The sequence below is a fragment of the Streptomyces formicae genome, assembly GCF_002556545.1.
GTDB lineage: Bacteria > Actinomycetota > Actinomycetes > Streptomycetales > Streptomycetaceae > Streptomyces > Streptomyces formicae_A.
This window is the reverse complement of sequence record NZ_CP022685.1, coordinates 5,862,356-5,917,868: the sequence shown is the minus strand read 5'-3', so window position 1 is coordinate 5,917,868 and position 55,513 is coordinate 5,862,356. Positions and strand designations below refer to the sequence as shown.

Below are 55,513 nucleotides of genomic sequence, written 5' to 3'. Positions count from 1 at the left end.
CTCTGGCGCTCATCCGGTGCCGACCGCACTCATTTGATCATCCGACGCAACCGCGCATCTGTCCAGAGGGCCTCACACCTGAGCGGCGTGAGCATCGCCACTTGTACGAGGACGTGGGGGTTGCGTCCGATTGATGTCCGACTTACGGGTCCGTAGGTACGATGCCGCTCATGACCGCCTCCGCCCCCGAAGCGATCCCCGAGCCCACGGGCGCCAGTTCACTCGCTTCACCCGCGTCGTCCCTGCCGCTCCCCGCGAAGCCGAAGATGCGCGGCTGGCTGCACGCCGGCATGTTCCCCGCGGTGCTGATCTCCGGCCTGGTGCTCACCGCGCTCGCGGACTCCACCCGCGGCCGGATCGCCTGCGGCATCTTCGCCCTGACCGCGTGTCTCCTCTTCGGCGTGAGCGCGCTCTACCACCGCGGCAACTGGGGCCCACGGGCCGACGGCGTCCTGCGCAGACTCGACCACTCCAACATCTTCCTGATCATCGCGGGCACCTACACCCCGCTGACGATGCTGCTACTCCCCGATGCGAAGGGACAGTGGCTGCTCTGGGGCGTCTGGGGAGCCGCCGTCGCGGGCATCGCCTTCCGCGTCTTCTGGGTCGGCGCCCCGCGCTGGCTCTACACGCCGTGCTACATCGCGATGGGCTGGGCCGCCGTCTTCTTCCTGCCGGACTTCCTGCGCACCGGCGGCATCGCGGTGCTCGTCCTGGTCGTCGTCGGCGGACTGCTCTACAGCGCGGGCGGCGTGATCTACGGCATCAAGCGCCCCAACCCCTCGCCCCGCTTCTTCGGCTTCCACGAGGTCTTCCACTCGCTGACCCTCGCAGCGTTCGCCGTGCACTACGTCGGCATCTCCCTGGTGGCGTACCAGCACGGCTGACATACCTCCCCCCTCTCTTTCCAGCGGTCGCGGCCCCCAGCCGCGGCCGCTTTTTTCTGCCCCGGCACCCTCCAGGACCGACTCGCATATTGACAGCAACAATCTTTTGAGAGCTACTCTCACTTTATGGTCACTGTCAGCACCTCCCCCGCCGCCGCGCGGCAGAACGACCCCCGCCGCTGGTGGGCGCTGGGCGCCCTGGTCGCGAGCATGCTCGTGCTCGGCTTCGACATGACGATCCTCAACGTCGCGCTGCCGACGATGGCCGCGCGGCTCGGCGCGAGCACCGGTGAGCAGCAGTGGATGGCCGACGCGTACGTCGTCGTCTTCGCCTCCCTGATGCTCCCCGCGGGCCTCCTCGGCGACCGGTTCGGGCGGCGCAGGATGCTGATGACCGGCCTGGGGATCTTCCTCGCGGGCTCGCTGATCGGCACCCTGGCCGACGACGTCTCCCTCGTCGTGGCGGCCCGCGCCGTCATGGGCGTGGGCGGCGCGCTCGTCATGCCCCTCGCGCTCGCCGTGCTGCCCGCGCTCTTCGCGCCGGGCGAGCGCACCAAGGCCGTCGGCATCGTCTCCGCCGCCTCCGCGCTCGGCGCGCCGCTCGGCCCGCTCGTCGGCGGCTGGCTGCTCGACCACTTCTGGTGGGGCTCGATCTTCCTGATCAACATCCCGATGGTCGCGATCGGCCTGACCGCCTGCCTGTTCCTGCTGCCCGAGACCCGCGACCCCGCATCGCCCAGGGTCGACGTCGTCTCCACCGCGCTGACCGCCGCCGGACTCGGCGCGCTCATCTACGGCATCATCGAAGCGCCGGGACGCGGCTGGTCCGACCCCCTCGTCCTCGCGATGCTCGCGGGCGGCACCCTGCTGGTCGCCGCGCTCGTCCTGCGCGAGCGCCGCATGCCGCGCCCGATGCTCGACATGTCGCTGCTGCGCGATCGCGCCTTCCTCCTGAACGCGATCGCGGCGACGCTGGTGATGTTCGTGCTCTCCGGCCTGATGTTCGTGCTGCCGCAGTACCTCCAGGCCGTCCTCGGCAACGACGCCTTCGGCACGGGCCTGCGCATGCTGCCGATGATGGGCGGGCTGCTCGTCGCGGCGAAGGGCGCCGAGCCCGTGGTGCGGCGCTTCGGAGCGCGCGCGGTGATCAGCGGCGGGCTCGTGGTCCTCGCCTTCGCCGCGATCCTCGGCAGCCGCACGGACGTCGGCAGCGGCTACGGCTTCACCGCGCTCTGGCTCACGCTGGCCGGTGCCGGTTTCGGCTTCACCGTCGTACCGGCCATGGACTCGGCGCTCGGCGCACTGCCCGTGGAGCGTGCCGGATCCGGCACGGGTCTGCTCATGACCGTACGGCAGGTGGGCAGCGCCCTCGGGATCGCGCTGCTCGGCTCGCTGCTCGCCGGGGCCTACGCCGACCGGCTCGACACCGGCGGTCTGCCGAGGCCCGCGGCCGACGCGGCGGGCGATTCGGTGGTCGCCGCGCACACCGTGGCCGACCGGCTCGGCACGCCGGGCCTCGGCGAGTCCGCGAACTCCGCGTACCTGCACGGCATGGATCTCGTCCTGCTCGTCAGCGGAGTCGCCGCCCTGGTGACGGCTCTCTTCGCCGCCGCGCTCCTGCCGGGCAAGGGCGCGCTCCCACCGGGCAAGGACCTGCTCCCGCCGGACGAGGGCGACGGGCCTGCGCGGCCCGCGGACCTGGGCGGGGCCCGGAGCGATGCCCGACAATGACGTCATGACGGCCGCACGAACCTCCGCCCCCGCGAGCGCCCCCCGGCCGGGCCTTCGCGAGCGCAAGAAGCTCAAGACCCGCCTGGCGATCCGGGAGGCGACCTACCGGCTGATCAGGGAACAGGGGTACGAGGCGACGACGGTCGAGCAGATCGCGGAGGCGGCGGAGGTCTCGCCCTCCACCGTGTTCCGCTACTTCCCCACCAAGGAGGACATCGTCCTCACCGACGAGTACGACCCGCTCCTGGAGGGCGAGTTGCGCGACCGGCCCGCCGACGAGCCGATCGTGGAGTCGCTGCGGCACGTGCTGCGCCGGGCGGTCGCCCTCGGCTTCGCGGAGGAGCCCGAGGTCTCCAGGCTGCGCACCAAGCTGATGGTCGAGGTGCCCGCCGTGCGCTCCCGGATGCTGGAGAGCATGTCGGTCACCGGCGCCATCCTGTGCCGCGTCATCGCGGAGCGCACCGGCCGCGACGCCGGGGACCTGGAGGTGCGGGCCTTCTCCATGGGCCTGATCGGCGCGCTCACCGAGACCGCCGCGTACTGGGCGGAGCACGACCACGAGGACGAGCTGACCGCCCTCGTGGACCGGACCTTCGACATGCTGACGAGCGGGTTCGCCGGTACTCCGAGCGGCTGAGGAACGCGCGAAAACCCCAGGTGGCCACGGTACTTGCCGTGCCATCCTGACCACATGAACGGTCCGGAGATCCTCGTCGGCTTCGCCCCGGAGCTGGCCCTGTTCGTCCCGCACGAGCGCAGGAAGGGCCCCACCAGGGCCGTCACGGACGGCGCGTCCACGCTCGGGCACGTCGTCAAGTCGCTCGGCGTGCCCCTGACGGAGGTCGGCGCGCTCGTGGTGGACGGCGCGGAGGTCGCCGTGGGGCACGTCCCCGCTGCGGGCGAGACCGTCCTCGTACGCGCGGTGACGCGGCCCCAGCCCGTCCCCGGCGCCCCGCTCCGCTTCCTCCTCGACGTCCATCTCGGCACGCTGGCACGGCGGCTGAGACTGCTCGGCGTCGATACGGCGTACGAGAGCACGGACATCGGCGACCCGGCCCTCGCCGCGCGCTCGGCCGCCGAACGCCGCGTCCTGCTCAGCCGCGACCGGGGCCTGCTGCGCCGCCGGGAGCTGTGGGCGGGCGCGTACGTCTACAGCGACCGCCCGGACGACCAACTCCGCGACGTCCTGGGCAGGTTCGCCCCCGAACTGCGCCCCTGGACCCGCTGCGGCGCCTGCAACGGCACGCTCCGCCCGGCCACGAAGGAACAGGTAGCGGACCGCCTGGAGGGCGGCACGAAGGGGACGTACGACGTGTTCGCCGAGTGCGGGGACTGCGCCCGCGTGTTCTGGCGGGGCGCCCATCACGATCGCCTCGAGGCGATCGTGGGGCGGGCGGTGGAGGAGTTCGGGGTCCGGGCCGACCTGGCCTGACGCGGGGCTCCGCCCCGGACCCCGCTCCTCGAACGCCGGAGGGGCCGATGCCCCTACGCGAGCAGCCTGGCCAGTTCGGCCGGGTCCGTGGTCGGCGCGGCGCAGACGAAGGAGCGGCACACGTAGGCCGCGGGGCGCCCGTCGACCAGGGGCCGGTCCGCGAGCAGCGGGAGCTCGTCACTGCCCTCCGCGCCCACCGCGACCACCGCGCCCGGCGCCGCGCCGAGCAGCGCCGTGCGGTGCAGGTCGCCGAGGACCTCCCCCACGACCGCCACCTCACGCGGCCCGTCGAGTGCCGCCTCCGCGACGGCGAGGCCGTGGCCGATGAAGCGCGGCACGCGCGGGCCGAGCGCCTTGACGATGCCGAGCGCCCGCTCCGCCGCCGTGCGGTGCGGCTCGGCACCGGTCTGCGCCGCGTACGACAGGAGGGCACCCGCGGCCGCCGTCCACCCGGAGGGCGCCGCGTTGTCCGTGGGGTCCTGCGGTCGGCGGATCAACTGCTCGGCGTCGGCCGCCGTGTCGAACAGCGCCCCGCTCTCCTCGTCCACGAACTGGGCGAGGACGTGATCGAGGAGGAACCCGGCGAACTCCAGCCAGACGCCCTCCCCCGTCACGGACGCCAGCGCGAGGAAGCCCTCGGCGACGTCGGCGTAGTCCTCCAACACCCCGGCGTTGGCGCCGACTTGACCGTCCTTCGAGGTCCTGGCGAGCCGGGCGCGGTCATCCATGTGCAGTCGTACGAGGAGGTCCCCTGCGCCCACCGCGGCCGCGATCAGATCGGGGCGGTCGAAGTACGCGCCGACCTCGGCGAGCGCGGCGATCGCCAGACCGTTCCAGGCGGCGACCACCTTGTCGTCACGCCCCGGCGCGGGCCGCTCGGCACGCGCGGCGAGCAGCCGCTCCCGGATCGAGGCGAGACGAGCGGAGTCGGCCACCGAGCTTTCCGCCTGTTCCCCCTCCCCCTGCGGGAGTTGGAGGACGGAAGCCCCCTCCTCGAAGGTGCCCTCCTCCGTCACTCCATACCGCTCCACGGCGAGGGCGGCGTCGTCCTCGCCCAGGACCTCCCGCAACCGCGCGGGCGTCCACACGTAGTACGCACCCTCGACGTGCGCGCCGGTCGCCGGGTCCTCGCTGTCCGCGTCGAGCGCGGAAGCGAACCCGCCCTCGTTGGTCCGCAGCTCCCGGACCATGAAGTCCGCGGTCTCCAGGGCGACGCGGCGCGCCAGGTCCGATCCGGTGGCCCGCCACAGATGGGCGTACGCGCGACACAGCAGCGCGTTGTCGTACAGCATCTTCTCGAAGTGCGGTACGACCCACTCGCGGTCCACGGAGTAGCGCGCGAAACCACCGCCGAGCTGGTCGTAGATCCCGCCACGAGCCATCCGCTCGCAGGTGTCGGCGGCCATCTGGAGCGCGCCCTCGGCGCCCGTGCGGGCGTAGTGCCGCAGCAGGAACTCGACCGCCATCGACGGCGGGAACTTGGGGGCGCCGCCGAATCCGCCGTGCGTGGCGTCGTAGTCGCGGGTCAGCCCCAGCAACGCCTGCGCGAGCTCGTCCTCACCGGGCTTCTCCTCGGCGTTGTGCGTGAGCTGCCGCTCACCGAGATCCCGCACGATCTTGCCCGCCACCTCGGCGACCTCACCGCGCCGGTCCGTCCACGCCCGGTGCACCCCGTCCAGGACCTGCGGGAAGGACGGCATGCCGTGCCGGGGCTCGGGCGGGAAGTACGTACCGAAGTAGAACGGCTCGGCGTCCGGGGTGAGGAAGACGGTCATGGGCCACCCACCCTGCCCCGTCGCGGCCTGCACGGCCTCCATGTAGACGGCATCGACGTCGGGCCGCTCCTCACGATCGACCTTGACGTTCACGAACTTCTCGTTCATGACCGCGGCGATCGCCTCGTCCTCGAAGGACTCGTGGGCCATGACGTGGCACCAGTGGCAGGCGCTGTAGCCGACGCTGAGCAGCACGGGCACACCCCGCTCCCTGGCCTCCTCGAACGCCTCGGGCGACCAGGGCCACCAGTCGACGGGGTTGTCGGCGTGCTGAAGGAGGTACGGGGAGGTGGTCTGCGCAAGTCGGTTGGCCATGCCCCCAATCCTCGCGCACCGGCCCCCGCGACGCGCTTGCGCCACGGGCGGGGTGTGAACGGGCAGGTGGCGGGGGGCCGCCGTGCCCTTCGGAAGTCGAGCGCCCCGACGTTGCAGGGCAGTAGGCTGAGTCCCGCAGCGCTGAAACCGCGGAAACACCTCGAAGGAGGCTCACCATGACCGCCGAGATGGTGGCTCCCGCGTGGATGCACACGCAGATCAGCGCGGAGCAGTACGACTCCTGGTCCGAAGAGCAGTGCGCCGGCATCGAGATCGTGGACGGGATGGTCGTCGTGAGCCCGAGCGCCTCGAAGCGGCACAACCGGCTGGCCCGCATCCTGGCCAATGCCCTGGACGCGGCCGCGGGACCGGACTGGAACGCAGACACAGACTTTGACGTCAGGCTGCAGGACGTTCCGCTCACCAACCGCAGGCCGGACGTGATCGTCTACCGGGCGGAGACCATCGACCTCACGCCCACCCGACCCGAGCACGTGCTCCTGGTCGTCGAGGTCGTGTCGCCCGGTTCGGAGACCACCGACCGGGTCGTGAAGGTGGACCAGTACGCCAAGGCCGGCATCCCCTTCTACTGGCGGGTCGAGCAGGCCGCCACCGGTGTCCCGATCATCTACACCTACGTCCTCGACCCCGCCACCAAGGCTTACAGGGACGGCGAAATGTTCACCGGCGTGATCAAGGCTGCCGCGCCCTTCTCCGTCACTGTCGACCTGGGAGCCGTCTGACAGCCTCCCGCGATGGGCTTCCGCGCCGGGCCTCCGCCGGTGTCCCGACGGGCCGGAGCGGAAAGCCCTGTTGCCTGCGCTATCGCCGAATCACCGAGCGAATCCAGGAAAGCTGCTGCGAGACCTCCCCGGCCTCCGCGCTCTTCTCCCGGTCGGAGCCGTTGAAGACGCCGACGAGGGTTTCGGTGCCCCGCGGGCCGACGGTCATCACCGGGCCTCCGGAGTCGCCCCCGGCGGGGATCCCGGAGACCTTCTTCATGCAGAAGTCGGGGCCGCCCGGTGTGGTGTGGTTCGCGCACCGGGGGTCGTCGGGACGTACGACCTTCAGGTCCGACTGCTTGAGGACGGGCGACTGGCAGGCGCTCTCATCGCTGGTGCAGGTGGCGCCCCACCCGTACTGCCGCACGGCCTGGCCGGGGTGGACGCCCGCCGTGGCCAGGCGCGCCGTGGGGACGTTCATCGGCGGGACCTTGACCAGCATCATGTCGGCGTGCGCGCTGCCCACGCGCTTGCGGGGAACGGGGCGGACCGTGGTGCCCCTGCGCATGTCGAGATTGCCCACCCGGAAGGAGATCCGCTTGTCGGCGACCGGCTGTGCCTGCTCGTAGAAGCAGTGTGAGGCGGTGAGGATCCACTGGCGGGCGACCGCCGTCCCGGTGCACGCCGGCTTGCCGTCGACGAGCATGCGCACCGCCCACGGGCCGTAGGTGCTCTTCGACCCGCCGATGACGGCGGAGGCCGGAGCGGACGACAGCACCGAGCCCGTCACCAGCACCAGGGTGGTCAGCAGCAGTGCACGAAAGCGACGCGCCATGCAGAACAACTCCTCTCAACAGGGGGTACAGCCGTACAGGGGGTACAGCCGTACAGGTAAGGAGAGACCCCACTGGGCAAAAGCGTTCCCTCGCCCCGTGACCAAGTGCGCGGAGCCGCGTCAGTAGTACCCCTTCGTGCCGTCGAGAAGTTCACGGACGAGGTCCGCGTGCCCCGCGTGCCGTGCCGTCTCCTCGACGAGATGGGTCAGCATCCAGCGCAGGCTGGCGCCACCGGAGTCGAATCCGGTGTGGCGGCCCGTGTCGTCCAGGGACGCCGCGGCGACGACCTCGTTGCTGCGGGCGCACTGGGCCTCGTACTCCGCGAGGAGCTCGGCGAGAGGGCGGCCGTCGGTGTACCAGTCGGCGTCCTCGCGCGACTCGTCGAACGACGGGTTCTGCTTCTCGTCGCCGCCGAGGAACAGCACCTCCAGCCACAGGTGTTCGGCCCAGCGCAGATGGGAGACGAGACCGGCCATCGTCATGGCCGGTGAGGTCGGGATGAGCGAGCGGTGCGCGTCCTCGTGGCTCAGCCCCGCACATTTCTGGTGCAGGACATGCCGCTGCACGTCCAACCAGCCGATGAGCGTGGTGCGTTCGTCCGCCTGGAGCGGGGGGCGTGCCGTTTCCGATGCCCTGCCGCCGCACGCTACCGGGGCGGCATGGCGGGGGCACTTGGATTACTCCCGGAGGGCCGGGGACCGCGCGGGTGCGCTCCCTGCCCGAGGACACCCTCGCGCCGGAGCCCCCTACGCAGGACACTTGTGACCGCAGGCAACTGTTGCTCTCGGAGGGGGACCATATGCGGGACAGCCATCGGGCCGAGGCCGAGCGGCTGTTGGCACGGGCGGTCGAGGAGGAGGTCCGGCGTTCGGGCGGGCGCGTCGACGGGGGCGTGCTGCTCTCGCGGGCACGCGGCGGGCTCGACGCCATGGCCGAGACGGCCGCCGAAGAGTACGGCGCGTACACCGCCGCGCTCGACGAATCGCAGGCGGGACAGCTCACCTTCGGGCAGCGCTACGCCCGCGAGGGCGCGGGCACTCCCCTCCTCGTGGCCGTGGTCGCGGCGCTCGCCGCCGGGGTGTCCGACCTGTCGTTCGGCACCAGCGTGGGCACGGCACTCGGCACCGGCGCGGTCGTCGCCGTCGCGGGCGCCGCGGCCACCGTCCTGAAGGTGACGGCCGCCCACGTCCCCGCGGCCAGCAGGCGTGCCGGTGCGCTCAACCAGCCCGGCGGGCCCGAGCAGTTGAGGCTGCAGTGGCTGACCGCGCTCGAAGTGCGCGGCATCCGGCCCTTCCTCGACCAGCAGCGCGTCCTCGCCGCGTCGACCGGTACCCGTACGCAGAAGAAGACCGCGCCCCAGCTGCGCGGCACGGACAAGAGCGCGGCGGCGCGCAGGCGTTCCGTCCTTGAGCAGTCCTTCACGCAACTCCCGGAGAACGTCGGCCCGTTCGCGGGCCGCAGGGCCGAACTCGCGCGGATCGCGCAGCACGTGCACGCGGCCCGCGCCAGCACCGACACCCGGCCCACCGTCGTCGTCCTGCACGGCGCGCCGGGCTCGGGGCGCACCTCGCTCGCGGTGCGGGCCGCGCACGAGCTGCGCGACCAGTTCCGCGGCGCGTGCGTGGTGGACCTGCGCGGCGACAACCCGCAGGAGACGCCGCTGTCCACCCGCGACGCCCTGCTGCATCTGCTCAACCGCCTCGGCGCCCCGCGCGAGCAGCTCCTCTTCCGCGAGCGTTCCTCGCAGGAACAGCAGGTCAAGCGGCTCAGCGAGCTCTACCACCAGTATCTGACCGGCCTCGCCGTCACCATCGTCCTCGACGACGCGAGCGACGCCGAGCAGGTCCGCACGCTCATCCCCGAGCGCTCCGACAGCCTCGTCCTCGTCACCTCGCGGGAGCCCATCGGGCTCCCCGACGACCTGCCCGTCTGGCTGCACCTGCTGCCGGTCGACGCGCTCGACGAGGCGGGCGCCGAGCAGCTCCTGCGCGAGTGCGCCGAGGATCTTTCGGGACCGTACGACGCCGAATCCGCCGACGCCGTACGGGAGTTGTGCGGCGGCCTGCCGCTCGCCCTGCGCGCCGCGGGTTCCTCGCTCGGTCCGCGTACGCCGCGCCAACTGGCCGCCGACCTCGCGGCGTACGGCCCGGTCGACCCCGTGGAGCGCGTCCTGTGGCTGCGCTACACCGACCAGGCCGAGCCCGCCCGGCGTCTGCTGCGCCGCCTCGCGCTCGCCGGGCGGGCCTCGCTCGGCGCGGCCGCGGCGGCCGCGCTGCTCGCCACCGACGAGCAGGAGGCAGGGCGCCGCCTCACCGAGCTGTCCCGCGCCGGGCTCGTCGACCACGTGCGCGGCAGCCGCTACCGCCTGCACGACCTGGTGCGCGCCTTCGCCCAGGCCCGCCTCCTCGACGAGGAGGAGCCCGCCGAGCGCAGCGCCGCGCAGGAACGTCTCATCGCCAGCTACGGCGAGCTCGCCGACACCGTCATCCGCCTCGTCGACGGCAAGACGTCCACCCGCGCGGACCAGTTCGGCCAGCACGGCTTCGCGTCCCTGGACGCGGCGCTGCGCTGGCTCGACGACGAGTCGAGCTTCATCACCGCCGCGCTGCGCCACGCGGAGGGCGTCGACCAGCAGGCCGTACTCAACCTGCTGGGCGCCCTGTGCGACTACTGCCTGCTGCGCGGCGATCTCTACCGCCTCGGCGAGATCAACGAACTGACCCACGCCATCGACCAAGGGCTGCTCGGCCGCAGCGTGCAGTGGCGCACCGGCATCGCCGCCCGTCAGCTCGGCGAACTCGACCAGTCCCGTACGACGCTGAACTCCGTCGTCGACCTCTACTTCGAGGCCCACCAGGACGCGGCGGCCGCCCGGGCGCTCGGCTCGCTGGGCATCACGCTGCACCACCAGGGCAACCTCAAGGAGGCGGCCGCGCGCCTCAACGACGCGCTGGAGCTCCAGTCCGCCGACGAGCTGGCGGGCGACCGCGCCTGGACGCTGCACGCGCTCGCGGCGGTGGAACGCGACCGCGCCCGCCTCGGGCAGGCCCTCGACATGCTGGAGGAGGCGCTGGTCCTGCACCGGGCGAGCGGCTCCGTGCACGGCGAGGCGTGGACGCACTTCCAGCTCGGCCAGCTCTGTCTGCGCAGGGGCGACGTGCCGCGCGCGGAGACCGAGCTGCGCGAGGCCCTCGATCTGTACGGCCGCACCCACGACACCCGCGGCGAGGCCTGGGCTATGACGCAGCTGGCCAGGGCCCGTCTGGTGGACGGCGATCCCTCGCCCGCGGTCGACGGACTGCGCCAGGCGGTCTCCCGGCACCGCGACAACGAGGACGCGCGCGGCGAGGCGTGGTCCCTGTACTACCTCGGCCAGGCCCTGGAGGAGACCGGCAGCCTCGACCAGGCGGTGCGCGACCTGGAGCGGGCCCGCACGATGTTCTCGCGGATGCGGGACGTGTACGGCCTGGCCTGCGCGCGCCACCACTCCGCGCGCGTCACCCGTGACCAGCGCGCCGCCCAGACGGGTTCGCTGCGCAATTCCGGCTTCGCCCGCCAGCTCCTGGTGGACGCCCGCGCCGACTTCCAGCGGATCGGCGTGGCGCACGGCGAGGCGTGGACCTGTCTGGAACTGGTCGTCGTGGACGCGGGCAACGCCCGCGCCCAGCAGGCGCTCGCCCTCTGCGACGAGGCGATCGAGCTCTTCGGCTCGTACGGCGACCGGCGCGGCGAGGACTGGGCCCGCTTCCTGCGCTGCACCCTGCTGCCGTACGCGTCGCCCGGCGGCTGGGAGATCGGCACGGCGGTCGCCCAGGAGGAGCTGAGCCAGCTGGCCCGCGCGGGCCACCCGGTCCGCGACGGCAAGCTCGACGAGTACATCCAGGCATACGGCCTGCTCCTGGAGCGCGGCGCCGAGCTGGAGTCGGGCTGGCAGGCCTGGCGCCTCGGCATGGTCCCGAGCCGCCACGCGCGGGAGGTGATGGGCGTCCCGGTTCCCCGGTCGGGCTGAGCCCGCACCCACCCCGGCGCCGACGCGCCCCTCAGGCCCCGTCGGCCTCCCGCGCCGCCGTCTCGATCAGGTCGCAGACGGGGCCGGGCCGGGAGGCCAGCGAGGCGTGGCTGGCGTCCAGTTCGATGGTCTTGCGCGGGGCCATCCGCTGCGCCATGTGCCGCTCGTTGTCGGGGTGGATCATGCGGTCGGCGGTGGAGACCTGGTACCAGGTCGGCTTGGCGCGCCAGGCCGGGGCCGTGACGGGGTCGCCGAAGGTCGAGCCGAGGGGTGCCTTCTGCGTGACCGCCATGACGAGCGCCTCGTCGGCGGTCAGGTCCTGGGCGAAGCTCTCGTGGAACTTCTCCTGCTTGATCCACAGGTAGCCGTCGGAGTCCGGGGCGATGTTCTCGAAGGCGGCGGGCGGCCGCTCCTGGCTGAGCTGCCCGGGGCTCTCCCCGGCGTCGGGCGCGAACGCCGCGACGTAGACGAGTCCCGTGACGTTGGGCAGGTCACCCGCCTCGGTGATGACCGCCCCGCCGTAGGAGTGCCCGACGAGCAGCACGGGCCCGTCGATCTGCCGGACCATGGCGCGGGTGCGCTCGGCGTCGTCGGCCAGCGAGGTCAGCGGGTTCTCGACCGCGTGCAGGGAGCCGAAGCCCCGCCCGTGCAGTTCGACGATGACCTTGCCCCAGTGGGCGGCACCGCCCCAGAATCCGTGCACCAGCACGATGCTCGGCTTGTCCGCCATGACAGCGCACCCATCCGCTCGGCCCCCCTGCGTAGGCACGACTCACGCTAGACGGACCGGCGACACGCCGCGACCCGGGCTCGGTTCGGCGGGACCGGCACCAGAGCCGGAACCGGCACCACCGCTACTACTCCGCTGCTACTCCACCGGGACGCTACTTCTCGCCGTCGGGACGCTTGCCCTCCGCGTCCGCTCCGGCGCTCGCTCCAGCGCCCACCGGCTCCTTCTCGGACGTCGACTCCTTGAAGTCGACCTTCCGCATGTGCCGGTTCATGGACTTCATCAGGCCCCAGACGGCCAGGGCCATCACCGCGAACACGATGAAGCCGAGGACGCCGGGAGTCACCTTGTTCTCGTCGACCTCTTTGGCGAGAGGGGCGAGCTGCGTCATTGCCAGATGTGCGTTCACGCTAGGCATTGTCGCGGATGCCCGCAAAGAGGTCGTCCTCGGGGAGGGAAGTATCGACGAGCGACTTCGCGAGCTCGTACTCCTCCGTGGGCCAGACCTCCTTCTGGAGCTCCATCGGGACGCGGAACCAGCCGCCGTCGGGGTCGATCTGCGTGGCGTGCGCGATCAGGGCCTTGTCGCGGATCTCGAAGAAGTCGCCGCACGGCACGTGCGTGGTCAGCGTGCGCTCGACCCGCTCGAACTCGTCCCAGCGCTTGAGCCAGTCCCCGTAGGGCGACTCCAGGCCCCGGTCGATCATCGCGTGGTGCAGCGCCTCGGTGCGCGGCCGGTTGAAGCCCTGGTTGTAGTAGAGCTTCTGCGGCTGGAAGACCGGGCCGAACTCCGACTCCGGGTACTTCTCGGCGTCGGCGGCGCCGTCGAAGGCCACCATCGAGATCTTGTGGGTCATGATGTGGTCGGGGTGCGGGTACCCGCCGTTCTCGTCGTACGTCGTGATGACCTGCGGACGGAACGAGCGGATCTGCCGGACCAGCGCGCCGGCCGCCTTGTCGACGTCCTCCAGGGCGAAGCAGCCCTCGGGCAGCGGCGGCAGCGGGTCGCCCTCGGGCAGGCCGGAGTCGACGAAGCCGAGCCAGTCCTGCTTGACGCCCAGGATCTCGCGCGCCTCGTCCATCTCCTTCCTGCGCACCTCGTGGATGTTCTCCTGGATGTACGTGTCGCCCTGGAGCTTGGGGTTGAGGATGTCGCCGCGCTCCCCGCCCGTGCAGGTCACGACGTGCACGTCCACCCCCTCGGACACGTACTTGGCCATCGTGGCCGCGCCCTTGCTCGACTCGTCGTCGGGGTGGGCGTGCACGGCCATCAGTCGCAGCTGCTCAGTCAAGACTCGATCCTCAGATAATCGGGCGCCCCTGGGTGCTTGTGCGCGATGGGCGGCTTCTATAGTGACGGAACCGGGGGGCGGAAAATTCCGGCATCCCCTGTTCCTGGAGGACGATCATGGCGGCGGTGGGCTCGAAGCTCCCCGAGGGCCGATACGGCCGCTCGCGTACGGCCGACGAGGCCGCCGATCGCAAGCTCAAGCTGGTGGGCGCCGTGCTCGGGGTCCTCTTCCTCGGGGGCATCGGCTGGCTCGGTTACAGCTACATCGACGGTACGAAGATCAGCGCCGAGATCATCAAGTTCGACGTCGTCTCGGACGACTCCGTCGAGGTGCACCTCGAAGTGCGCAAGGACGCCGACACCAAGGGCTACTGCACGCTGCGCTCGCAGTCCGAGGACGGCGCCGAGGTGGGCCGCGCGGACTTCCGCTTCGACCAGCGGCAGGACCGCATCGACAAGCGCGTCACGCTGCGTACGAAGGCTCCGGCCACCAGCGCCGAGCTGCTGGGCTGCCACTCCGACTGAGGCCCCGCCCGAGGCCCGCCGCCTTTGCGGCGCTCACCTGCGCCGACGTTTTTCTGATGGCTTATGTCCTCCCCCTGGCGCGCCTGAATTGTTAGGCTCGTGGTTTCGCCCACCCGTGAGGGAACATCCTTCTGGGTAGGGCGATGCTTTGTATTCCCAGTACCTACGAGGAGCACCTGTGACCCAGACCAGCGAGAACGTCACCTGGCTGACCCAGGAGGCGTACAACCAGCTCAAGGCCGAGCTGGAGCACCTGTCGGGTCCTGCGCGCACCGAGATCGCGGCCAAGATCGCCGCGGCGCGCGAAGAGGGCGACCTGCGCGAGAACGGCGGGTACCACGCGGCCAAGGAGGAGCAGGGCAAGCAGGAGCTCCGCGTCCGCCAGCTGACCCAGCTCCTGGAGACGGCCCGGGTCGGCGAGGCCCCCGCCGACGACGGTGTGGTGGAGCCGGGCATGGTCGTCACCATCGCGTTCGACGGCGACGAGGACGACACCCTGACCTTCCTGCTCGCTTCCCGTGAGTACGCGAGCGCCGACATCGAGACGTATTCGCCGCAGTCCCCGCTGGGTACCGGCGTGAACGGCAAGAAGATCGGCGAGGACGCGGAGTACGAGCTGCCGAACGGCAAGTTCGCCTCCGTCAAGATCCTCGCGGCCAAGCCGTACCAGTCCTAGCGCTTCCCTTCGCGCTCCGGTCATGACGGGCCCCCGGCACTCACGGTGCCGGGGGCCCAGTCATGTATGCAGGTGCGGGCCCCGGCGTCTCAGGCCGTCGCCGAACGGTACTTGCGGACCGACAGCGCGCGGAACACCAGGATGATCAGGACGGACCAGATCAGCGAGGCCCACACGGGGTGCTCCATGGGCCAGGCGCCGGTCACGGACTTCGGGACCCCCTCGATCGTGTTGCCGAACAGCTCACGGGCCGCCGCCACCGTGGCACTGAACGGATTCCACTCGGCGACGTACTGGAGGAACTTCGGCATTCCGTTGACCGGCACGAAGGCGTTCGAGATGAACGTCAGCGGGAACAGCCAGATCAGGCCCCCCGAGGTGGCCGCCTCCGGGGTGCGCACGGACAGGCCGATCAGGGCGCCGATCCAGGTGAACGCGTACCCGAGCAGGAGCAGCAGGGCGAAGCCCGCGAGGACCTTGCCGATGTTCTCGTGGGTGCGCCAGCCGACGAGCAGGGCGACGACCGCGAGGACGGCCAGGGTCACCGCCGTCTGGACGAGGTCGGCCAGGGTGCGGCCGGTGAGGACCGCGCCGCGCGCCATGGGCAGCGACCGGAAGCGGTCGATGAGGCCCTTGTGCATGTCGTCGGCGATGCCCGCTCCCGCACCCGCGGTGGCGAAGGTGACGGTCTGCGCGAAGATGCCCGCCATCAGGAATTCCTTGTAGGCGCTCGCGCTGCCGGACGGCGCCCCCGGGATGTTGATGGATCCGCCGAAGACGTACGTGAACAGCACCACGAACATCACCGGCTGGATGACCCCGAAGAGGATCATCTCGGGAATCCGGGTCATGCGGATCAGGTTCCGCTTGGCCACGACCAGGGAGTCCCTGACCGACTGTCCGACGCCCCCCGCGGGCAGCGGAGTCACGAGCTTGCGCGTGCCGGAAACGGTGCTCACTTGTCGGCCTCCTTGCCGGTCCGGGTGTCGCCGTCGGCGCTCTCCTCGCCGCTCCCTTCCGCCAGCTCGGCCGCGTGGCCGGTCAGCGAGATGAAGACGTCGTCGAGGGTGGGGCGGCGCAGGCCGATGTCGTCGATCTCGATGCCGCGGGCGTCGAGGTCGCGGATGACCTCGGCGAGCAGCTTGGCGCCGCCGGTGACGGGGACGGTCAGCTTGCGCGTGTGCTCGGCGACGGCGACCTCGCCCTTGCCGAAGCCGCGCAGGACCTCGGTGGCGGGGGCGATGTGCTCGCGCTCGTGCACCACGACCTCGACGCGCTCGCCGCCGGTCTGCGCCTTGAGCTGGTCGGAGGTGCCGCGCGCGATGACGCGGCCGTGGTCGACGACGCAGATGTCGTGCGCCAGGTGATCGGCCTCTTCGAGGTACTGCGTGGTCAGGAGCAGGGTCGTCCCGCCCGCGACGAGCTCCTGGATGACTTCCCAGAGCTGCTGGCGGTTGCGCGGGTCGAGGCCGGTGGTCGGCTCGTCCATGAACATCACCGGCGGCGACACGACGAGCGCGGCGGCGAGGTCGAGGCGGCGGCGCATGCCTCCCGAGTACGTCTTGGAGGGGCGGTCCGCGGCGTCCGCGAGGTTGAACCTGTCGAGCAGCTCGCCCGCCCTGGCCTTCGCCTCCTTGGCCCTCATCTGGTAGAGCTGGCCGACCATCTGGAGGTTCTCACGGCCCGTCAGATACTCGTCGACGGCGGCGAACTGGCCGGACAGGCCGATCGAACGGCGCACCTCGTTCGGATGTTTGAGGACGTCGATGCCCGCGACGACGGCCCTTCCGCTGTCGGGTGTGAGGAGCGTCGTCAGGCAGCGGACCGCCGTGGTCTTGCCCGCGCCGTTCGGCCCGAGGAGGCCGAGCACGGTGCCTTCCGGGACATCCAGATCGACGCCGTCCAGAGCCCTTACGTCGCCGAAGGTCTTCACCAGACCTTCGGCGTAGATGGCGCCTGGCATGTGGGTTCTCCCCGTGGTGTGGGTGACTTCCTACGGAAAAGTTTAGATTTGCCGGACATCGCCCGCCCGGCGACCGGTGACGTAGGACACACCATAACGCGATACATCGCGTCCGCGCCGCTGTTTTTCCGAAGAACCTCCCCGCGAACCTTCCGGGCTCGAGGACCCTTCGGACTCAGCCGATGACCGTGTAGCCCGCGTCCCGCAACGCCCCGGCCACCTCGACGCAGTGCGCGGGCCCCTTCGTCTCCAGGTGCAGCTCGACCTCCGCCTCGGTGAGCCCCAGCCGCGGATCGGTCCGCACGTGGCTCACGTCGAGCACGTTGGCGTCCACCTCCGACAGGACCCCGAGCAGCGTGGCCAGGGCGCCCGGCCGGTCCGTCAGGCGCAGCCGCAGCGACAGGTAGCGGCCCGCCGCCGCCATGCCGTGGCGCAGGATCCGCTGCATCAGGAGCGGATCCACGTTGCCGCCGGACAGCAGCGCCACCACCGGGCCCTCGAACGCCTCGGGCTCGCTCAGCAGGGCCGCGACCGGGCTCGCCCCTGCGGGCTCCACGACCATCTTGGCCCGCTCCAGACAGAGCAGCAGGGCGCTGGAGAGCGCGTCCTCGGAGACCGTGACGATGTCGTCCACCAGGTCCTCGACCAGCCGGAACGTTACGTCGCCGGGGCGGCCGACCTTGATGCCGTCGGCCATCGTCGCGGGGTTGACGATCGACACCGGGTGCCCGGCCGCCAGCGAGGGCGGGTACGCGGCCGCGCCCGCGGCCTGCACGCCGACCACGCGTACGTCGGGGCGCAGCGCCTTGACCGCGACCGCGATGCCCGCCGCGAGACCGCCGCCCCCGACGCCGACGAGGACGGTGCGCACCTCCGGGCACTGCTCCAGGATCTCCAGGCCGACCGTGCCCTGCCCGGCGATGATGTCGGGGTGGTCGAAGGGGTGGATGAAGACCGCGCCCGTCTCCCGCGCGTACTCCTGGGCGGCGGCCAGGGTCTCGTCGACCACCTGGCCCTGGAGGCGCACCTCCGCCCCGTACTCCCGGGTCGCCGCGACCTTGGGCAGCGGCGCGCCGGCCGGCATGAAGACCGTCGAGCGCACCCCGAGCAGCGAGGAGGCGAGGGCCACGCCCTGCGCGTGATTGCCCGCGCTCGCGGCGACCACACCGGCCGCGCGCTCCTCGGGGAACAGGCCCGCGATGCGCACATAGGCGCCGCGCAGCTTGAAGGAACCGGTCCGCTGGAGGTTCTCGCACTTGAGGTGCACCGGGGAGCCCACGAGGCGCGACAGGTGCCTGCTGCCCTCCATCGCTGTCGAGCGCGCCACTCCGGAGAGCATCTTCTGCGCGCCGCGCACGTCGTCGAGGGTGACCGTCGGCAAGGGATCGCGCGTGCGGTAGCTCATGACGGCAAGTCTTGCAGCCGACGTCCGACTCCTCCTGCGGTGACCAAGGGCCGAGACTGTTCTCCCCGTAGGTTTGCGCAGCGCAGGTACGGTACGGGCTCGGGCCGCGTACCCTGTCCCCCAACCCACTGCCCTCGCATGAAGTGAGCCCCCGGCCATGCCCACAACTCCGGACATGACGACCGCCAGCGACCCCGGCCTTCTCGACAGCCTGCAGCACCAGGTGGCCGTCTTCGCCCGCCGCGCGGAGCAGACCCGCCTCGGCGGCGTAGGACAGGTCCGCAACTCCATGGACCGTGCCGCGTATCTGCTGCTCAACCGCCTCGACAAGGAAGGCCCGATGGGCGTCAAGGCGCTCGCGGCGAGCATGGGCATCGACTCGTCGACGGTCACCCGGCAGGTCGCCCCGCTGGTCGACACCGGACTCGTCAAGCGCACCTCGCACCCCGAGGACGGCCGGGCCGTGGTGCTCCAGCTGTCGCCGCGCGGCCAGGCCCGGCTCGACGAGGTGCGCTCGTCGCGGCGCGAGCTGATGGCCGAGCTGACGCAGGACTGGGACCCGGCGGAGCGCGAGAGCTTCTGCGCGCTCCTCACGCGCTTCAATTCCGCCCTCTCGGCACGCCAGACGTCACAGTCGGCGCCCGGCGGAGAGGTTCCGGCCACTCCGGAGTCTTGACCCCGGCCCCGCCTCTGGCCTCATATGAGACCGGGATCCCCGTTCCTTGTGACCGGGAGGTGCGGTGCGCGAACGGCAGGCGGTCCAGAACGCCCGCCGGGCCCGGGAGTTCGAGGCGTTCGTCGCGGGCGCGGCAGGGCGGCTGCTGCATGCCGCCACACTGCTCACCGCCGAGCCCGCCGAGGACAACCCACGCGCGCGTGCCCTGCTGACCGCCTCCCTCGCGCACACCTACGCGATCTGGGACCGGCTGCGCGGCGAGGACCCCTACGACCGCACCCGCCAGCAGCTCGCCCTGCGCTTCGGCCGGGCGGCCTGGCGCAGGCACCGCGGCCACGGCGGCGTCCTCGAACGGCTCGGCCCGCAGGAGCGGCTGATCCTCGTCCTGCGGATGTACGAGGGCGTGGCCGAGGAGCAGACGGCGGCGCTCCTCGGGCTGCCCGCCGACCGCGTCCACACGATCTGCGCCCGCGCGATGGCGACGGTCCTGCATCCCCCGCGCGGTCCCGCGCCCACGCGCGCCCTGAGCGGGGCGGCACCCTCATGAGGAGGGCGGCACGCCGATGAGTCAGCACGAACGCAAGGAAATGGCCGTACGGCGCCTTCTGGAGGGCGCTCCGCCGCCTGTACCTCCCGGGCTGTGCGCCGACGCGGTACGGCGCGGCGGGCGGATGCTGCGGCGCCGCAGCGCGGCTCGGCGGCTCGGCTGGCTGCTGCTCGTCGCGGCCGTGGTCGCCTTCGCCGTATGGACGTCCCTCGCCCAGCCGTGGGTGGAGCCGCCCTCGCAGACGACTCCACCACTCACCCGCTGGTAGCGGGCCCGGGCTCTAGCCGAGCGCCTGCTGGAGGTCGGCGATGAGGTCGTCCGCCGACTCGATGCCCACGGATAGGCGCACCAGGGCCCCGGGGACCTCCAGGGCGGAGCCCGCCACCGAGGCGTGCGTCATGCGGCCCGGGTGCTCGATGAGGGACTCGACGCCGCCCAGGGACTCGCCCAGGGTGAAGAGCTTGGCGCGGTTGCAGACCTCGACGGCCGCCTCCTCGCCGCCCTCGACCAGGAAGGAGACCATGCCGCCGAACGCCTTCATCTGCTTGGCGGCGATCTCGTGACCGGGGTGCTCCGGAAGGCCCGGGTACAGCACGCGCGTCACGCGCGCGTGCCGGGTCAGCATCTCGGTGACCTTCGTGGCGTTCTCGCTGTGCCGGTCCATGCGCACCGCGAGGGTCTTGATGCCGCGCAGCACCAGCCAGGCGTCGAAGGGACCCGCGACGGCGCCCATCGCGTTCTGGTGGTACGCCAACTCCTCGCCGAGCCCCGCGTCGTTGACGACGAGGGCGCCGCCGACGACGTCCGAGTGGCCGCCCATGTACTTCGTCATGGAGTGCACGACCACGTCCGCGCCGAGCGCGAGCGGCTGCTGGAGGTAGGGGCTCGCGAAGGTGTTGTCGACGACCAGGCGGGCCCCGGCCTCGCGGGCGATCTGCGCGACCGCCGCGATGTCGGTGATGCCGAGCAGCGGGTTGGAGGGGGTCTCCACCCAGATCGCCTTCGTACGGTCGGTCAGCGCGGCCCGCACCGCCTCCGGGTCGGAGGTGTCGGCGACCGACCACTCCACGCCCCACCGCGAGACGACCTTGTCGAACAGGCGGAAGGTGCCGCCGTACGCGTCGTTGGGGATGACCACGTGGTCGCCGGGGGTGAGCAGCGTACGGAGGAGGCAGTCCTCCGCGGCGAGTCCCGAGGCGAAGGCCAGGCCGCGGCTGCCGCCCTCCAGTGCGGCCAGGTTCTCTTCAAGGGCGGTGCGCGTCGGGTTGGCGCTGCGGCTGTACTCATAGCCGCCGCGCAGGCCCCCGACCCCGTCCTGCTTGTAGGTGGACACCTGGTAAATGGGCGGGACGACGGCTCCGGTCAGGGGATCCGCGGTGTTGCCCGCGTGGATCGCCACCGTTTCGAAGCTCTGCGTGCTGTGCGAGTCACTCATGCGGCCTGAGCGTAATGCGCGCGGGGGTCCTTCCGCCGGGTCGGTACGGGTACGTCCCACCAGGTTGGCCAATTGTCCGAGCCGTCTGGTTCGCTTGTGTCATGGAGATTCTCTGGGTCCTGATGGCAGTGGTCATGATCGGCGCGGTCCTCGGGCCCGTGCTGCTGCGCAGGCGCGGCGGAATCCGGCAGGTCGCCCCCGGCGCGCCGGACGCCGCGGACCCGGCGAACTACGGCTTCCTGCGCCAGGAGGAGCTGGACATCCGCATGCCGGGCCCGGACGGCGACCTGCTCGACGTCCTCGACCACGTGCAGCGCTCGCAGGGCTGGCAGGCCGCATCCCAGCTCCTCGCGGGCACCGAGACGCACGGCGAGCGGCGCTGGCAGCGAGTGCAGGCCTTCGCGGGCGCGGCCTCCCTGGAGCTCAAGGAGCGGCCCGGCGGCGTGAGCGAGGGCCCCGGCGGGCAGTGGCTGCGGGTGTGGCGGGCCGAGATGCCCAAGGACGCGGGCGGCGCCGCGGTGCACGCGGAGTTCCTCGTCCAGCAGGCGTGGCGCACCTCGACGCAGGGCACGGACGAGTTCCGGATCATCCTGGAGGAGGCCAAGGACGCGTGCGGGCAGGCCGCGCTGCTCGCCCCCGGCGACCCCGTTCCGTACATCATCGAGCTCTCCATCGCGCGCGGACTCGCGTACTCCCGCGAGGAGTTCGAGCAGCTGTGGCTGAAGATCCTGGACCGCGCGCCCGCGCACATGGGCGCGCACCTGGCGGCGCTGCACTACTGGTGCGAGAAGTGGCACGGCTCGCGCGATCTGGCGTACAGCTTCGCGGAGGCCGCGGCGGCCCGCGCCCCGCGCGGCTCCCTGCTCGCCGCGCTCCCGCTCTTCGCGGTCTACGAGCACCTGCCCGAGGTCAACCTGGTCCGCGGCTTCTACCAGAGCGAGGTCGTCACCAAGGCCGTCGAGGGCGCGCTCTTCGCGGTGCACGCCGCGCGCGCGGACGACCCGATGCTGGCGCACGTCCGGCACCTCCTGGTCTTCTTCCTGGTGCGCTGCGAGCGCTGGTCCGAGGCGATGAACCAGCTGGTGCACGTGGACGGCCACGTGGGCGCGCTGCCCTGGACGCTCTCCGCCGACCCGGCCGCGGACTACGCGGTGTACCGCGCGCTGGCGGTCGCGGGGTACGAGGCGAACGGCGGCAGCCCGGCGACGCTGTCGCACTGAGCCCCGGCGGAATGCCGAGGGCCGTGCGGGCGTTCTTGTCCACGACCCCTGTCACGCACGAGGAGAGACCCCATGATCTTCGGACGCACGCCCGAGCTCCCCACCCCCGAGCAGGCCCTGAAGGGCCGGGCGACCCCGGAATTCGAGGTCCCCGCGCGCCACACCGTGCTCGGCAACCCGTTGCTCGGCCCCTACCCCGACGGCCTGGAGGTCGCGGACTTCGCCCTCGGCTGCTTCTGGGGCGCCGAGCGCAAGTTCTGGCAGACCGAGGGCGTCTGGACGACGTACGTCGGCTACCAGGGCGGCTACACCGAGAACCCCTCCTACGAAGAGGCGTGCTCCGGCCTGACCGGGCACACCGAGGCGGTGCGCGTCGTCTTCGACCCCTCCAAGGTCTCGTACGCGGCGCTCCTGAAGCTGTTCTGGGAGTCCCACAACCCCACGCAGGGCTTCCGGCAGGGCAATGACGTCGGCACGCAGTACCGCTCGGCGATCTACACCCACTCCGCCGACCAGCAGGCGATCGCGGCGGCCTCCCTGGAGGCGTACCAGAAGGTCCTGACGGCCTCCGGGCACGGCACGATCACCACGACGGTGCTGCCCGCCGACGACAAGCCGTTCTGGCCCGCCGAGGCGTACCACCAGCAGTACCTGGACAAGAACCCCGACGGGTACTGCGGGATCGGCGGGACCGGCGTCACGCTCGCGGAGCCCTTCGAGACGAACTGGGGCGTCTCCTGCCCGACCGGGATCGTCGCCGCCCCCGAGCCCACCGAGTAGCCGCACGGGACCGGGTTCCGTGAACCGTCAACGGAATCCGCTCCTCCCCTCCTACGATGCCCGCATGATGCTGCTGCGCAGAGTGTTGCGGGTCGTCATGGTTGTCGCGCTGGCCCTGGTGGGGGCGGTACAGGGCAGCGCGACGGTGCAGGCCGACGAGGGGACGCCCCCCTCCGGCCGGCAATTGCTCTTCTACAACCACGCCTACGGAGTGTTCGACCGGGAGACCGCCGACGCCATCGAACACTCCACCTACCTGCGGGAGTTCGCCAACTTCCAGGTGCGCACCACGACCGGTTCCGACGGGCAGACCTGGACGGGGCGCTATCTGATGGGGCGCGAGACCTACCTCGAGCTCTTCGGCGTCGGGGACGTGTCGGGGCCCGACGGCACGCTCGGCTCCGCCGGAATGGGCGTCTCCACCGAGCGGGCCGGTGACATGGCGACGGTCCTCGCGCGACTGCGGGACCTCGGCGTCGAGAAGCCGGTCGAGTTCCGCCAGACGCGGGACTTCGGGGACGGGGTGCCGGTGCCGTGGTTCGACGCGGTCTTCACCACCGATCAGTACGACGCGTTCGGCGCGTGGGGGATGGAGTACCGGCCCGAGTACTTCGCGGACCCGCGCAGCGGGACCGAGCCTGCGGCGTTTCCCGGGGACGTCGGGCGGGAGCGGTACTTGTCCGACGGCTACCGCGACCATCTGATGCGCGACGTGACGTCGATCCGTCTCGCGGTGACGCCGCGCGATCTCGCCAACACGGTGCCGTTGCTGCGGGCCGGGGGGTTCCAGGTGTCCTCCGTGCCGGGTGACGGGGTCGTCGCGCGGGGTGGGGGCACGACGATCCGTCTCGAACCGGTTCCTCGTGAGCGGGCGGGTCTGCGGGAGGTCGGGATGTCGCTCAACCACCCGGTGAAGCGGCACGTGGAGCGTCTGGGTGACTCCACGCTTACTGTGGGGCCGGGGGCCCGCGCTGTTTGGGCGTTTCCCTCGCCGAAGTAGGGGCGTTGTCCCTGCCGGGTGGGTGGGGGAGGTGGTGGTATCTCCCCCACGTCCGGTGCGGTGTCACACGGGGTTTTGCGCAGTTCCCCGCGCCCCTGAAGGGGCCACACCGCGCGTGGGTGGGTGGGGGCGGTGGCGGCATCCTCCCCACGTCCAGCGCGACGGCACACGGGGGTTCGCGCAGTTCCCCGCGCCCCTGAAGGGGCCCGCCCCCGCCGGGCCGCAGCCGCGAGCGCGCCCGAGGGGACGTGGGGGTATGTGCGCACGGAGCACATAAGGAGACCGGGGCACGGAAGCAAGTCCGTTGGCGGTCATCTGGGACGGCGAGTACGCACATACCCCCGCGGCCCCGCCCCACAACCGAACCCAAGGCGCAAGACCCGCACCCACCCGAGCCCCGCGCCCCCTCTGCCCTCAGCGAATCTGCCACCAGCCGAGATCTCTGACAACGACCGCCGAGGCGGGCAACAGTCAAGGCAGGGCGCGGCGTTCGGAGCCGCCGAGATCGTGGGAGGAATCATGTCCGTGCATGACAGTGGGTGGGACGCCGCGCGTCCCCGGGGCGCCGACGGGGACACCGCGCCGTCCCGGTTCGACGATCAACTCGCCGCCCAACTCCTCGACCAGCGCATCGTGTTCCTCGGAACACAGGTCGACGAGGTCTCCGCCAACCGCGTCTGCGCACAGCTGCTCGTCCTGTCCGCGGAGGACCCGAAGACCGACATCGGGCTCTACATCAACAGCCCGGGCGGCTCGGTCAGCGCCGGGCTCGCGATCTACGACACCATGCGGCTCATCCCCAACGACGTCTCCACCCTCGTCATGGGATTCGCCGCCAGCATGGGCCAGTTCCTGCTCAGCGTCGGCACCGCGGGCAAACGCTTCGCGCTGCCCAACGCGCGGATCATGATGCACCAGCCCTCCGCGGGCATCGGCGGCACCACCGCGGACATCGCCATCCAGGCCGAGAACCTGGAGTTCACGAAGAAGGCCATCGAGCGGATCACCGCCGAGCACACGGGCCAGAACGAGGAGACCATCTCGCGCGACGGTGACCGCGACCGCTGGTTCACGGCCGAGCAGGCCAAGGAGTACGGCATGGTCGACCGCGTCGTCGCATCGATGGAGGACGTGCGCCCCGCAGGGCCTAAGCACCGTATCGGGCTCGGGATTTGAGGGGGGATCAGGTGATGAGCCAGAGGATGGAGCCCAGGATGAGTCAGTACACCATTCCCACCGTCGTCGAACGCACCCCGCAGGGCGAGCGTTCCTACGACGTCTACAGCCGCCTGCTCTCCGAGCGCATCATCTTCCTCGGCACGGAGATCGACGACGGTGTGGCCAACGTGGTCATCGCGCAACTGCTGCATCTGGAGTCGTCCGCCCCGGAGCGCGAGGTCGCGATCTACATCAACTCGCCCGGTGGATCGTTCACTTCGCTCATGGCGATCTACGACACCATGAGCTTCATCACCGCGCCGATCTCGACGTTCTGCGTCGGCCAGGCCGCCTCCACCGCCGCCGTGCTGCTCGCCGGGGGCGATCCGGGGCGGCGGTTCGTGCTCGACCACGCGCGCGTGCTGCTCGGGCAGCCCGCGAGCCGGGGCCAGCAGGGGACGGTGTCCGACCTCAGTCTGCAGGCCAAGGAGATGCTGCGGATCCGCTCCCAGGTGGAGGAGGTGCTGTCCCGGCATACGGGCCACGACGTGGCGACGCTGCGCGCCGACATGGACCGGGACAAGTTCTTCACCGCGCAGGAGGCCGTCGCGTACGGACTCGCGGACCAGGTGCTCAGCAGGCGGGCCGTACCCGTCGCCGCCTGACCCGCCAGACGGCGAAGGCTCAGGCGGCGACGGCTCACGCGGCGACGGCTCAGGCGGCCAACCGCACCTCGCCCTGGAGCGACGCCTTGGTCGGCCTCACGCGGGGAAGGCCGACCAGGCGGCTCTGGGCCAGCGAGAGCAGGTCGGGCAGGCCGAGACCGAGCGCGCGGGCGGCGGCCGCGAGGACCTCGGAGGAGGCCTCCTTGCGGCCGCGCTCCAGCTCGGAGAGGTAGGGCATGGAGATCCGGGCGGCGTCGGCCACGTCCTTCAGGGTGCGCTCCTGCGCGAGGCGCTCGCGGCGCAGGACGTCACCGACGAGATCCCGCCAGAGCGGCTCCCGCCGCTCCTGCTCGGCCTCCTTACCCAGGGGGCGCAGAGGAATCACACGGGCCTCGTTCGGCTGGGACTTCGGCTTCTGCGGCGCTCGCGCCTCGTCGCTGCTCACTCCCCCAGCGTAGGAGCGGTACGGCCAGAACGGCAGCAGGAGGGCAGCACGAAGCGTTCCGCCACCCGCGAAACCGCGGACCGCTACTTCGTCCCCGACCCCACCGACGACGCGTCCCGGCCCCAACTCGCGAGCAGGCGCAGCCCTTGCGCCGACGCCGAGTCCGGTTCCGCGTGGTACATGATCAGTGACTGGTCGCAGTCGTCCGGCAGGCGCAGCGTCTCGAACGACAGGGTCAGGTCGCCGACCAGGGCGTGCCGCATGCGCTTGACGCCGTGGCCCTTCTCCTGGACGTCGTGCGTGGCCCACAGACTCCTGAACTCCTCGCTCTTGACGGAGAGTTCGCCGACGAGGGAGGACAGCTGCGGGTCGTTCGGGTAGCAGCCCGCGTCCATGCGCAGATAGCTGACGATGTCCGACGCCTTCCGGTCCCAGTCGACGAAGAGCTCGCGCGAGCGCGGGTCGAGGAAGCAGATGCGGGCCCAGTTCCGGTCGGCGGGGGCGAGCTCGCCCCAGTCGCCGAAGAGCGCGGCGGCGAGCGCGTTCCAGCCGAGGATGTCGGAACGGCGGCCGACCACGTACGCGGGCACGCCTTCGATGGAGTCGAGGAGCTGTTGCAGCACGGGCCGCATGTACTGCGGCCTTACGGCCTTCTTCTTGTGGGCCTTGGGCTTGGCCAGGTGCGTCAGGTGGGCGTGCTCGGCGTCGGTCAGGCGCAGGGCGCGGGCGATGGCGTCGAGCACCTCCACCGAGACGTTGCGGCCGTTGCCCTGTTCGAGGCGGGTGTAGTACGCGACGGAGACCCCGGCGAGCTGCGCGAGCTCCTCGCGGCGCAGCCCCGGCACCCTGCGGTGCCGCCCGAAGTGCGGCAGCCCGACGTCCTGCGGCTGGAGCCTCGCCCTGCGGGTGCGCAGGAACTCGCTCAGCTCGGCCCGGCTGTCCAGGGGGCGGCCCTCGGGGATCTCGTCCATACATTCCAGTATCCAGGGTCGTACGACCATGAGCCTGACCCCGCCAGTGGTAGGCACAGCGGTCGTAGGCAGAACAGGTGTCTGGGTGAGTCCGCAGGTCACCGGCATGCTCGTGGACATGACTGAGCAGATCACCACCGTTTCCGCCTATGCCGCTCCCGCCCCGGGTGCGCCCCTGGAGCGCACCACCGTCCCGCGCCGCGCCGTCGGCGAGTCCGACGTCATGATCGACATCAAGTACGCCGGTATCTGCCACTCGGACATCCACCAGGCCCGCGACGGCTGGGGCGAGGGCATCTACCCGATGGTGCCGGGCCACGAGATAGCCGGTGTCGTGACCGAGGTCGGTCCCGGCGTCACCAAGTTCTCCGTCGGCGACCGCGTCGGCGTCGGCTGCATGGTCGACTCCTGCCGCGAGTGCGAGAACTGCCAGGCCGGTCTGGAGCAGTACTGCGCGCAGGGCAACATCGGCACGTACAACGCGCTCGACAAGAACGGCGAGCCGACGTACGGCGGCTACTCCTCGCACATCGTCGTGGACGAGGCGTTCACCGTCCGCATCCCCGACGGGCTCGCGCTCGACGTGGCCGCGCCGCTGCTCTGCGCGGGCATCACCACGTACTCCCCGCTCGCGCACTGGAACGCGGGCCCCGGCAAGAAGGTCGCCGTCGTCGGCCTCGGCGGTCTCGGCCACATGGCCGTCAAGATCGCGAACGCGATGGGCGCCGAGGTCACCGTGCTCAGCCAGTCGCTGCGCAAGAAGGACGACGGCCTGAAGCTGGGCGCCGAGCACTACTACGCGACCAGCGACGACGCCACCTTCGAGGCGCTCGCGTCCACCTTCGACCTGATCCTCTCGACGGTCTCGGCGCCGCTGCCCCTGGACAAGTACCTGGGCCTGCTGCGTACGGACGGCGCCTTCGTGAACGTCGGCGCGCCCGAGGAGCCGGTCTCGCTCAACCTGTTCTCCGTGATCGGCGGCCGCAAGACCCTCGCGGGCTCCAACATCGGCGGCATCCGGGAGACCCAGGAGATGCTGGACTTCTGCGCGGTGCACGGGCTCGGCGCGGAGATCGAGCTGATCCGTGCCGACCAGATCAACGAGGCGTACGAGCGGGTGCTCGCCAGCGACGTGCGCTACCGCTTCGTGATCGACAACGCGACGATCTGAGGGCGGGACACCGCACGGACCTCCGTGGCCGGAACCTGACTGGGCCCCGGGCCCTAGGCCGCAATGCGCAGCGCACCGGGGCCCTGTGGCCGATACGGCGGCCGGGGGCCCGCGCCTACCGTTGTCCATGTCACCGCGGCACAGCGGGAGTCAGGACCATCGAGGAGGTCGCACGGTGTCCATCGAGTTGAACCACACGATCGTCACGGCCAAGGACAAGGAGGAGTCCGCGCGCTTCCTCGCGGACCTGCTCGGCCTGGAGGTGAGCCCGCAGTACGGCCCGTTCATCCCCGTCACGATTCCCAACGGGGTCACCCTCGACTACGCCGATGGCGACGGCGGCCCGATCGTGCCGCAGCACTACGCCTTCCTCGTGTCCGAGGACGAGTTCGACGCGATCTTCGGGCGCATCGAGGACCGCGGTCTCACCTACTGGGCCGACCCGTACCACCAGCGCGAGAACGAGATCAACACGCACGACGGCGGGCGGGGCGTCTACTGGGAGGACCCGAACGGCCACAACCTGGAGATCATCACCAGGCCCTACGGCTCCGGGGGCTGAGCCCCCGGGACCGGGCTACGGGGACTGGGCGAGGAACGCGAGCACCGGCTCCGTGGCGACGTCCGCGAACTCCTCGAAGTAGGCGTGCCGAGCGCCGGGCACCAGCAGGGTCCGTGCGTCCGGGATGCGCCCGGCGAGCAGCGGGGCGTTGGCGGTCGGGTTGAACGCGTCGTCCGTGCCGTGCACGACGAGCGTCGGTGCCTCGATCCTGGGCAGCGCGTCCCAGGCGTCGTGCCGGGCGCTGGCGCGCAGGTGCCCGCGGCGGGCGTACGCGGGCATGGTGGAGTCCCCCAGCGTGTGGAACTCCCTTCCGGGGCGGGCGCGTTCCTGCTCGGCCAGCCAGGCCGGGGTGTACATGAGTTCCAGCAGAGCGCGGCGCACGGCGTCCGGATCGGCCTGGGTCAGGGCCTTGCGGACGTCGGGCCCGCGCTCGACGCCGTGCGGGCCGCCGGGCGACGTACAGCCGAGCACGAGCCGTCCGACCCGCTCGGGGAAGTCGGCGGCGAGCCACTGGGCGACGCGCCCGCCCATGGAGGTGCCGTAGACGTGGGCGCGCCCGATCCCCGCATGGTCGAGGACCGCGAGCACGTCACGGGCGAAGCCGGGTGTGCTGTACGTGTCGGTGTCGGGGCGGTCGCTGCGGCCTGTCCCCCGGTGGTCCATGACGACGGTGGTGAAGCGCGCGGCGAAGTCGGCGCGCACCGGATCCCACCAGCGGTGGTCGTTGGACTGCCCGCTGAGGAGCACCAACGGCGCGCCGCTGCCGTGCAGTTCGTAGTGGATCGCGGCGCCGTCGGCCGCCTCGGCGAAGGGCACGTCCGCTCACTTCTCCCGCAGGTCGGCCACGAGCCGGAAGCGTTCGAGGACGAGTGCGGTGGTGTCGTCCACGGTGAAGTCCTCGTCGCCGAGCGCGGCCCGCATCTCGGGACCGTGCCAGAACTCCTCGTGCCCGGCCCGCCACTGCGCCACCGTCGTGAACCCCTCGCCCTCGTCCACGGCATGCGCGAGGTCCACGTCGGCGAGCGCCACGACGCGCACTTCGGTGATCTCGATGACGCCGACGTCCCGCCCGTCGGAGTCCACGACCACGGACCGCTCACCGACCCGGGGCAGCGGATCCCCTTCGTGCTCGTAGTCGGCCACGAGACCGGTGGTGGAGGTCTTGGAGCCGTCCAGGACCGCCGCGACGAGCTGTTCGCGCAGCGGCCCGGGGAAGGCGAACTCGGCCTTGGGGAGCGACGTCATGGGATCACAGTAATCGGCCCGCGAGCCGTCCCCGCGAGTCGGCGGCGGGACCGGTCTCTCAGGGCTGGTACGGCGGGGCCGCGCCCCAGTTCCAGAGCGGGACCGGCTGGTCGGTGGGGCGGGTGGCGTCGGGGCCCGAGAAGTAGACCGCCAGGCGCGTGCCCCATTCGACGTAGGCGGCGAACGCCGAGCGGAACTCCGCGTCCGTGGGCAGGGCCGCCTCGTCCGCCGCGTCCTGGAGGAGGTTGACCCAGCGGCGGCGCTGGGGCTCGGTGATGCCCTTGCCGAGGTGTTTGGCGACCATGTGGGAGTGGCCGCCGTGCTCCTGGGAGTAGTGGGCGGGGCCGCCGAAGACCTCGCCGAGCCACTGGGCGACGTGGTGGGCGTGTTCGGGGTCGAGGCCCGCGAAGAGCGGGGCGAGCAGGTCGTCGGCGAGGACCTTCTCGTAGAAGACCTCCGTCAGACGGGCCAGGCGCTCCTCGCCGCCCGCCCACGCGTACAGCGTCGGGGTCGACGCGCCGGTGCCGCGCACCGCGGTGGGCGTGTAGTGGCGCATCTCCTCGATGTGCTCGACGTAGGGGCGGATCTCCGCGAAGAACTCCTTGAAGTGGTCCGAGCGGCGGAAGCCCTCCATGTGGTCCTTGGTCGAGGTCCACGTGATGCGCAGGATGTAGTGCTCGAAGTCGTCCTCGCAGCGCGTGAGTTCGTAGTCCACGCAGTGCGGCGACGCGGCGAGGGGCACGGCGGCGCGGGTGTAGGCGGCGAGGAACTCCGCGGAGCGGTCGGCGGGTATGCGGTAGCGGATGTACTCGACGGTGTGCGCGGTCATGTGACGCCGGCTTCCTCCGGGGCGGGGCCCGGCGCCGCCCGAGCGGCACCCCAGTCCCAGAGTGCCTGCAGAACGGGGCCGAGATCCCTTCCGTGCGGGGTGAGTTGGTAGGTGACGGCCGAGGGCCACCCGGGCGTACGCATGCGCCGGACGACGCCCGCGGCGACGAGTTGCGCGAGTCGTTCCGAGAGCACCTTGTCCGACAACTCGGGGAGTGAGGCGGCCAGTTCGCTGTACGCGAAGCGCTCGCCGCGCAGCAGCTCGCGCACCAGGAGCGTGGTCCAGCGGCCGCGCAGCGCGGCGAGGGTGATCTCGACGGGGCAGCCGGGGTCCGGCGCGCTCACCCCGGCGCGCGCGTCGTCGGGCAGCCCGGGCTCGGGGCCCGCGCCGCTTACCGTTCGGTGAGTCACGAGAGGGCCTCCTACGGTGCAGCCATGACGACCACGACGATAGTCACCCCGTCCCCCCTGCCCACCCGCGCCGAGGACGTCCCCGCCGCCTTCGCCGAACGCTTCAACAGCGGCGACGCCGACGCCGTGCGGGAGCTCTACGAGGACCGTGCCGCCTTCGTACCCGAGTCGGGCGAAGCGGTGCACGGCAGCACCGCGATATCCACCGCGAACGCCCCCTTCCTCGCCCTCGGCCTCCCGATCTCCGTACGCCCCCGCCAGGTGCACGTCGCCGGGGACATCGCGCTGCTGGTCGTCGACTGGGAGATCGAGGGCAAGATCCGCTCCACCGCCACGGACGTGGCACGACGCGGCGCCGACGGATACTGGCGATACGTGATCGACAGTCCCTTCGGCGCCGCGCCCGCGTCAGCGCTTCAGTAGCGCGTCAGGCCGGGAAGCTGCGGGTAGCTCACTTCCCGTAGTACGCGTTGTAGATCGACAGCGTCGACTTGTTGCCCTTCTTGTCCGCGACCTTGGCGTGGAAGGAGATGCCCTCGCCCTTGGCCGGGTTCTTCACGGAGATCTTGCCGCCGCTGACCGTGGCCTTCTTCCAGGTCTGGCCGTAGTCGTAGGAGACGTACACCGCGAGGGACTTGAGGTTCGAGCCCGCTGCCGCGCCGAGGACCTTGACCGGCACGGACTGCTTCTTGCCCGCTTCCGCCCTGCTGCTCAGGTCGACCGTGGGGCTGAACCGCACCGTGGAGACCGGCAGCTTGGCGCTCTCGGCCTTCTTGGAGCGGAAGGTGAAGCTCGCGTCGATGCGCGTGGAGGCCGCGGCCACCTTGACGCTGCGCTTCACGGACGTCGTCAGCTTGTACTCGGCGTCGGCGGACGGGACCTTGAACGGCTTGTCGCCGACCAGCGGGTCGTCGTTCTCGCCGACCTTGGTGCCGTTGCGGTACAGCGTCGTCTTCACCGACGAGTACAGCGAGTAGCCCACGTGCGTCTGGCCGTCGGCGAACAGCGGCAGGTAGCCGGAGATCTCGTTGCCCGTCCGGAAGACGCCGTACTGGCCGCCGATCCGCGGGCCGAAGACGGCCGTGTTGAACGTCTTCTCGTAGCTCTGGCCCGCCTTGAACGTCTGCGGCGTGCCCAGCGAGTAGCTCGCCTCGGTGGTCGGGAAGCCGTCCTCGTCGGGCGGACCGGCCTGCTCGAACTCCAGGCCCCACTTCACCTTGTCCGCGGTGGACACGTGGAGCGTGCGTACGCCGCGGAGCTTGGTCGGGACGGAGACGGACCAGCCGCCGCTGCTGGCGGGCAGCTCGCCGTAGGCGCGCAGCGAACCGGTCTTGCCGCTGCTGGACGCGCCGAGCCCGGCCTTCACCGTGGCGAGTTCGCTCGCCTTGTACTTCTTGGTGTAGCCGGTCGCGATCTGCTTGACCGGTCCGCCGGCGATGGTGTTGTACTCGGTGGCGTCGCCCTTGGTCCAGACGGCCGACCACTGCTGGTCGAGCGTCACACCGGTCGGGGCCGCGCCGATCGAGGCGGTGTTGAAGCCCTTGTACTCGTCGAGCAGCCAGCCGAAGCCGTAGCCGGCGTCCGCCGTGCTGACCGTGTACTCCGGCGCGGCGAGGACACCCTTGACGCCCTCGTCGGGCACGGTCACCTCGACCGGCTTGGCGGTCCGCGCGTCGACCGTCACCGTGGTGTTCTTGGTGATGTCGAGCTTCGGCTGGGCGATCCAGTCGATGCCCTTGGTCGCGTCCCGCGGGTCGACGACCACGTTGGCGTTGAGGATGTAACCGCCCTTGGGCACCCGGACCTTGACGGTCCCCGACTCGTCGTACGGCGAGAAGTCCCTGTCGGTCCCGGCCCCCGTGATGCCCAGCAGCGAGACGTCGTAGTTCTTCGTCGGCTGGCCGTCACGGCCGAGGCTCTTCAGCGTGAGGTCGTACGACTCCACCTCGCGGTCGACCGCCGCAGCGGTGCGCACGGACTGGCCGCCGCCGCTCGCCACGACGTACGCGGAGTAGGTGCCGTCGACCGTGCCGCCCAGCTTCGAGTCGGCGGTCAGGTCCACGGAGGCGGTGCCGCCCGCGGGGACGGTCACCTTCTTCGCGCCGAGCGTGAAGAAGCCCGCAGGGGCCGGACGGCCCTTGGGGTCGGTGCCCGCGGCCGTCAGGTCGAGGGTGACCTCGTCCTTGCCGAGGTTGCGGTAGGTGACCTTCTTGGTGACCGGCTTGTCGTCGGTGTGCGGCCACTGCTGCGTACCGAAGCTCACCGAGACCGGGTCGGCGATCACGGACTGCTTGATGGCCTTGTCGACGGCGATCCGGCCCGAACCCTGCTGGAACGGGGTGTACTTGCCGGGCTTGGTGGACCCGGTGAGCGCGCCCTTCAGCTCGGCGTACTTCCAGTCCGGGTGCTGCTGCTTCAGGATCGCCGCCGCGCCCGCGACGTGCGGGGTCGCCATCGACGTGCCGGAGATCGTCAGATAGCCCTCGGGCTTCTGGCCGACCTCCTTCTCGATGACGGAGCCGGGGGCGGCCGCGGCGGTGATGTCCACACCGGGTGCGGTCACGTCGGGCTTGATGGCACCGTCGCCGACGCGCGGGCCCTGGCTGGAGAAGTCGGCGAGCTTGTCGTTGTCGTCGACCGCGCCGACCGTCAGGGCGGCGTCCGCGCTGCCCGGCGAGCCGACGGAACCTGGCGCGCCGTCATTGCCGGCGGCGATCGCGAAGAGGATGCCCTTGTCGGCGGAGAGCTTGTTGACCGTCGCTTCGAGCGGGTCGACACCGGGGGTGTCGCCGCCGCCGAGGCTGAGGTTGACGACATCGGCCTTCTCGGCCGCCGCCCACTCCATGCCCGCGATGATCTCGGAGTCCTCGCCGTATCCGTCGTCGCTCAGGACCTTGCCGTTGAGCAGCTTGGCCCCGGGGGCGACGCCCTTGAACTTGCCTCCGGACTTCGCGCCCGTACCGGCCGCGATCGAGGCGACGTGCGTGCCGTGACCGAAGCGGTCCTTGGCGTCGGGCGAGGTGGAGAAGTTCTTCTCGCCGACGACCTGGTCCTTCAGGTCGGGGTGGGTGGCGTCCACGCCGGTGTCCAGGACGGCGATCTTCACGCCCTTGCCGTCGTACCCCGCGGCCCACGCCTTGTCGGCGCCGATCTGCTTGACGCTCTTGTCCAGGCTCGCCTTGCGGGTGCCGTCGAGCCAGACGTGCGCGATGCCGGACGCGGTCGTACGCGCACCGCCCCGCTCGCTGGTGAGCGCCTTCCACAGGTCGCCCGCGTCACGCTTCGGCGTGGTGACGGCGTCGGCGTTCAGCGCCTTGAGGGACCGGCGCACGGTCGTGTCCCCGGCGGCCCGGACGTCGGCCTTCGCGTCGGCCTGGGCGGACCCCTGGTAGCCGACGATCACCTTCAGGCCCTTGGCCTGCGCCGCGCGGTTGCGCTTCTTGCTCAACTCCGTGATGTCGAAGAGCCGTTGGTCGATGCGTCCGTCGGCTATCAGGCGCTGGGCGTCGGCGGGTATGAGCAGCGTGTGGCCCCCGGTGCGCCGCACCTGTACGGGGATGTGCTCGCGCCCCTCGGCCCGGTCGAACCCGACCACGCGTCCCTTGGCGTCGACGGTGACGCGGTCGCCGGTGATGAGCGTGACGTGGCGCTTGCCCGTCAGCTCACCGGCCGCCGCCCCCGCCGACTTCCCCGCGGCTGCCGGGGTCGCGGTCGCCGGGCTGGTCATGCCCGCCGCGAGTGCCACGGCGACAGCCGTGGCGATGGTGGCGCCGCACGCTCTCTTCACTTGTCTGTGCAAGTCTCCCCCTGGAGGTTAAGGGGCTGCCGCCCCTCGGATGTCGCAGTATGCCGAGGGGCGAACATCTGCTCAATAGTGAGACAGATGTGGGGAGTTGATACGCGAAGGAATTCATAGCGCCTTAACGGAGGTTGGCCCGGATCGAGCCAATGCGCTCTCGCCTCTCCGCGTTTTCCGCGACCGAAACGCGACCACCCCTGATCACGGCGAGCCGCGGCGCGTCGCGTACGAGGGCGCTGTCGTGCGTGACCATCACAAAGGTCAGGCCGCGCTCTTTCCACACCTCTTCGAGCAATTCCATGATCTCGTCGCGCACGGCCCCTTCGAGATCACCGGTCGGCTCGTCGGCGAGCAGCACCTTGGGGCGTTTGACCAGGGCGCGGGCGATGGCCAGGCGCCGCATGCCACCGTCGCGGAGCTCGCGGGGCAGCCGGGTGGCGAACGCGCCGAGACCCACCGACTCCAGCGCGTCGGCGGCCCGTTCGCGGCGGGCGGCGCCACCGAATCCCAACGGCGCGAGCGCCGTCCCGACGTTCTCCAGGACGCTCAGCGCCGGGCTCAGGTCGCGGTCCTCGCAGACGTAGCCGATCGACTCGGCACGGACCGCCGCGAGCCGCGCCTCGGGAAGCGCGGCCAGATCGGTGCCGTCGAGCTCGACGCTGCCGGAGGTGGGCCTGCCGCGTCCGCCGAGGAGCCGCAGGAGCGTGGACTTGCCGCTGCCCGCCGGACCCTGCACGACGAGCCGGTGGCCGTCGCCGACGACCAGGTCGACACCGGCGAGCGCGTCCACAGGGCCCGCGCCGCACCAGTACCGCTTGGTGACGCCTCTGAGCTCGTACATGGTCGCGACGGTAGGTACGCCCGGTGATGAACGGATAAGGCGCGCTTGAGAGCCGTATGAGAACGGCGGTGGCCCGCACCCCCGAGGGGATGCGGGCCACCGCGTCGTACGAAAGTCGCACGAGGTCGCACGAAAGAGGTCGTACGAAAGGAGAGTGGGATCAGACGGCGGAGCCGGCCTTCCACTGCGCCCAGTCCATGTTCCAGCCGTTGAGGCCGTTGTCCGGGGCGATGGTCTTGTCCCCGGTGTTGCGGACGTCCACGACGTCACCGGTGATGGAGTTCTGGTAGAACCACGAACCCGGCGTGCTCTTGTCGTTGGCGCCCTTGGCGTCCTGCAGGCCGATGCAGCCGTGGCTGGTGTTGGCGCCGCCGAAGATCGAGGGCGCGCCCCAGTAGTTGCCGTGGATGAAGGTGCCCGAGTTGGAGAGGCGCATGGCGTGCGGCACGTCCTTGATGTCGTACTCGCCCTTGCCGTCACCGTCCTTGAAGCCGACGGTGGCGCCGTCCATCCGGGTCTCCTTGAACATCTCGGAGATGACCATCTTGCCGTTGTACGTCTTGTTCTCGGGCGAGCCCGCGGAGATCGGAATGGACTTCACGACCTTGCCGTCCCGCGTGACCTTCATCGTCTTGGTCTTGGCGTCGACGATGGAGACCTGATTGCGGCCGATCTTGAACTGGACGGTCTTCTCCTGCACGCCGTAGACGCCGTCGGCGCCCTCGACGCCGTCCAGGCTCATCTTCAGCGTGACGGTGGAGTTGCCCTTCCAGTAGTCCTCGGGCCGGAAGTCCAGGCGGTTCGCGCCGAACCAGTGGCCGACGACTTCCTGGCCGCTGCTGGACGAGACCTTGATCGCGGACTGGACGTCCTTCTTGTTGCTGATCGCCTTGTCGAAGTTGATCGACACGGGCATGCCGACGCCGACGGTGGAGCCGTCCTCGGGCGTGAAGTTCCCGATGAAGCTGTTGGCCTTCGAGACGGTCGTGAACGACGAGTTCTCGTGCGCCTTGCGGCCCTCGGAGTCCTTGGCGGTGGCCGCGATCTTGTACTTCATGGCGCGCTCGAGCTGGCCGGAGGGCTTCCAGCTCTTCTTGTCGGCAGATATCTGCCCGGCGACCGCCTTGCCCGCGTCGTTCGTCATGGTCACGTCCGTGAGGGTGCCCTCGCTGACGGTGACCTTGGCCGCGCTGTTGATGCTTGCGTTGTCGGAGCCGTTCTTCGGCGCGATCTTGATCTGGGCCGCCGAGGTCTTCTTGGCAGCCGCCTCGTCGACCTGGTTCTGCGACTCCTTGCCGCCCGACGCCTTGTCGCCGTCGTCGCTGCTACAGGCCGAGAGCACAAGGACGCCGCCCACCAGGGCCGACACGGCCGCGAGGCCCTTGCGCCCAGGTCCGCGACGCCTACTGTCCGTCATCACACGCATCTCCATAGTTGCCGAATCCCCAAATCCAACCCCGAGAGTCCCCCGTAATCCCGCCTGCATAACGTCCTGCCCGGTTCGTCCCGTTCCACTACCGCGGAGAATGTGGGGAACACCACGTCCGCGGTGCTGGAATATCGGTCGGTCCTCACTGTGCGGGACGTGAAGGGCACCCGGTGTGCACCCACCGCGCACCCACCGCGCGTCCTGAGACGACGGAACCCCGGACGACGGTTGCCGTCCAGGGCCCCTGATTCCGCTTGTTTCCGGTGCCCGGGGTCGCTACGCGTCGTCGTCCTCGTCGCCATCATCCTCGTCCGGGTCCCAGTCCGGCGAATCGGGGTCGTAGTCGACCGTCTCGCTGCTCCACGACGCCTGGGTGAGCTCGACCCCGGGGACCTGGCTGACCAGGTCGAACGGGTCCACGAGGTAGGCGAGTGCCTCCGCGCCGTCCTCCTTGACGGCGGCCTCGGCGTGCGTGCGCTCCTCGGCGGGCATCTGGGCGTCCTCGGCGATGCGGGCGAGCGCGGCGCCGGTCAGCTTCTCCGCGTCGCCCACCTCGACGACCATTTCGACTCTCAGTCGTACAAACCGTGATGTGTCATCTGTGCTCATACGACGGAGCGTAAGGCCCGCGTCCCCCGCGACTTTCCCGCGACCCGCGGCTTTCACTACCATCGCCCCACACGGCCAATTCGCCAGCGCCACAAGGGGGATCCGATTCCGTGTCCGCACGCCGATCGTTGCTGACAGCCACTGCCGCAGGAGCCCTGCTCGGCGGCCTGTGGTTCATCCCCTCCGCGAACGCGACGTCTCCCGCGACGCACGGGATACCCCGCGAACGCCCGGCGGCGACCGCCACGGCCCACCAGGAGACCGACGCGTACACGGCCGCGGACGAGAGCGACCGGCTGGCCGAGACGGGCGGCTTCGACACCACGCCGTACGTGATCGGCGGCACGGTCTTCCTCGGCCTGGGGGCGGGCTTCGTGGCCTTCTCGGTACGCAGGGAGAGGTCGGGCGGGACGGCTTACTGAGGGACCGCGCCCCTGGCGCTCACGCGGCTGCGGCCTGCCGCGCCGCGTGGCGCCCCAGCTCGCACCACAGCAGCTTTCCGCCGCGCCCGAAGAGGTCGTCGCCCAGCGAGTAGCCGCCCCACGCGTCCGCGTAATGGCATACGAGGAAGAGCCCGCGCCCACCGTCCGCCTCGACCGGCACGGAGCACAGCCCCGCGCTGCCGGGCCGCCGGTCGAACGGGGGCGGGATGTGCGGATTCGAATCCCACACGCTCACCCGCAGCCGCCGCCCTCCGTCCAACGCGCGCAGCCGCAGGGTGGCGTCCCCTTCGGCATGCAGATAGGCGTTGCTGACGAGCTCCGACGTCAACAGTTCGGCGGCGTCGGCGAGCGCCGTGAGCCCGTGCGCGGCGAGGACCACGCGGAGCGTGCTGCGGGCGACGCGGGGGGCGCGGGCGTCGTGCGGGAGCTGGAGGGCGTACGCCCAGGGGGCGGGTTCGGCGAGGGGGGCCGGGGTGGGCCTCGGCGGGGATACGGTGACCATGAATGCCTCCTGCGGTGGCGGGACTTGGGTGCTCTTCGGCTGCGCCGGGCGGTGGCAGTGTCGCGGGCTGCGGTGCGCTTCCGGCTTAGGGGCGGGGCCAGTTGAGCGGCGTACTCCACACACCGTAGCGGTGAAAATGTAAGGTCTTACATCGAAGAGGCGAAGACCTTCCATTCCCACTCGTGTGGGTGACAACTCCGGTATGCAGCAAGGAAAGTGAACGCCGATGCCGTCCAGCACCAACGTGCCCCTGCGCCAGCAGCGTCTGGGCGCTGAGCTGCGCAAGCTCCGTGAGCGTGCCGGTCTCACCTCGACCGCGGCCGCTAATCTCCTCGGTGGTCCGCAGGCCCGCATCAGCAACATCGAGGCCGGACGCTACGCGGTGAGCGCCGACCGCGTCCGCGCGCTCGCCCACAACTACACCTGCGCCGACGACCAGTACGTCGACGCCCTTGCCGACATGACCGGCGGACGCAAGCGCGGCTGGTGGGAGGAGTACCGCGACACTCTCCCGTCCGGACTGCTCGACCTGGCCGAACTGGAGCATCACGCGGAACAACTGCGTGTGGCAGTCACCATCCATGTGCCAGGACTGCTGCAGACCACCGGCCACGCCCGCGCCACCATGCGCGAATCGGTTCCGCCCCTTCGCCCGTACGAGATCGAGCACCGCGTCTCGTACCGGGTGAAGCGTCAGGCTGTTCTCTTCGAGGGCACGCCGACGCCGTATCGAGCCATCGTCCACGAGGCCGCGCTCCGTATGGGCTTCGGAGGAGCGGATGTCGCCCGCGAGCAGCTCGAGTACCTGCTGGAGGTGAGTGAGCACGACACCATCGACCTGCGGGTGATCCCCTTCGGCGAAGCCGGATTCCCTGCCTCGGGCCAGCCGATCACCTACGCGCTGGGGCCAGTCCCCCAACTGGACACCGTCGTCCTGGACACTGACCACGGGTGCGAATTCCTGGACGCGGCAGCACAGTTGGAACGCTACCGCTCCGTGCTGGAGCGCATGGACGCCCGCGCCCTCTCCGAGAGCAAGTCACGCACCCTCATCCAGCACATCGCCCGCGACACCTGAGGACCCCCATGCCCGAGCTGCACTGGCAAAAGTCGACGTTCAGCGCCGAGGCCGCCAACTGCGTCTACGTCGCCAGCACCCCCACCGGAACGATCCACATCCACGAAAGCGACGACGACCCCGAAGCCGTCCTCACCACGGGCCCACGCCAACTCCGCGCCCTCATATCCGCGATCAACCCCCAAGGCCACGCCCGCGACACCTGAGCTGGACTGGTCGTCGTCGTGAGCGAGCGCAAGCCCCGCAAGGTCGGCCCGTCCCCCACCGACAGGTGTAGCTAACTCCCGGACCGATCGGGGGGCTCAGTGGATGGTCCGGTGCGTCCCGTGTGGCGAGAGTAAGGCCCATGAACACGCACAAGGCCCTGCTCGCCGTCCTCCTCGTTCCGCTCTGTGCCACGCTGGCCGTCGCCCCGGCCGCGTACGCCGCCGCCCCGGGAGAGACCGCGGCCACCGCGTTCCGCTCTCCCGAGGCGGCCCTCGGCCGGGTGGCCCACCCGCTGCGCACCACCGAGCCCCGCGGCAACCTGGCCGACCTCCGCCCGTTCGGCAGAATGGTCGGCGACGCCCGGGTGGTGGGCCTGGGCGAGGCCACCCACAGCTCGCACGAGTTCTTCACCGTCAAGCACCGGGTCCTGCGGTACCTGGTCAAGGAGAAGGGCTTCAGAGCCTTCGCCCTCGAAGCCCCCTGGAGCACCGGACTGCGGCTCGACGCCTACCTCACGCGCGGCGAGGGCGACTTGAAGCAGCTCATGGACGAGGAGTTCCAGGGCGCCTACCGGTTCTGGAACACGGCCGAGTATCGCGACCTGCTCCAGTGGATGCGCGCGTACAACGTCAAGCACCCCGAGGACCCGATCCGCTTCGTCGGCGACGACAACGGATTCGCCGGTGCCGAGCTGTACGACAAGGTGAGTGCCTACGCCGCCGAGGCCCGCCCCGAACTCACCTCGCGGCTCACCGAGCTGTACCGGGGCCTGCGGCCCACCACCGACGCCGACACGTACGTCAACCAATACCTGGCCAAGCCACTGGCCGAACGCAAGCAGCTTGCCGAGCGGACCGGCCGGGCGGTGGACCTGCTCAAGCAGCGGTCCGGCAAGGGCGCCGACGCGTACGCCTGGGCCCTTCAGCACGCCACCGCGATCCACCAGATGACCACGCTGTACGCCTTCGACTGGGACGACCCGCAGGCCATCCCCCACGCCATGCGCTACCGCGACCGCGTCATGGCCGACAACGTCACCTGGTGGCAGCGGCAGACCGGCGACAAGATCGTGCTCGGCGCCCACAACAGCCACGTCGCCCTCAAGACCTACGCCCCCGGCAGCCATCCGCAGGTACAGGGCGACTTCCTCCGCGAGCAGTTGGGCCGCGGCTACCTGAGTGTCGGCCTCACCTTCGACCGGGGCTCGTTCAACGCCCTCGGCCAGGACGGTGACGTCCACCGCTTCGCCGTGGGCCCGGCCGCGCCCGGTACCGCCGAGCACACCCTCGACCGCGTGCGGTACCGCGACTTCCTGGTCGACCTGCGCGACACCCCGGCGGCAGCCCGCGCCTGGCTCACCGCACCGCACATCGTCAAGAACATCGGCGCCACCTACCCGGGGATCGCGGACGCCCCGCAGATCCGGCTCGCCAAGACGCACGACGTCGTCATCCACCTCCAGCAGGTGGAGGCAGCCCACATGCTCAAGTAGCACCGATCACCCGCAGGCTCAAGCAGTTCCGGCGACCGGCCACCACGCCGTACTCGCCCTCTACGAGACCCGCTCCGCCTCCCTACCGCCCCGCCCCCTCCGCGGGGGACGACTCCACCCCCTCCGACGGAGCAGCCCCCTCCGAAGGAGGAGCAACCCCCAGCCGCGCCGCCCGCAAGGCGGGAAACCCCGCGGCCACCCCCAACGTCGCCACCACGCACACCAGCCCACCCGTCACCACCGCGAAGCGCGCCCCGTTCAGCTCCGCGAGGAAGCCCACGGCCGCGTTGCCGAGGGCGGGCGAGACCGTGGCCTGGACCATCCAGAGGCTGCTGACCCGGCCCCGCAGCGCGTCCGGCGTGCCGTGCTGGAGCAGGGCCGAGCGCAGCGTCTCCGAGATCAGGTCGCCGAATCCCGCCAGGGCGAGGAGTACGAGAGCCAGCGGCAGCAGCGACGTGAGGCCGAAGCCGACGAGCGAGAGGCCCCAGACCAACACCGCCCCGATCAGCGCGTGTCCGCCCGCGCGCCGTCCAGCCGCTGGTCGCGGCGCCGACGAGCGCGCCGAGCGCGGGCGCGGCGTAGAGCAGTCCGACCACGCCGGGGCCGCCGCCGAACTGCTCGTCGGCGAGGACCGGGTAGAGCGCCTGCGGCATCGTGAAGACCATCGCCGCCGCGTCGACGAGCAGCAGCCCGACGATGAGCCGGTGCCCCCGGACGAACCGGACGCCGTCCGCGACGGCCCCGAACGCCTGCCGCAGCCCCTTGCCGGTGGCGCTCGCCTGCGGCGCGGGCAACGGGCGTACGAAGAGGAGCGCCACCGAGAAGACCAGGAACCCGGCCGCGTCGACCGCGAAACAGGCGGCGAGCCCGGGGCCCGCGACGAGCACCCCGCCGAGCGCGGGCCCGAGCAGCGCGGCCAGCTGCGTGGAGGCCGCCGTCAACGCGCCCGCCGCCGCGAGGCGTTCGGTGCCGACGAGGGCGGGGATGGCCGCCATCATCGCCGGTCCGCCGAGCCCCGCGAAGAGTCCGGTGAGGCCGGTCGCCAGGTAGATCACCCACAACTGCGGCTGCGGAAGCAAGGCGTTGACCATGAGGCCCGCCGCGACGAGCGTCAGCGGGAGCCGGGTGACGAGCATCAGCAGGCGCCGGTCGCGGCGGTCGGCGAGGACACCGCCGATCAGTACGCCGACGACCAGCGGGAGCGCCCGCGCCAGGCTGACCAGGCCGATCTGCAACGGCGATCCGGTGAGGTCGTAGACCTGCACGGCGACCGCGACGCTCGTCATGAGGGTGCCGATCAGGGCGCCGAGGAATCCGGCGTACAGCAGCCGGAAGTCGCGGCTCTCGCGGAGCGGGGTGAGGTCCATGGCGAGACCGGAACGGGGCATGAGCGGCTCCAGGAAGGGGAGTTAGGCCAGCCTTACTTGGATCACCCTGCCGACCACCCCCCTTAAAGTCAACATGTGTGAAATTGAAGCGTGACGGGAGCGGACAAGAGACGGCACCGCCCTCCTCCGCCCTTGCTAACGTCGTCGCCGATGAGCACCGACCCCGCACCGGCCAGGCGCCGCCCCACCCACCGCAAGGGCCGCGCCACCCTCACCCGCGAGTCCGTGGGGCAGGCCGCGCTCGACTTCCTCGGGCGGCACGGACCGGCCGAGCTGACCATGCGCGCGCTCGCGACGGAGCTCGGCGTCTCGCCGCGCGCGCTCTACAACTACGTCGAGGACAGGCGGGACTTGATCACGGTCGCCGCCGAGATCTTCCAGTCCGAGTGGCGGCCGCCGGCCCTCGACCCCGCGCGGGACCGCTGGCGCGAGACCCTGCGCGCGTACTGCCGCGACCTGCGCGCGCACTACCGCCGCCACCCCGGCATGACCACGCTGGCGCTCAACGAGAACATCACGATGGCCCGCCACCCGGCGATGCTGCGGAACGTGGACGCGCTCATCGGCTTCTTCACCGGGATCGAGGGGACGGGCCTGCCACCCCGCGACGCCTACCTCGCCTGTATGGAGTCCATCCGCCAGGTCGTCGGCTTCGTGGAGTTCCAGGACCGCCCGCACGACCGGCCGCCCGAGAACCTCGACCCCGCCGACCTGCGACAGACGCCCCCGCCCTGGCTGCGCGAAGGCGCCGATGACCTCCCCCACCTCCGCAGGGCAGCCGAGCACCCGCACCCCGAACTCCCCGACGAGGTCTTCGAGTTCACCCTCGACGTACTGATCGAGGGCATCGCCGCCGCCGTCGCGAAGCGGCACGACCTCTGACCTCTTGACGTAGTTGGTCAACCCCCTCAACCATGTCGCCCAGTCGCGCGCCGACAGGTCCGCCCCGGCCCTGCCCCCTCTCCCGCGGCCTGGAGGATCCGTGTCCGGAGCCCCACCGCCCGCCCCCGACAGCAACGGCTCCGAAGGCAGGGGCTTCGTCCGCCGCGTCGGCCCCTTCCAGGCCACCGCCATCAACATGAGCCAGATGTGCGGGATCGGCCCCTTCGTCACGATCCCGCTGATGGTCGCCGCGTTCGGCGGGCCGCAGGCCGTCATCGGTTTCGTCGCGGGCGCGCTGCTCGCGCTCGCCGACGGGCTCATCTGGGCCGAACTCGGCGCCGCCATGCCGGGATCCGGCGGGAGTTACGTCTATCTGCGCCAGGCGTTCCAGTACCGCACGGGACGCCTGATGCCGTTCCTGTTCGTGTGGACGGCGATGCTGTTCATCCCGATCGGCATGTCGACCGGGATCGTCGGCCTCGTCCAGTACCTCGGCTATCTCGCGCCCGACATGGGACAGACGACCGGGGACCTCGTCGGGCTCGGCATCATCGCCCTGGTGATCACGCTCCTGTGGCGCGGCATCGAACACATCGCCAGGATCACCGCCGTGATGTGGGTCGTCATGCTCGTCTCGGTCGGGGCCGTGATCCTCGCGGCGGCCACGCACTTCAGCCCGGACCTGGCGTTCACCTACCCCGCGCACGCCGTGGAGTTGACGAGCAATCACTTCTGGATCGGCTTCGCCGGGGGCCTGACCATCGGCATCTACGACTATCTCGGCTACAACACCGCCGCGTACATGGGCGCCGAGATCAAGAACCCGGGCCGCACCCTGCCCCGCGCCATCATCTTCTCGATCCTCGGCATCATGGTGATCTACCTGCTCCTCCAGATCGGCACGCTCGGCGTCATCGACTGGCACCGGATGACCGACCCGAACGACATCGCCTCAACATCGGTGGCGTCGGCGGTACTTGAGGAGACCTGGGGCAAGGGCGCGGCCGACGTCGTCACGGTCCTGATCCTCGTCACCGCGTTCGCCTCGGTCTTCGCGGGACTGCTCGGCGGCTCCCGGGTGCCGTACGACGCCGCGCGCGACCGCGTCTTCTTCAGGCCGTACGCCAAGCTGCACCACCGGCACCGCTTCCCGACGCTCGGTCTCGCCACGATGGGCGTGGTGTGCGCCGTCGGCTTCATGATCGGCCGCCACACCGACCTGGCCACGCTCATCCAGCTCCTCACCACCGTGATGGTGATCGTCCAGGCGCTGGCCCAGATCGCCGCGGTGACGGTCCTGCGCAGACGGCAGCCGGACCTTCCCCGCCCCTACCGCATGTGGCTCTACCCGGTGCCGAGCCTGGTCGCGCTGGTCGGCTGGCTCGTCATCTACGGATACGCCGACAAGAACTCGCCGGGGCGGCATCCCATCGAATGGTCGCTCGCCTGGCTGGGGTTGGGGTGCGTGGCGTTCCTGCTGTGGGCGCGCTTCGAGAAGGTGTGGCCGTTCGGCCCGAAGGAGATCTCGGAGGAGTACCTGGAGTCTTCGAAAGCTCCCAAGTCCCCGGCAATTCTGGCAACTCCGGAAGCTCCGGCACCTCCAGAAGCTTCGGCAGCTCCGACGGCTCCGGCAGCTCCGGCAGCTCCGGAAGACGGCTCGCCGGACCGGACGGATACCGTCACCCCGTGACAGAGACCCCCTGGGACGTCCTGCTGCTCGGCGGCGCGTCCGGCATCGGAAAGAGTCAGCTCGCGGCCCGCCTCGCCGACGAGCACAAGGCGTTCGTGGTGGAGTTCGACGACGTGGTGGAGGCGGTGCGGGCGATCACGACACCGGAGCAGCACCCAGGTCTCCACCTCTTCGACGCGTACGAGGAAGTCGACGCGGAGCTGCCGGAGGACCGCGTGCTCGCACTCCAGCTCGCCACCGCCCGCGCGCTCGAACCCGCCGCCCTCGGCGTCGTACGCAACCGGCTCACCGTCGACGTGCCCGCCGTGATCGAGGGCGACTACCTCACCCCGGCCGCGGCGGCGCGGGCCGTCCGGGAGGGCGCGGCGGCGGGCCGCCGGGTGCGGGCCGTGTTCCTGCACGAGGGCGACGCCGGTCAGATCGCCGCCAACTACGCGGCGCGGGAGCCCGCCGCGGGGCGCCAGTCGGAACGGGCGCGGGTGAGCGCGGCGTACTCCCGCCGGCTGGCGGAGCAGGCCAGGGAGCACGGGCTGCCCGTGGTGGACGCCCGCCCCTGGCCCACACTCGCGTCCCGCGTACGAGAGGCGACCGCGTAGGGCCTGTCCGGCCCTAGCTCAGCGGCCCCGTGACGGGCTCGACCGCCGCCACCAGGGCACCGGTCCGCACGAACGATTCCGCCGCGGCCAGATCGGGAGCGAGGAACCGGTCGGGCCCGGGCCCCTCGACACCGGCCTTGCGGATGGCCTCGATGACGGCCTGGGTCGCGGGGGCGGGCGTGAGACCCGCGCGGAGCTCGACGGCGCGCGTCGCGGCGTACAGCTCGACGGCGACGATGCGAGTCAGGTTGTCGACCGCGGTGCGCAGCTTGCGGGCCGCGGACCAGCCCATGGAGACGTGGTCCTCCTGCATCGCGGAGGACGGGATGGAATCGGCGGAGGCGGGCACGGCGAGCCGCTTCATCTCGCTCACCAGGGCGGCCTGTGTGTACTGGGCGATCATGAGCCCCGAGTCGACGCCCGCGTCATCGGCGAGGAACGGCGGAAGCCCGTGCGAACGGTTCTTGTCGAGCAGCCGGTCGGTGCGGCGCTCGGCGATCGAGCCGAGGTCGGCGGCGGCGATCGCGAGGAAGTCGAGGACGTACGCGACGGGGGCGCCGTGGAAGTTGCCGTTGGACTCGACGCGGCCGTCGGGCAGCACGACCGGGTTGTCGACGGCGGCGGCCAGCTCGCGCTCGGCGACCGTGCGCGCGTGCGCCATCGTGTCCCGGCCCGCGCCCGCGACCTGCGGCGCACAGCGCACCGAGTAGGCGTCCTGCACGCGCGGCGCGTCGTCCTGGTGGTGCCCGGTGAGGCCCGAACCGGCAAGCACGGCAAGCATGTTGGCGGCGGACGCGGCCTGTCCCGGGTGCGGGCGGATGGCGTGCAGCTCGGGGGCGAGGACCTTCTCCGTACCGAGCAGTGCCTCAAGGGTCAGGGCGGCGGTGACATCGGCGGACTTGTAGAGCAGGTCCAGGTCGGCGAGGGCCATCACCAGCATGCCGAGCATGCCGTCCGTGCCGTTGAGGAGGGCGAGCCCTTCCTTCTCGCGCAGTTCGACGGGCGTGATGCCGTGCGCGGCGAGCAGCTCGCCGGCGGGCCGCACCTCCCCGTCAGGACCCTCCGCGTCGCCCTCGCCCATCAGCGTCAGCGCGCAGTGGCTGAGCGGCGCGAGGTCGCCGGAGCAGCCGAGCGAGCCGTACTCGTGGACGACCGGGGTGATGCCCGCGTTCAGGACGTCGGCCATGGTCTGCGCGACCTCGGGGCGTACGCCCGTGTGGCCCGAGCAGACGGTCTTCAGTCGCAGGAACATCAGCGCGCGGACCACTTCGCGCTCCACGCGGGGGCCCATGCCCGCCGCGTGCGAACGGACGATGTTGCGCTGCAGCTGGGCGCGGAGGTCGGGTCCGATGTGCCGGCTGGCGAGGGCGCCGAAGCCGGTGGAGACGCCGTACACGGGTTCCGGCTTGGCCGCGAGCGCGTCGACGATCTCGCGGGACGCGGCGAGGGCGGTGCGCGCCTCGGCGGTCAGTTCGATCCGCGCGTTGCCCCGCGCGACGGCGATGACGTCCTCGGCGCTCGTTCCGGACGTCCCAAGGGCCACAGTGCCCACGCTGTGCATATCCATATTCAGCAGCGTACGGACTGAATCGCCGAGTGTCACGGGTGGATCCGCACGGGCTTACTCCTTGACGGCAACCCCCTACGCCCCGGTCCCTGCCTCTCGGCTCCGGGGTTCCCACGACGGCTGCGACCCCACGTCCGGTGCGGTGTCACACGGGGTTTTGCGCAGTTCCCCGCGCCCCTGAAGGGGCCACCGCGCGTGGGTGGGTGGGGGCAATGGCGGCATCATCCCCACGTCCAGTGCGGCGGCACACGGGGGTTCGCGCAGTTCCCCGCGCCCCTGAAGGGGCCCGCCCCCGCCGGGCCGCAGCCGCGAGCGCGGCCGAGGGGACGTGGGGGTATGTGCGCACGGAGCACATAAGAAGACCGAGGCAAGGAAGCAAGCCCGGTAGCGGTCATCTGGGACGGCGAGTACGCACATACCCCCGCGGCCCCGCCCTCACGACGAGCCCCGCGCCCCCCGAGCCCCCCGCGGCCCCGCCCTCACGACGAGCCCCGCGCCCCCCGAGCCCCCCGCGGCTCCCGCCCCCGAAACCTCCGCCGCTCCCCCACCTCCGCCCCGCCCTCCCCGGACGGCGCGTCAGCCAGCCGAACCACCGGATCATCACCCTCCTCACCCCCACCCCGCCCCGCCACCACCGGCTTCACCGCCCGCGCAGCCTTCGCCCGGTACTGCGCCGCGTCCGCGAGCCGGAACAGCCGGCGACCCGAACGCACCGCCCCGATCGGGTCACCGGTCGACGCGACCCCGCAGGCGACCCCGTCGCCGAGCTCCAACTCCCCCGCCCGTACGCAGAGTTCCTCGGCCACCCGCACCACCTCATCAGCCCCGGGCCCCACCGAGAGCAGACAGAACTCGTCCCCGCCGAGCCGCGCCGCGAGTGCCCCCGGGAGCATTGCGCCGCAGACGGAGAGGACCGACCCGAACCGCTCGAGAAGGCGGTCGCCGACGGCATGTCCCCGGGTGTCATTGACCCGCTTGAGCCCGTTCACGTCGCAGACGACGAGGCTCACCACGACGCCGTCGACCCGGTGCCGCTCCACCGCCTCGTCGAGCCGCAGATCGACCGCGCGCCGATTGGCGAGCCCGGTGAGCGCGTCGGTGAAGGCGAGCCGCCGCGCCTCCTCGAGGCGTTCGGTCTGGGCGATCCCGGCGGCGACGACCGCCGCGAGGACCGTGGCGAAGTCGGCGTCGGCCCGGTCGAAGACGGGCGCGCCCACCGGCCGCGCCACGTACAGCTCGCCCCACGCCCGCCCGTGCAGCACGATCGGCGCGACCACACAGCAGCCGCGCCCGCGCCGCCGCAGCGCGGTGACGCGCTCGTGGCAGTAGCCCGCGGCCCTGCCGCCCGCGGGCCCCTCGGCGGTCTCGACCCAGGCGTGCGGCTCACCGCCACCGGCCCAGCGTTCGTGCAGGAACTCGGCGATCTCCGGGAACTGGTTGACGGGGTAGGACTCCCGCTCGGGGAACTCCTCCTCGCCCTCGGCCCGTTCGCCCACGTTCACGAGCACCCGCAGCCGCCCCAGATCGCGCTCCCACACGGAGAGCGCGGCGAAGCTCCCGTTCAGCGCGCGGCAGGCACCGAGGGCGGCCGCGCGCCAGGACTCACGCGGAGCGTGCGCCGCGGCCATCCCCTGCGCCAACTCCACCACGGCCCGCAGCCGGACATCCTCACCCATGACCCCAGGCTAGAAGGTTTACGGCATTTAGGAACTTCGGGACATAACCCAAAGAACGCCTGAGCCAGGCCAGGCCAGACCAGACCAGACCAGGCCAGGCCAGCCAGGCCCCTACTCCCCGGGCCACTCCGGCTTCCGCTTCTCGTTGAACGCGGCGACACCCTCCACCCGGTCCCCCGAGAACGCCACGTCGCGCCACGCCGCGTCCTCCACCTCGAGCCCCGCACGCAGGTCGAGCCCCTGCCCGAGGCGCAGCGCGCGCTTGGCGGCGCGCAGCCCGACGGGCGAGTTGGCGGCCATGCGGGCGCCGAGCGCGAGCGCCTCCGTGCGGGCCCCGTCCCCGTCGACCAGTACGTCCACCAGGCCCAACTCCCGCGCCTCCGCGGCCTCCACGCGCCGCGCCGAGAAGATCAGCTCGGCCGCGCGGGCGGACCCGACGCGACGCGGCAGCAGCTGGGTGCCGCCGCCGCCGGGAATGACGCCGACCGACACCTCGGGAAGCCCGACGACGGCGGTCGAGTCGGCGACGATCACGTCGCACGACAGCGCGAGCTCGAACCCTCCGCCGAGCGCGAAGCCGTGCACGGCGGCGATCGTCGGCATGGGGAGTTCGAGGACACCGCCGTAGGCGCCACGCGAGGTGGGCCGCTGACGGCGCAACTCGGCGTCGCTGAAGGAGTTCCGCTCCTTGAGGTCGGCGCCGACGCAGAAGGCCCGCTCGTGGGTGGAGGTCAGGACGACGACGCGGGCGTCACGGTCGTCCGTCAGCGCGGCGCAGGCGGCGGCGATGGAGCGCCCCATCTCCGCCGAGACGGCGTTCATGGCCTTCGGCCGGTCGAGAACGAGCTCGACGACGTGGCCGTGCCGCCTGACCGCCACGTACTCCCCGTACCGCTGCTCGTCACCCATGACGTCTCCTCCACCCGGTTAACGACCGTTACCGAAGGATCATGTCAGCCGCCCCGACCCCAGTGGAAGGGGCGGCGGTCAGCTCCTGCGGGCGAGCAGCCAGGGCTCGACGACCCCGAGCCCGCGCACCGGCCGCTGCCACATCGGCTGGAGGGCGAAGCGGTAGGTGGGCGGCTCCTCGCCCTCCTTCTCCGCGCGCTCGGCCAGCGCGGCGGCCTCCGCCTCGGAGGCGGGCGCGTCGCCGGTCCGCGTCAGCTCCTCGGCGAAGGCGCCGTCCACGAGGACGGCGTCCCGGGGAGCTATCGACGTGAGCCGGGACGCGAGGTTCACGGTCGTGCCGAAGACGTCGCCCATGCGCGTGGTCACGGTCCCGAAGGCGATGCCGACCCGCAGCTCGGGCATGGTCTCGTCGTTGGCCATGGTCTCGATGAGGCGCAGCGCGATCTCCGCGGCGGTCCCGGCGTCGTCGGCGGCGTACAGGACCTCGTCGCCGAGGGTCTTGATGAGCCGCCCGCCGTGCGCGGCGACCAGGTCGGCGGCGGTGGTCTCGAAGGCCTCGACGAGCTCGCCGAGCTCTTCCTCCTCCATCCGCCGGGTGAGCCGGGTGAAGCCCACGAGGTCGGCGAATCCGACCGCGAGGCGCCGGTCGACCATCTCCTCGTCGTCGGCGGCCTGCACGACTCGGCCCGTGGCGGCGGCGAGCTGGCGCCGCCACACGTAGACGAGGAACTCCTCCAGCTCGGGCAGGAGCAGCTCGACGAGCGGATACGTGACTTCCGTACGGGTCATTCCCGGCTCGGGCGGCTCGGTGAGGCCCTCCAGGAACGAGTCGATCTGCCACTCCGCGAGTCGCGCGGTGGTCTGTCCGGTCGACCGTGCCACCTGTACGGCCATGGCCTCGCTCAGCAGGCCCGCCTCGACGAGGCCGGCGAGGCGCCGCAGGGCGAGTACGTCGGCCTCGGTGAGCGCCTTGGCCTGGCCGATGTCGGGGAAGCCCATGGCTCGCCAGAACCGTGAGGCCAGCTCCATGGAGACGCCCGCGCTGCGGGCTGCCTGGAAGGGGGTGTACCGGCGATCGGCCCCGAGGATCAGCCCCTCGAGCCGGAGAGCGAGGGGGTCCTTCTCAGGATCCTCCGACTTCTCGTCCACTTCGGGGACCCCGGCGCCCACCTCCGGTACCTCGCCGGATCCCGTGTCGTCGACGGTCACGCCTGCTGCCCTTCCGATCTGCCGCGGTCAGGTATCGACCGGCGCCAACTTTACGGCAGGTGTGCCGCAGCTCACTCCCGACTCCCGTGACGTTCCCCTTGACCACCGCCCCGCACCTCCACACCGCCCCTGCCCCCGCCCGCCCGCACCGTGTCTGGCGCCCCCGTTCCCCCCTCGGCAACGGGGGCTGTGCCCACCCGTTCCGCCCTGCGGAACATCTGCCCACAGCGGCGGCGACAGCGGCAGCGGCCCAGCCCAACGGCGAGCGATCACCCCCAGCGCGAGCGGCGCGGCAGCGGAAGCTGGAGCGGCGGCAGCGGCAGTTGGAACGGCGGAAGCGGCAACAGCCCGGCCGCGGCGCGGCAACCCCCACCGGCCCGCGGCCGCCCGCGACCCGAGGGGACGTGGCGGTATGTCCGCCCGGAGCACTGGTTGCCACGTGCCGAGGGGCCCAAACCGTGGCAATGCTCTGGGACGGCGAGGACGGACATACCGCCGCGGCCCCGCCCTACGACGGCGAGAAGACGCTCACCCCACCACCGCAGCCCCGCCCCACGACAGCGAGGGGAGACGCTCACCCCACCACCGCAGCCCCGCCCCACGACAGCGAGGGCAGACGCTCACCCCACCACCGCAGCCCCGCCCCACGACAGCGAGGGCAGACGCTCACCCCACCACCGCAGCCCCGCCCCACGACAGCGAGGGCAGACGCTCACCCCGCCCCCCGCAAATGCACAATGTCCCCCGCCCCCACAGGCTGCTGCACCCCGTCCTCCGTAGCCAGGACGAGCCGACCGTCCCCGTCCACGGCAACCGCCTCCCCCGTGATCGACCGATCCCCCGGCAGCTCGGCCCGCACCGTGCGCCCCAGCGTCGCGCACCCCGCCGCGTACGTCTCCTGGAGCCGGGACGCCCCCGGATCCCCGCCCGCGGCCCGCCAGTCCCCGTACCACTGCTCAAGCGCCCGCAGCACGGCCCGCAGCAACGGATCCCGGTCCGTGCTCACCGCCCCGGCCAGCCCCAACGAGCCCGCGGTCGGGACCGGCAGCTCGTCCTCGCGCAGTGTCACGTTGAGCCCGACGCCCACCACGACACCGCCGCCCCCGTCGACCGCACCACCCGCCCGCTCCGCGAGGATGCCCCCGGCCTTGCGTTCGGCGCCCCCCACAGTCACCAGGAGGTCATTGGGCCACTTGAGTGCGGTGTCCACCCCGGCCGCCCGCGAGAGCCCCGTGGCGACGGCGACACCGGTGAGCAGCGGCAGCCACCCCCACCGCTCGACGGGGACTTCGGCGGGCTTGAGCAGCACGGAGAAGAAGAGACCGGACCGGGCGGGCGCGGACCACTGCCGATCGAGCCGCCCCCGCCCCGCGCTCTGCTCCTCGGCGACGAGGACCGCCCCTTCGGGGAGCTCCCCGGCCCGCCCCACGAGATCGCTGTTGGTGGACCCGGTACTGGCGACCACGTCCAGGGAGGTCCACAGACCGCCCTCACGGACGAGAGCGCGCCGCAGCGAGGCGGCGTTGAGCGGCGGCCTCCCCAGGTCGGACCAGCGATTGCCTTCAGCATCTGACGACGTCATGCAAGCCACCCTAGGTGTGGTAAACGCCGCACTGCCGAACGGTATCGGCGCCGATACGCTACGGGTCAGTAGCAAGCCGCACCGCAGGCCGTCACACGTGCCAGAAGCCGCCAGAAACCCCGATGAGCAGGCAGGGAGCCGCATCCCTATGTCCGAGATCGACATCCACACGACCGCAGGCAAGCTCGCCGATCTGCAGCGCCGCATCGAGGAGGCCAAACACGCGGGTTCGGCGCGAGCGGTCGAGAAGCAGCACGCCAAGGGCAAGTTGACGGCGCGTGAGCGGATCGAGCTGTTGCTCGACGACGAGTCCTTCGTGGAGCTGGACGAGTTCGCGCAGCACCGCTCGACCAACTTCGGTCTTGACCAGAACAGGCCGTACGGCGACGGCGTGGTGACCGGTTACGGCACCGTGGACGGCCGCCCCGTGGCCGTGTTCTCGCAGGACTTCACCGTCTTCGGCGGCGCGCTCGGCGAGGTCTTCGGCCAGAAGATCGTCAAGGTCATGGACTTCGCGCTGAAGACCGGCTGTCCGGTGATCGGCATCAACGACTCCGGCGGCGCCCGCATCCAGGAGGGCGTCATGGCCCTCGGCATGTACGGCGAGATCTTCCGCAGGAACACGCACGCCTCGGGCGTGATCCCGCAGATCTCCCTCGTCGTGGGCCCCTGCGCGGGCGGCGCCGTCTACTCCCCGGCGATCACGGACTTCACGGTGATGGTCGACCAGACGTCGCACATGTTCATCACGGGCCCGGACGTCATCAAGACGGTCACGGGAGAGGACGTCGGCTTCGAGGAGCTCGGCGGCGCCCGCACCCACAACTCCACGTCGGGCGTGGCCCATCACATGGCGGGCGACGAGAAGGACGCGATCGAGTACGTCAAGTCCCTTCTGTCGTACCTGCCTTCGAACAACCTGAGCGACCCCCCGGCCTTCCCCGAGGAGGCGGACCTCGCGCCGACGGACGAGGACCGCGAGCTGGACACGCTCGTCCCGGACAGCGCCAACCAGCCGTACGACATGCACGGCGTGATCGAACACGTCCTGGACGACGCGGAGTTCTTCGAGACGCAGGCACTGTTCGCGCCGAACATCCTCACCGGCTTCGGCCGGATCGAGGGCCGCCCCGTGGGCATCGTCGCCAACCAGCCGACGCAGTTCGCCGGTTGCCTGAACATCGACGCCTCCGAGAAGGGCGCCCGCTTCGTCCGCACCTGCGACGCGTTCAACATCCCGGTCATCACCTTCGTCGACGTGCCGGGCTTCCTGCCGGGCGTCGAGCAGGAGCACACGGGCATCATCCGGCGCGGCGCGAAGCTGATCTACGCGTACGCCGAGGCGACGGTCCCGCTGATCACGATCATCACGCGCAAGGCGTTCGGCGGCGCGTACGACGTGATGGGCTCCAAGCACCTGGGCGCCGACCTCAACCTGGCCTGGCCGACCGCCCAGATCGCGGTGATGGGCGCGCAGGGCGCGGTGAACATCCTGCACCGCCGCACGATCGCCGCGGCCGACGACCAGGAGGCGACGCGGGCCCAGCTGATCCAGGAGTACGAGGACACGCTGCTCAACCCGTACACGGCGGCCGAGCGCGGCTACATCGACGCGGTCATCATGCCGTCGGAGACCCGCGCCCACCTCGTGCGCGGTCTGCGTCAGCTGCGCACGAAGCGGGAATCCCTCCCTCCGAAGAAGCACGGAAACATCCCCCTCTAGCCCCCACCAGTCCCCCACGGAGCGGTCATGATCAAGGTCGTACGGGGCAACCCGACCCCGGAGGAGCTCGCCGCCGCCCTGGCGGTGGTCCAGGCGCGCGCCGCGGCGGTGTCCCACCAGCCGTCCGGCGCGCCCACGCCCCCCGACGCGTGGGCCGACCCCGCGCGCGTGGCCCGGCACCGGCTGCCCGCGCCGGGCCCCACGTCATGGGGCCGCAGCTACTGGCCCGGCTAGAGCTGCCCGCCCGTCTCACCGAGCGGGTCCGGGGAACTTGAGTACGCGTACTCAGGCGCCCCGGCCCCGCCGACCGCACTATCGATTACATGCTGTGGTCGGACCCGGAGAACAACCCGCCCAAGGACATGCGGGACATGCAGGCGAAGATGCGCCGTGCGGGACTCGTCCTTGCCCTGGCCATGGTGGTGGCGATGTTCGTCCTGGGCATCCGCTAGCGCTGCCCGCGCCAGAACCCCACCGCCG

At 71.3% G+C, this 55,513-nt stretch carries 56 protein-coding genes and 1 pseudogene; 29 read left to right on the top strand and 28 right to left on the bottom strand.

The window, feature by feature from the left end; translation table 11 throughout:
• Positions 1–161 precede the first annotated feature (161 nt).
• The 4 genes from trhA (at position 162) to KY5_RS25970 (ending at position 4,050) form a co-directional block, all read left to right on the top strand.
• A complete protein-coding gene (trhA, locus tag KY5_RS25985; RefSeq protein WP_199843235.1) occupies positions 162–887 on the top strand; it encodes a PAQR family membrane homeostasis protein TrhA in 726 nt (241 codons plus the stop codon).
• A 126-nt stretch (positions 888–1,013) separates the two neighbouring features.
• Complete coding sequence (locus KY5_RS25980; RefSeq protein WP_098244488.1) at positions 1,014–2,618, top strand: MFS transporter; 1,605 nt, start codon at positions 1,014–1,016, stop codon at positions 2,616–2,618.
• A gap of 4 nt (positions 2,619–2,622) precedes the next feature.
• Positions 2,623–3,255: a TetR/AcrR family transcriptional regulator gene (locus KY5_RS25975; protein ID WP_098247484.1), complete on the top strand. Its 633-nt coding sequence runs from the start codon at positions 2,623–2,625 to the stop codon at positions 3,253–3,255.
• 54 nt (positions 3,256–3,309) lie between these two features.
• The gene (locus KY5_RS25970) at positions 3,310–4,050 is read left to right on the top strand and encodes a Mut7-C RNAse domain-containing protein (protein WP_098244487.1); all 741 of its coding nucleotides are present in this window, start codon (positions 3,310–3,312) and stop codon (positions 4,048–4,050) included.
• A gap of 53 nt (positions 4,051–4,103) precedes the next feature.
• Here the strand turns inward: KY5_RS25970 and KY5_RS25965 are convergent, their stop codons facing one another.
• Positions 4,104–6,140: a thioredoxin domain-containing protein gene (locus KY5_RS25965; protein ID WP_098244486.1), complete on the bottom strand. Its 2,037-nt coding sequence runs from the start codon at positions 6,138–6,140 to the stop codon at positions 4,104–4,106.
• Between the two features lie 176 nt (positions 6,141–6,316).
• On the opposite strand from KY5_RS25965, the gene KY5_RS25960 reads away from it, so the two are divergent.
• Positions 6,317–6,883: a Uma2 family endonuclease gene (locus KY5_RS25960; protein ID WP_098244485.1), complete on the top strand. Its 567-nt coding sequence runs from the start codon at positions 6,317–6,319 to the stop codon at positions 6,881–6,883.
• Positions 6,884–6,962: 79 nt separating this feature from the next.
• Here KY5_RS25960 and KY5_RS25955 read toward each other — a convergent pair whose 3' ends face one another.
• Together KY5_RS25955 and KY5_RS25950 are read right to left on the bottom strand one after the other, a co-directional pair.
• A complete protein-coding gene (locus tag KY5_RS25955; protein ID WP_098244484.1) occupies positions 6,963–7,697 on the bottom strand; it encodes a S1 family peptidase in 735 nt (244 codons plus the stop codon).
• Between the two features lie 120 nt (positions 7,698–7,817).
• Entirely contained in the window at positions 7,818–8,279 is a 462-nt protein-coding gene (locus tag KY5_RS25950) for a DinB family protein (protein WP_098244483.1), read from the bottom strand.
• Positions 8,280–8,497: 218 nt separating this feature from the next.
• Between KY5_RS25950 and KY5_RS25945 the strand changes: the two genes are divergently transcribed.
• On the top strand, positions 8,498–11,707 hold the full coding sequence (locus tag KY5_RS25945; protein WP_098244482.1) for a tetratricopeptide repeat protein: 3,210 nt from the start codon (positions 8,498–8,500) through the stop codon (positions 11,705–11,707).
• 31 nt (positions 11,708–11,738) lie between these two features.
• Here the strand turns inward: KY5_RS25945 and KY5_RS25940 are convergent, their stop codons facing one another.
• The 3 genes from KY5_RS25940 to mca form a co-directional block, all read right to left on the bottom strand.
• Positions 11,739–12,437, bottom strand: a complete 699-nt coding sequence (locus KY5_RS25940) for an alpha/beta hydrolase (RefSeq protein ID WP_098244481.1) — start codon at positions 12,435–12,437, stop codon at positions 11,739–11,741.
• A gap of 154 nt (positions 12,438–12,591) precedes the next feature.
• Entirely contained in the window at positions 12,592–12,855 is a 264-nt protein-coding gene (locus tag KY5_RS25935; protein WP_199843234.1) for a hypothetical protein, read from the bottom strand.
• Positions 12,848–13,729 (bottom strand): mycothiol conjugate amidase Mca, encoded by an 882-nt coding sequence (gene mca, locus KY5_RS25930; protein WP_098244479.1) that lies wholly within the window; start codon positions 13,727–13,729, stop codon positions 12,848–12,850. The genes KY5_RS25935 and mca overlap by 8 nt, the downstream gene beginning before the upstream one ends.
• 116 nt (positions 13,730–13,845) lie before the next feature.
• Between mca and KY5_RS25925 the strand changes: the two genes are divergently transcribed.
• Entirely contained in the window at positions 13,846–14,253 is a 408-nt protein-coding gene (locus tag KY5_RS25925; RefSeq protein WP_098244478.1) for a DUF4307 domain-containing protein, read from the top strand.
• A gap of 178 nt (positions 14,254–14,431) precedes the next feature.
• Entirely contained in the window at positions 14,432–14,929 is a 498-nt protein-coding gene (greA, locus tag KY5_RS25920; protein ID WP_098244477.1) for a transcription elongation factor GreA, read from the top strand.
• Between the two features lie 89 nt (positions 14,930–15,018).
• Here greA and KY5_RS25915 read toward each other — a convergent pair whose 3' ends face one another.
• The 3 genes from KY5_RS25915 to ilvA all read right to left on the bottom strand — a co-directional run bounded on the left by KY5_RS25915 (position 15,019) and on the right by ilvA (position 18,297).
• Positions 15,019–15,888: an ABC transporter permease gene (locus tag KY5_RS25915; RefSeq protein WP_098244476.1), complete on the bottom strand. Its 870-nt coding sequence runs from the start codon at positions 15,886–15,888 to the stop codon at positions 15,019–15,021.
• Positions 15,885–16,892, bottom strand: a complete 1,008-nt coding sequence (locus KY5_RS25910) for an ATP-binding cassette domain-containing protein (protein ID WP_098244475.1) — start codon at positions 16,890–16,892, stop codon at positions 15,885–15,887. Before KY5_RS25910 ends, KY5_RS25915 begins: the two co-directional genes overlap by 4 nt.
• Positions 16,893–17,067: 175 nt before the next feature.
• Entirely contained in the window at positions 17,068–18,297 is a 1,230-nt protein-coding gene (gene ilvA, locus KY5_RS25905; protein ID WP_098244474.1) for a threonine ammonia-lyase, read from the bottom strand.
• Positions 18,298–18,454: 157 nt separating this feature from the next.
• Between ilvA and KY5_RS25900 the strand changes: the two genes are divergently transcribed.
• The 3 genes from KY5_RS25900 to KY5_RS25890 all read left to right on the top strand — a co-directional run bounded on the left by KY5_RS25900 (position 18,455) and on the right by KY5_RS25890 (position 19,788).
• Positions 18,455–18,973: a MarR family winged helix-turn-helix transcriptional regulator gene (locus KY5_RS25900; RefSeq protein ID WP_098244473.1), complete on the top strand. Its 519-nt coding sequence runs from the start codon at positions 18,455–18,457 to the stop codon at positions 18,971–18,973.
• A 64-nt stretch (positions 18,974–19,037) separates the two neighbouring features.
• Positions 19,038–19,520 (top strand): sigma factor-like helix-turn-helix DNA-binding protein, encoded by a 483-nt coding sequence (locus KY5_RS25895; protein WP_098244472.1) that lies wholly within the window; start codon positions 19,038–19,040, stop codon positions 19,518–19,520.
• Between the two features lie 16 nt (positions 19,521–19,536).
• Positions 19,537–19,788: a hypothetical protein gene (locus KY5_RS25890; protein ID WP_098244471.1), complete on the top strand. Its 252-nt coding sequence runs from the start codon at positions 19,537–19,539 to the stop codon at positions 19,786–19,788.
• Between the two features lie 12 nt (positions 19,789–19,800).
• Here the strand turns inward: KY5_RS25890 and KY5_RS25885 are convergent, their stop codons facing one another.
• The gene (locus KY5_RS25885) at positions 19,801–20,955 is read right to left on the bottom strand and encodes a cystathionine gamma-synthase (RefSeq protein ID WP_098244470.1); all 1,155 of its coding nucleotides are present in this window, start codon (positions 20,953–20,955) and stop codon (positions 19,801–19,803) included.
• 101 nt (positions 20,956–21,056) lie between these two features.
• Here KY5_RS25885 and KY5_RS25880 point away from each other — a divergent pair, with 101 nt between their 5' ends.
• From KY5_RS25880 to KY5_RS25860, 5 genes are all read left to right on the top strand, one after another.
• Positions 21,057–22,175 (top strand): hypothetical protein, encoded by a 1,119-nt coding sequence (locus tag KY5_RS25880; protein WP_098244469.1) that lies wholly within the window; start codon positions 21,057–21,059, stop codon positions 22,173–22,175.
• A 72-nt stretch (positions 22,176–22,247) separates the two neighbouring features.
• On the top strand, positions 22,248–22,955 hold the full coding sequence (msrA, locus tag KY5_RS25875; protein WP_098244468.1) for a peptide-methionine (S)-S-oxide reductase MsrA: 708 nt from the start codon (positions 22,248–22,250) through the stop codon (positions 22,953–22,955).
• Positions 22,956–23,019: 64 nt separating this feature from the next.
• The gene (locus KY5_RS25870; RefSeq protein ID WP_234362865.1) at positions 23,020–23,955 is read left to right on the top strand and encodes a DUF5829 family protein; all 936 of its coding nucleotides are present in this window, start codon (positions 23,020–23,022) and stop codon (positions 23,953–23,955) included.
• A gap of 519 nt (positions 23,956–24,474) precedes the next feature.
• The gene (locus KY5_RS25865) at positions 24,475–25,131 is read left to right on the top strand and encodes an ATP-dependent Clp protease proteolytic subunit (protein WP_098244467.1); all 657 of its coding nucleotides are present in this window, start codon (positions 24,475–24,477) and stop codon (positions 25,129–25,131) included.
• A gap of 26 nt (positions 25,132–25,157) precedes the next feature.
• Positions 25,158–25,778: an ATP-dependent Clp protease proteolytic subunit gene (locus KY5_RS25860; RefSeq protein WP_324965835.1), complete on the top strand. Its 621-nt coding sequence runs from the start codon at positions 25,158–25,160 to the stop codon at positions 25,776–25,778.
• Positions 25,779–25,827: 49 nt separating this feature from the next.
• Here KY5_RS25860 and KY5_RS41885 read toward each other — a convergent pair whose 3' ends face one another.
• The gene (locus tag KY5_RS41885) at positions 25,828–26,223 is read right to left on the bottom strand and encodes a helix-turn-helix domain-containing protein (RefSeq protein ID WP_418952816.1); all 396 of its coding nucleotides are present in this window, start codon (positions 26,221–26,223) and stop codon (positions 25,828–25,830) included.
• Between the two features lie 83 nt (positions 26,224–26,306).
• Positions 26,307–27,194, bottom strand: a complete 888-nt coding sequence (locus KY5_RS25850) for a helix-turn-helix domain-containing protein (RefSeq protein WP_234362864.1) — start codon at positions 27,192–27,194, stop codon at positions 26,307–26,309.
• Positions 27,195–27,312: 118 nt separating this feature from the next.
• Between KY5_RS25850 and KY5_RS25845 the strand changes: the two genes are divergently transcribed.
• Both KY5_RS25845 and KY5_RS25840 read left to right on the top strand, forming a co-directional pair.
• Complete coding sequence (locus tag KY5_RS25845) at positions 27,313–28,365, top strand: NAD(P)-dependent alcohol dehydrogenase (protein WP_098247482.1); 1,053 nt, start codon at positions 27,313–27,315, stop codon at positions 28,363–28,365.
• 175 nt (positions 28,366–28,540) lie between these two features.
• Positions 28,541–28,927 (top strand): VOC family protein, encoded by a 387-nt coding sequence (locus KY5_RS25840; RefSeq protein ID WP_098244464.1) that lies wholly within the window; start codon positions 28,541–28,543, stop codon positions 28,925–28,927.
• Positions 28,928–28,942: 15 nt separating this feature from the next.
• Here KY5_RS25840 and KY5_RS25835 read toward each other — a convergent pair whose 3' ends face one another.
• Genes KY5_RS25835 through KY5_RS25820 form a run of 4 tightly spaced genes read right to left on the bottom strand, consistent with a single transcriptional unit; the run spans position 28,943 to position 31,411 of the window.
• Entirely contained in the window at positions 28,943–29,743 is an 801-nt protein-coding gene (locus tag KY5_RS25835; RefSeq protein WP_098244463.1) for an alpha/beta fold hydrolase, read from the bottom strand.
• 6 nt (positions 29,744–29,749) lie between these two features.
• Complete coding sequence (locus KY5_RS25830; protein ID WP_098244462.1) at positions 29,750–30,172, bottom strand: ASCH domain-containing protein; 423 nt, start codon at positions 30,170–30,172, stop codon at positions 29,750–29,752.
• A gap of 58 nt (positions 30,173–30,230) precedes the next feature.
• On the bottom strand, positions 30,231–31,001 hold the full coding sequence (locus KY5_RS25825; protein WP_098244461.1) for a group II truncated hemoglobin: 771 nt from the start codon (positions 30,999–31,001) through the stop codon (positions 30,231–30,233).
• The gene (locus KY5_RS25820; RefSeq protein WP_098244460.1) at positions 30,998–31,411 is read right to left on the bottom strand and encodes a winged helix-turn-helix transcriptional regulator; all 414 of its coding nucleotides are present in this window, start codon (positions 31,409–31,411) and stop codon (positions 30,998–31,000) included. Before KY5_RS25820 ends, KY5_RS25825 begins: the two co-directional genes overlap by 4 nt.
• A 24-nt stretch (positions 31,412–31,435) precedes the next feature.
• Here KY5_RS25820 and KY5_RS25815 point away from each other — a divergent pair, with 24 nt between their 5' ends.
• The gene (locus KY5_RS25815) at positions 31,436–31,834 is read left to right on the top strand and encodes a YybH family protein (RefSeq protein ID WP_098244459.1); all 399 of its coding nucleotides are present in this window, start codon (positions 31,436–31,438) and stop codon (positions 31,832–31,834) included.
• 28 nt (positions 31,835–31,862) lie between these two features.
• Here KY5_RS25815 and KY5_RS25810 read toward each other — a convergent pair whose 3' ends face one another.
• The 4 genes from KY5_RS25810 to KY5_RS25795 form a co-directional block, all read right to left on the bottom strand.
• The gene (locus KY5_RS25810) at positions 31,863–35,198 is read right to left on the bottom strand and encodes a S8 family peptidase (RefSeq protein WP_234362863.1); all 3,336 of its coding nucleotides are present in this window, start codon (positions 35,196–35,198) and stop codon (positions 31,863–31,865) included.
• Positions 35,199–35,331: 133 nt separating this feature from the next.
• A complete protein-coding gene (locus tag KY5_RS25805; RefSeq protein ID WP_098244458.1) occupies positions 35,332–36,051 on the bottom strand; it encodes an ABC transporter ATP-binding protein in 720 nt (239 codons plus the stop codon).
• Between the two features lie 160 nt (positions 36,052–36,211).
• On the bottom strand, positions 36,212–37,468 hold the full coding sequence (locus KY5_RS25800) for a L,D-transpeptidase (protein WP_098244457.1): 1,257 nt from the start codon (positions 37,466–37,468) through the stop codon (positions 36,212–36,214).
• 288 nt (positions 37,469–37,756) lie between these two features.
• Positions 37,757–38,089 carry a hypothetical protein gene (locus tag KY5_RS25795; protein WP_098244456.1) on the bottom strand — a complete coding sequence of 111 codons (333 nt, stop codon included), beginning with the start codon at positions 38,087–38,089 and terminating at the stop codon, positions 37,757–37,759.
• Between the two features lie 110 nt (positions 38,090–38,199).
• Between KY5_RS25795 and KY5_RS25790 the strand changes: the two genes are divergently transcribed.
• On the top strand, positions 38,200–38,511 hold the full coding sequence (locus KY5_RS25790) for an LAETG motif-containing sortase-dependent surface protein (RefSeq protein WP_098244455.1): 312 nt from the start codon (positions 38,200–38,202) through the stop codon (positions 38,509–38,511).
• 19 nt (positions 38,512–38,530) lie between these two features.
• Here KY5_RS25790 and KY5_RS25785 read toward each other — a convergent pair whose 3' ends face one another.
• Positions 38,531–39,034 carry an ATP-binding protein gene (locus KY5_RS25785; RefSeq protein ID WP_098244454.1) on the bottom strand — a complete coding sequence of 168 codons (504 nt, stop codon included), beginning with the start codon at positions 39,032–39,034 and terminating at the stop codon, positions 38,531–38,533.
• Positions 39,035–39,260: 226 nt separating this feature from the next.
• Here KY5_RS25785 and KY5_RS25780 point away from each other — a divergent pair, with 226 nt between their 5' ends.
• The 3 genes from KY5_RS25780 to KY5_RS25770 all read left to right on the top strand — a co-directional run bounded on the left by KY5_RS25780 (position 39,261) and on the right by KY5_RS25770 (position 41,811).
• Entirely contained in the window at positions 39,261–40,112 is an 852-nt protein-coding gene (locus tag KY5_RS25780; protein ID WP_098244453.1) for a helix-turn-helix domain-containing protein, read from the top strand.
• Positions 40,113–40,120: 8 nt separating this feature from the next.
• Positions 40,121–40,318: a DUF397 domain-containing protein gene (locus KY5_RS25775; RefSeq protein WP_098244452.1), complete on the top strand. Its 198-nt coding sequence runs from the start codon at positions 40,121–40,123 to the stop codon at positions 40,316–40,318.
• 140 nt (positions 40,319–40,458) lie between these two features.
• The gene (locus KY5_RS25770) at positions 40,459–41,811 is read left to right on the top strand and encodes an erythromycin esterase family protein (protein ID WP_098244451.1); all 1,353 of its coding nucleotides are present in this window, start codon (positions 40,459–40,461) and stop codon (positions 41,809–41,811) included.
• Positions 41,812–41,893: 82 nt separating this feature from the next.
• Here KY5_RS25770 and KY5_RS42665 read toward each other — a convergent pair whose 3' ends face one another.
• Both KY5_RS42665 and KY5_RS43265 read right to left on the bottom strand, forming a co-directional pair.
• Positions 41,894–42,307: an MFS transporter gene (locus KY5_RS42665; RefSeq protein ID WP_234362862.1), complete on the bottom strand. Its 414-nt coding sequence runs from the start codon at positions 42,305–42,307 to the stop codon at positions 41,894–41,896.
• Between the two features lie 82 nt (positions 42,308–42,389).
• Positions 42,390–43,178 (bottom strand): annotated as a pseudogene (locus KY5_RS43265) (MFS transporter); the annotation flags it as partial.
• Positions 43,179–43,349: 171 nt separating this feature from the next.
• Between KY5_RS43265 and KY5_RS25760 the strand changes: the two are divergent.
• The 3 genes from KY5_RS25760 (at position 43,350) to KY5_RS25750 (ending at position 46,367) form a co-directional block, all read left to right on the top strand.
• Positions 43,350–44,081 carry a TetR/AcrR family transcriptional regulator gene (locus tag KY5_RS25760; protein WP_098244450.1) on the top strand — a complete coding sequence of 244 codons (732 nt, stop codon included), beginning with the start codon at positions 43,350–43,352 and terminating at the stop codon, positions 44,079–44,081.
• Between the two features lie 100 nt (positions 44,082–44,181).
• A complete protein-coding gene (locus tag KY5_RS25755; protein WP_098244449.1) occupies positions 44,182–45,771 on the top strand; it encodes an APC family permease in 1,590 nt (529 codons plus the stop codon).
• The gene (locus KY5_RS25750) at positions 45,768–46,367 is read left to right on the top strand and encodes an AAA family ATPase (RefSeq protein ID WP_098244448.1); all 600 of its coding nucleotides are present in this window, start codon (positions 45,768–45,770) and stop codon (positions 46,365–46,367) included. The genes KY5_RS25755 and KY5_RS25750 overlap by 4 nt, the downstream gene beginning before the upstream one ends.
• Positions 46,368–46,380: 13 nt before the next feature.
• On the opposite strand, the gene hutH is transcribed toward KY5_RS25750, so the two are convergent.
• The 5 genes from hutH to KY5_RS25725 form a co-directional block, all read right to left on the bottom strand.
• Positions 46,381–47,919, bottom strand: coding sequence for a histidine ammonia-lyase (gene hutH / locus KY5_RS25745; protein ID WP_418952878.1), 1,539 nt, complete (start codon positions 47,917–47,919; stop codon positions 46,381–46,383).
• Between the two features lie 494 nt (positions 47,920–48,413).
• Positions 48,414–49,610 carry a GGDEF domain-containing protein gene (locus KY5_RS25740; protein ID WP_098244446.1) on the bottom strand — a complete coding sequence of 399 codons (1,197 nt, stop codon included), beginning with the start codon at positions 49,608–49,610 and terminating at the stop codon, positions 48,414–48,416.
• Between the two features lie 111 nt (positions 49,611–49,721).
• Positions 49,722–50,519, bottom strand: coding sequence for an enoyl-CoA hydratase/isomerase family protein (locus KY5_RS25735; RefSeq protein ID WP_098244445.1), 798 nt, complete (start codon positions 50,517–50,519; stop codon positions 49,722–49,724).
• Positions 50,520–50,597: 78 nt separating this feature from the next.
• Positions 50,598–51,728, bottom strand: coding sequence for an adenylate/guanylate cyclase domain-containing protein (locus tag KY5_RS25730; protein ID WP_098244444.1), 1,131 nt, complete (start codon positions 51,726–51,728; stop codon positions 50,598–50,600).
• A gap of 712 nt (positions 51,729–52,440) precedes the next feature.
• Entirely contained in the window at positions 52,441–53,310 is an 870-nt protein-coding gene (locus KY5_RS25725; RefSeq protein ID WP_098244443.1) for a biotin--[acetyl-CoA-carboxylase] ligase, read from the bottom strand.
• Between the two features lie 148 nt (positions 53,311–53,458).
• Here KY5_RS25725 and KY5_RS25720 point away from each other — a divergent pair, with 148 nt between their 5' ends.
• From KY5_RS25720 to mmpB, 3 genes are all read left to right on the top strand, one after another.
• Positions 53,459–55,033, top strand: coding sequence for an acyl-CoA carboxylase subunit beta (locus tag KY5_RS25720; RefSeq protein WP_098244442.1), 1,575 nt, complete (start codon positions 53,459–53,461; stop codon positions 55,031–55,033).
• Between the two features lie 27 nt (positions 55,034–55,060).
• Positions 55,061–55,267, top strand: a complete 207-nt coding sequence (locus KY5_RS25715; RefSeq protein ID WP_098244441.1) for an acyl-CoA carboxylase subunit epsilon — start codon at positions 55,061–55,063, stop codon at positions 55,265–55,267.
• 89 nt (positions 55,268–55,356) lie between these two features.
• Positions 55,357–55,485, top strand: coding sequence for a morphogenic membrane protein MmpB (gene mmpB, locus KY5_RS42970; RefSeq protein ID WP_098244440.1), 129 nt, complete (start codon positions 55,357–55,359; stop codon positions 55,483–55,485).
• Positions 55,486–55,513 lie beyond the last annotated feature (28 nt).

Coding starts and splice junctions, on each gene's coding strand:
- mmpB (WP_098244440.1), top strand. CDS start 55,357: ATGCTGTGGTCGGACCCGGAGAACAACCCGCCCAAGGACATGCGGGAC.
- KY5_RS25880 (WP_098244469.1), top strand. CDS start 21,057: ATGGAGATTCTCTGGGTCCTGATGGCAGTGGTCATGATCGGCGCGGTC.
- KY5_RS25770 (WP_098244451.1), top strand. CDS start 40,459: ATGAACACGCACAAGGCCCTGCTCGCCGTCCTCCTCGTTCCGCTCTGT.
- KY5_RS25860 (WP_324965835.1), top strand. CDS start 25,158: ATGGAGCCCAGGATGAGTCAGTACACCATTCCCACCGTCGTCGAACGC.
- KY5_RS25845 (WP_098247482.1), top strand. CDS start 27,313: ATGACTGAGCAGATCACCACCGTTTCCGCCTATGCCGCTCCCGCCCCG.
- KY5_RS25965 (WP_098244486.1), bottom strand. CDS start 6,140: ATGGCCAACCGACTTGCGCAGACCACCTCCCCGTACCTCCTTCAGCAC.
- KY5_RS25805 (WP_098244458.1), bottom strand. CDS start 36,051: ATGTACGAGCTCAGAGGCGTCACCAAGCGGTACTGGTGCGGCGCGGGC.
- KY5_RS25970 (WP_098244487.1), top strand. CDS start 3,310: ATGAACGGTCCGGAGATCCTCGTCGGCTTCGCCCCGGAGCTGGCCCTG.
- KY5_RS25935 (WP_199843234.1), bottom strand. CDS start 12,855: ATGCCTAGCGTGAACGCACATCTGGCAATGACGCAGCTCGCCCCTCTC.
- KY5_RS25780 (WP_098244453.1), top strand. CDS start 39,261: ATGCCGTCCAGCACCAACGTGCCCCTGCGCCAGCAGCGTCTGGGCGCT.
- msrA (WP_098244468.1), top strand. CDS start 22,248: ATGATCTTCGGACGCACGCCCGAGCTCCCCACCCCCGAGCAGGCCCTG.
- KY5_RS25720 (WP_098244442.1), top strand. CDS start 53,459: ATGTCCGAGATCGACATCCACACGACCGCAGGCAAGCTCGCCGATCTG.
- KY5_RS25980 (WP_098244488.1), top strand. CDS start 1,014: ATGGTCACTGTCAGCACCTCCCCCGCCGCCGCGCGGCAGAACGACCCC.
- KY5_RS25870 (WP_234362865.1), top strand. CDS start 23,020: ATGATGCTGCTGCGCAGAGTGTTGCGGGTCGTCATGGTTGTCGCGCTG.
- KY5_RS25760 (WP_098244450.1), top strand. CDS start 43,350: ATGAGCACCGACCCCGCACCGGCCAGGCGCCGCCCCACCCACCGCAAG.
- KY5_RS25975 (WP_098247484.1), top strand. CDS start 2,623: ATGACGGCCGCACGAACCTCCGCCCCCGCGAGCGCCCCCCGGCCGGGC.
- trhA (WP_199843235.1), top strand. CDS start 162: ATGCCGCTCATGACCGCCTCCGCCCCCGAAGCGATCCCCGAGCCCACG.
- KY5_RS25850 (WP_234362864.1), bottom strand. CDS start 27,194: ATGGACGAGATCCCCGAGGGCCGCCCCCTGGACAGCCGGGCCGAGCTG.
- KY5_RS25910 (WP_098244475.1), bottom strand. CDS start 16,892: ATGCCAGGCGCCATCTACGCCGAAGGTCTGGTGAAGACCTTCGGCGAC.
- KY5_RS25885 (WP_098244470.1), bottom strand. CDS start 20,955: ATGAGTGACTCGCACAGCACGCAGAGCTTCGAAACGGTGGCGATCCAC.
- KY5_RS25955 (WP_098244484.1), bottom strand. CDS start 7,697: ATGGCGCGTCGCTTTCGTGCACTGCTGCTGACCACCCTGGTGCTGGTG.
- KY5_RS25825 (WP_098244461.1), bottom strand. CDS start 31,001: ATGACCGCGCACACCGTCGAGTACATCCGCTACCGCATACCCGCCGAC.
- KY5_RS25940 (WP_098244481.1), bottom strand. CDS start 12,437: ATGGCGGACAAGCCGAGCATCGTGCTGGTGCACGGATTCTGGGGCGGT.
- KY5_RS25925 (WP_098244478.1), top strand. CDS start 13,846: ATGGCGGCGGTGGGCTCGAAGCTCCCCGAGGGCCGATACGGCCGCTCG.
- KY5_RS25865 (WP_098244467.1), top strand. CDS start 24,475: ATGTCCGTGCATGACAGTGGGTGGGACGCCGCGCGTCCCCGGGGCGCC.
- KY5_RS25715 (WP_098244441.1), top strand. CDS start 55,061: ATGATCAAGGTCGTACGGGGCAACCCGACCCCGGAGGAGCTCGCCGCC.
- KY5_RS25735 (WP_098244445.1), bottom strand. CDS start 50,519: ATGGGTGACGAGCAGCGGTACGGGGAGTACGTGGCGGTCAGGCGGCAC.
- KY5_RS25775 (WP_098244452.1), top strand. CDS start 40,121: ATGCCCGAGCTGCACTGGCAAAAGTCGACGTTCAGCGCCGAGGCCGCC.
- KY5_RS25795 (WP_098244456.1), bottom strand. CDS start 38,089: ATGAGCACAGATGACACATCACGGTTTGTACGACTGAGAGTCGAAATG.
- KY5_RS25945 (WP_098244482.1), top strand. CDS start 8,498: ATGCGGGACAGCCATCGGGCCGAGGCCGAGCGGCTGTTGGCACGGGCG.
- KY5_RS25890 (WP_098244471.1), top strand. CDS start 19,537: ATGAGTCAGCACGAACGCAAGGAAATGGCCGTACGGCGCCTTCTGGAG.
- ilvA (WP_098244474.1), bottom strand. CDS start 18,297: ATGAGCTACCGCACGCGCGATCCCTTGCCGACGGTCACCCTCGACGAC.
- KY5_RS25725 (WP_098244443.1), bottom strand. CDS start 53,310: ATGACGTCGTCAGATGCTGAAGGCAATCGCTGGTCCGACCTGGGGAGG.
- KY5_RS25740 (WP_098244446.1), bottom strand. CDS start 49,610: ATGGGTGAGGATGTCCGGCTGCGGGCCGTGGTGGAGTTGGCGCAGGGG.
- KY5_RS25900 (WP_098244473.1), top strand. CDS start 18,455: ATGCCCACAACTCCGGACATGACGACCGCCAGCGACCCCGGCCTTCTC.
- KY5_RS25785 (WP_098244454.1), bottom strand. CDS start 39,034: ATGGTCACCGTATCCCCGCCGAGGCCCACCCCGGCCCCCCTCGCCGAA.
- KY5_RS25800 (WP_098244457.1), bottom strand. CDS start 37,468: ATGACGGACAGTAGGCGTCGCGGACCTGGGCGCAAGGGCCTCGCGGCC.
- KY5_RS25815 (WP_098244459.1), top strand. CDS start 31,436: ATGACGACCACGACGATAGTCACCCCGTCCCCCCTGCCCACCCGCGCC.
- KY5_RS25960 (WP_098244485.1), top strand. CDS start 6,317: ATGACCGCCGAGATGGTGGCTCCCGCGTGGATGCACACGCAGATCAGC.
- KY5_RS25830 (WP_098244462.1), bottom strand. CDS start 30,172: ATGACGTCGCTCCCCAAGGCCGAGTTCGCCTTCCCCGGGCCGCTGCGC.